Here is a 41890-nt window from a genome sequence, read left to right on the forward strand (position 1 = left end):
TCAGCCGCGGGATGATGTCCGGGGTGAAGAGGGCCAGGCCGCTGGCGATGTAGCCGATCCGCGGGAAACGACGGTGCTCGAACTCGTCCCACAGCGCCTCCAGGGCCTCGGCGCCGCCGATCTTCGCGAGCGCGTCAGCGGCACGCTGGCGCACCCACTCGGCGCCGTCGCCGAGCAGCGGGCGCAGCGCCGGGACGGCGGAGACGTCGCCGAGCACACCGAGCGCCTTGATCGCCTCGTCCACGACAATCCACTGTGGATGGTCAAGGAGTTCGATCAGCTGCGGCACGGCCTCGCGGATGTCCATCGCGGCGCAGCCCATCGCCGCCCAGGCCTGGCAGTTGTACCGCGTGTCGGCCAGCGCCTCGAGCAGCGGCTCGCGCAGGCCGGGGTCCGCGAACACGGCCGCCTGATTCATGGCCCGGGTGTAGAGCGACCGATGGTAGTCGGGATAGTCGCGAACCATCGCCTGTAGCGCCGCGATCGCCGACGGATCGCCGTGGTCGCGGGCTCGGTCGAGCAGCCGGTAGAGGTGCTCCTCCCGGGTGTCGAGGTCGCCCTTGCGCAGGCCGGCGAGGTCGGGATTCACAGCGCTCCCTGAACCCGGCCGGCAAGTCGCCGCGCCATCTGTTCGGGGAATGCCATCGTCGTGGCGGTCACGACCGGGATCATACGTCGCAGTTTCCGGACACTCGGCGCCCCAGCGGTATGCGTGCGTGGTGGCGCGTCCCTGCCCATCGGTCGGGATGTGTGCCGCTCAGCGGTCCGGGGAGCCGTCGGTGATCCTCAGGTAGTAGCCGGCGGGGTCCAGGACCCGGAAGTCCACCAGCCCCACGGCCGGCTGGTCAGGTCGTCCTCCAGCGGCCAGCCTGCGCGCACGACGCGCTCGCGCGCCTCGGCAACGTCGTCGACCTCGAGGACCAGTTCCGCACCGGCGGGTGGACGGCAGGTCGGGCTGCGGCGACTGTGTCCACACCTACCACCGCCTTCTCGAACGGCGTCGGTGTTCGGGCGAGCGTGATGCCGGCTGTGCTTGTCCACCCGCCAGCCGTCGATCAGCCCCATGGCCAGGTTGCCGCCGGCAGTACGGCCTGAACGTGTTCTGGGAGATCACCAGCGCCGACGGCTGATCTGGCTCGCCGATCCGCCCGGGCGGATTCGTCGTGCGCGCAGTCCGCTCGTACCTGCGTTTGACACATCCGGCAATCCGCGCAAGTCTGGGCTGGTAGGGCGGGCCGCCATCACATCCGCGGCCCCGCACGGCGGTGTGCTGTACGGCCGCGGCGCTGTGCCCGCCATTGCTGCCAAATCTGGGGGAGCAACTCGTCATGGTTTTGCTGACCGACAACGCAGTGATAGCCATCCAGAGCCTTACCACCCAACCTGGCGCACCGGAAGGCGGCGGCCTGCGCATCGCCGCCGACGAAACCCGCGCGTCGCTAACGCTGAGCCTGGCGTCCAGCCCGGCGCAGGGCGACGCGGTCGTGGAGGCGTCCGGCGCCCGGCTGTTCCTGGACCCGACGGCCACCGAGGTGCTCAACGACAAGACGCTGGACGCTGGTGCTGACAACGAGGGGCAGATCGAGTTCACCGTAACGTAGCCGTCCGGCCGACCGGCGAGCACCGCCGACGGCGATGGTCAGGTCAGCCAGTGGTCCAGCTGGACTAGCAGCTGCGGTGGTGCCACCAGGCCCGGGAAGCCCGCGCGGCGGAACTCCGGGCAGGGCTGGCGCGGCACCCGCAGCTCGGCGACGGCGCCGGTGGCGTCGGCGAGCCAGACGACGTCGATCGTGGTCGGGCTGCCGGCTGTGGCGCAGTCGCTCGTGTCGGTGACGCGCTGGGCGGCGGCGTTGACAAGGTCGTGGAACGCCGCCAAGTCCTGGCGCTGGGCGTGCTGGGTGGCGAGGCGGAGGCCGTCGTGGCCGGGGCGGTACCGGCACGCCCTGACCTCGACCAGGGCGCTCGGCGCGAACGCGTCCACCCCTCCCCGGTTGCGGGCGAAGTCGTCGCGCGGCTCGTCGGCCTGGGTGCGCACCTCGATGTCGGCTGATGACAGCGCGGCCTCGCAGGCCGGCGTCTTGACCGCGGCCGGGCTGGTCGCCGCGGCGAGCTGCTCCCGGTAGCGCGCGAGGAAGGCGTCCGCCACCGCCGGGTGCGCGCCGTCGGTGCCGGTGATGCGGCGGGTGCGCCCATCGGTGCCGGCGGTACCGCAGTTGCGGTCGAGCAGCACGGCCACCGGCGCCCGGCCGGCGTAGCTCACCACGAGCGACATCTCCGTTGGGAACGCGACGAACGTGCAGGCCCGGTTGCCGTCCGCCGCGGAGGGCAGCGCGTTCATCGCCGCGATGACCTCGCCCGCCCGCGCCGTGAGCACGCGGGGCGGCGCCGGCTCGATCCAGCTGGGCATGGCGCCGGGCAGCTCGCACAGGGTCACCGACACGACGCCGTCGGCCGGGACGAGCGGCCCGGGCCGGTCAGCAGCCCCGACGCCGCCGACAGGCCACGCAACCGGGCAGTGCGCCGCGTCGAGTTCGGGCGGCTCCGGAATCGCCGCGGGTGAGCCGGCGCCCCGGTGCAGCGCCAGCGGGACGCCGACGGCCACCGCGCCGAGCACCAGCGCGGCCGCCGCCACGACCAGCGCGGTGCGCAGACGAGCCGTCATCTGGGCCTCCTCTCGGCCAGCATAGGGCGGGCGCCCGCACCGCGAGCCGGGTGGCACGGTGGTGCGGAACAGAAGGGCCCGGCAGCCGAAGCTGCCGGGCCCCTGTGTCATGCGTCTACCGAGGTCAGCCCACCGTGATGAAGGTGACGTTGGTGGCGCCGGCGTAGGAGATCACGCCGAGGTACCGCTTGGCCGGGTCGAGACCCGTCCAGGTCGCGGTCACCGGCACCGGTACGCCGGCGGTGATTGGGCCGTCACTGACCTGCAGGTTCCCTGCGTCGCTGTTCGGCACCACCCAGTTGCTGATGGAGTACGAGGTCGAGCCGCCGGGCGTCGAGAACCCGTTGATGTAGACGTCGTACGTGCCCGCAACCGGTGCTGTCATGGTCACCCGCTCGTCCGCCGAGCTCGAGGCCGACAGGGCGACCAGCTTGCCCGCACGGTAGACGAACATGTCGAGGTCGGCCGTCTTGTCATTGGAGACGAGGTCGAACCGGGCCGCCTTCGTGCCGCTGGGAACCGTCACGTGGTAGACCTTCGTGCCGGCACCCGCAACCGGGTTGTTGGTGTCGAACGGTCCCGCCGCGACACTGTCGGCGACCGGCGTCACCCCGGCCATCCCGGCGACGGACGTGCCCAGCGACGGCCCCGTGGAGCCGGGCGTGACCGAGAAGGTCGTCGACCCGGTCGAGATCGCCCCGGCCACATCGCTCGGCGCCTTCACGGCCACAGGCCGCAGCGCGATCGGGCTCCGCACGCTGTGGCTTCCGTCCGACCACGTCAAATTGCCGGTGGCCCACGTGCCCAGCGGGGCCGTGGTCCGGGCGAACGTCACCGTGAAGGTCTGCGTCGCGTTCGGCGCCAGCGTGAAGCTCGACGGCGACACCACGGTGGCGAAGCCGGGGACGCCTGCCGTGGCGGTGTAGGTCGCCGTCGTGGAGCCGACGTTCCTCACCTTGCGCGTCACCGTCTGGACACCGGCCAGCCCACCGACCGCGATCGAGGCCTGGTTCAGGTCAGAGCCGGAGATCGGCGGAAGCGTGTCGAACGGCGGCGCGAACCGGACACCGAGACCGACCATGTAGCTGCGGAAGTCGTTCGGGGCTGCCGGGTACACCAGTCCCGGGTCGGCCGCGCCATTCGGGTTCACGAATCCCGCACCCTGGGCGAACGGGCTCGTCGTCGTCTTGGTGTCGATCGCCGACGTCATGAGCGCGGACTTGATCTCAGACGGCAGCCAGTCCGGGTGCCGCTGCTTCATGAGCGCGCCGATGCCCGCGATGTGCGGCGAGGACATCGAGGTACCCGAGTAGAAGTCCCAGTTCCGGCCGTGGTTGCTCGGCGGCGCCACCGCAGCGACGACGTCGTTGCCGGGCGCGGCGATGTCGGGCTTGAGGATGTCGCCACCCGTGGTCGTCGACGGTCCCCGCGAGGAGAAGTCGGTGACGTCGGGCACGTCCGGCGCCGCCGCAAGCTCCGCCGCGGTCAGGTCCACGATGCTCGCGGTCGCGCCCGCCGTGGCCGCGTAAGCCTTGACCGCGGCACCATCGATGTAGTTCAGGTGGACCGACGGGATCGGGTGGTAGTCGCCGTTGAGCGAGTTCGCGCTGGTGTTCACCAGCACCATGCCGACGCCGCCTGCGCGCTTCACCTCGAAACTCTTGTCGATACGCGCGTTGACGCCCCGGTCACAGATCACCACCTTGCCGGTCACCTTGGCCGGGTCGAGCGTGCCCGCGAAGCAGAGGCTGGCCTCGTTGTCGGCGGCACCGGCCAACTTCGCGCTCAGCGCGGTGATCAGCGGCGCCGGCGTTGTCAGCGCCGAGGTGGTCGAAGCGCCCACATACCGAGCCCCGTTGCCGAGCGAGACCGCTCGGTACGCCTTGCGGAAGGTGGCGGCCGCGACGGTGGTGACCCACGGCGAGGTGTTGTCCAGGGTGCTCGCACCGGGTCCGTTGTTGCCGGCCGAGTTGGCCACGAAGACACCGGCGTTGGACGCCGCCCGGAACGCCTGCGCCACCGAGGAGAGCACCGACGATTCGGACGAGCCACCGATGGAGTAGTTCAGGACGTCGACACCGTCGAGGACGGCGTCGTTGATCGCGGCCACGCTGTCGGAGTTGTAGCAGCCGGCCTGCACGCCCGGCTTGCCCTCCCAGCACACCTTGTACATCGAGATGGAGGCGGCCGGAGCCATGCCCGACGCGGTGCCGATCTGCTTGCCGTCGATGGTCACCGTGACACCGGCGTTGCCGGCGGCCGTCGAGGAGGTGTGCGAGCCGTGGCCGGATCCGTCGCGCGGCGACAGGTAATCCTCTTTGGCGACGTTGTGCTTGCCGAATCCCTCGACGTAGTAGCGTGCGCCGACCAGCTTGTTGCCGCACCACGACACCGGGAAGTTCTCGCCGGCAACGCAAGCGCCATGCCAGCCCTTCGGCCGCGGGGTGATCTTCTCGTTGGCGAAGGAAGGATTCTCGGGCCAGATGCCGCTGTCGATGATGCCGACGACAACACCGGCGCCGGCGTTGGCCTGACCGCCCAACTGGGACCACACGCCACCGGCGGCGCTGAGGCCGAGGAACTCCGGAGAGACCGTGGTGTCGAGCTGCGACACCTCGTCGCGCTCGAGCCCCAGGACGCCCGGGGTCTTGGCGAGCGCGTCCGCCTGAGCCTTGGTGAGATCGGCGGCGACGCCGTTGTTCGTGACCGTGTAGTCGTAGATCTTGGTTGCGCCGACCTTGGTCATTGCCGCGTCGTGCTTGCCCGTCAGGTGCGCACGCCAGGCCTTGACCTCCGCCGCATCGGGGTCAATCTTGTTGCCGGCCTTGGGCTTGGTGGCCTTGAATCCGGAGTCGTAGCCGTCGTACGTGCCAACGGGGTCATCGGCGAACGTAACGATATACCGGCCTCCGGTGTAGCCGCTCGAATTGCCGGGCGACGATGCCGCATTGGATGAGGTCGCGACAGCGACGCTGCCGGCGATGACGACAATCGGGACCGCGGCGAAACGTGCACGCCGCCACCCCTTCTTCGAACTGAAGATCATGCGATTCTCCTCAGCGGGGACGATGCCCACGTCGGGGCACGTCGGCATCATGACCAAGGAGACCATCGCTGTCTATCAGACTCACCCGTCTGCAAACCCTAAAAATGCAGTAGCGGGTACCGGCAAAAGCGCCGCAACAAGCTGAGTAACGTTCGACGGCGGTACTCCGCTTTTTAAAAGACGAATTTGCCCATCTCCCGATACGCCCACTGGCAGTGGCCGTAACACCAGCCAGTGCCGCGTCCGCAGCGCCGTCGCCGATCCCGCGCTGACCTACCGCCAGCGGCTGCACCGGCCGGCCTGGCGAGGAGGCGGTCGAGCCGCCCGCGGTCAGCGACGCCTGCCGGGAGGCGCAGAAGAAGAGCGTCATCTGTGACCTCGCGGAGCACGCCTAACCCGGCGTGCGGGCCAACTGGTCGTTGATGGTCTGGAGCATCGTGCAGCCTTTCACCGCGCTGCGCCGGTCGTACGGTCGTCACTGCATAGCCGCTGGAGGTGCACTTGCCAAGAGCCGATGACCAGTTCCACGTGTACGTCGCCGAACACCTTGACCGCTGGCGGCGGACCGCCTACCTGTTGTGCGGCGACTGGCACCTCGCCGACGACCTCGTCTCGGAAGCCGTCATCCGACTGCACCGGCATTGGTCACGGGCGAGCCAGGCGAACAACGTCGACGCGTACACGCAGAAGATCCTCACCCGGTGCTGGCTGTCCGAACAACGCCGGCGCTGGCGCAGGGTGGAACACACCCAGGCCGACCCGCCGGCGACGTCCTACCTTCAGCCCGACGGGATCGTCGAGCGGCAGCCGCTGGCCCAACTGCTGGAGTCGCTCGGGCCGCGTCAACGCGCCGTGGTGATCCTGCGGTTCTACCTCGACCACTCGGTCGAAGAGACCGCCGAACTCCTCGGCATCGCACCGGCCACCGTCCGCAGCCAGTCGACCCGAGCGCTGGAGCACCTCCGGACCGCCGACGCACAGCGCTAAACCTCACATATTCGAAAGGAGCACAGATGCACCAGTTGTTCGACGAGATCATCGGTACACCACCACCCACGTCCATCGACTCCCGCGCCCTCGTGGACCGGGACCGCCGGGTCCGTTCCGTCCGCTGGTCGATCGCCAGCATGGCCGTCATCGCGGTCGTCGGAGTGGCGCTGGCCGCGGTCGTCAGCGGCAACCCGGAGGTCGGCCCGCCATCGACGGCCACGCCGCAGAGCCGGCCGCCCGACACGACGTTCACGCTCTCCTCGGCCAGCCGCGCACAGGCCGAGGAGAGCGCCAGCCAACTCGCGACCGCGCTGAACGACGCCGTTCGTACGGCCGTCCCTTCGGCTGCGTGGGAGTCGGGCCCGGGCATCGACGTGACCGTCATCGACTACGTGACGCCGCCCGGCTGGTACGGCAGCGGAACACTGCGGGTCCGCGACGCGCACGGCGACATCATCGTCATGGTGGATGCCGTGCCCCTCAGGGACGGGAAGCTGTCGTGCGCGAACCTTCCGACCCCGGCGCCGCCGAAGGGGCGCAGTGCCCCGCCTGCCCAACGTAGACAGTGCACGGACGGGAAGACCCCATCCGGGAAGCCGGTGGTGTGGTTCGCCGCCGAGCAGTCCTTCGAGGTCAACATCGGGCTGCCCGCCGGCCGGCTCATGAGAATCTCGGTCTCCGGCCGTTCACCTGTGCTGTCGGCCGATCAGATGTTGCTCCTCGCCCAGTACGCCACTGACCGGATCCGCTAGGGGCCCTGTCTTCCGGATCTTTGCGGGTTACGGCGGGTCCGGGCGACGACCGGCGGCGCCGGGCGGACGGCCGCGTACAACACCCGTACGCGGCCGCACGCCCGGCGTGCCGGATCGCCCGCTGGGCATGAACTTCTGCGGTCGGCACTCCCCGCCTTGGAGCACTACGCGGCCACGGTTGTCCGTGCCTGGCCCACAACGTCCAGTCAGCGGCTACGCAGCGGCAGCGTGATGGTCATCGTCGTGCCGGCGCCGAGCTCACTGGCTGCCTCGATCCGGCCGCCCTGGTCGATGACGAGCCGCCGCGCGATGGCGAGACCGAGCCCGCTGCCGCCGGTGTCCCGGCCCCGCGCGGCGTCGGCCCGCCACAGCCGGTCGAACACGTGGGGCAGCTCGTCCGAGGCGATCCCGGATCCGGTGTCGGCCACGGTGACCACCGCGTCGTCGCCGTCGGCGACCGCTTGCAGGGTTACAGTCCCGCCGGCCGGGGTGTGCCGGATCGCGTTGCTCAGCAGGTTGCCGAGCACCTGGCGGATACGGTCGGCGTCGGCCCGGACCGGCAGCCGATGTCCCGGTGCGACGACGAGGCGGACACCCGCCTGCTCGGCCGCCGCCTGGCCGGCGCGGGCGCTCACCTCGACCAAGTCGGCGAGGTCGAGGTCCGCCGGGTGGTACACCAGCGCACCGGACTCGGCGAGCGCCAGGTCCTGCAGGTCGTCGACAAGGCGCTGCTGCAGGATCGCTTCCTCGTGCAGCGACGCCAGGACCTCGTCAGTCGGCTCGAACACCCCGTCGCGGATGGCCTCGATGTACCCGCGGAGATTGGACAGCGGGGTGCGCAGTTCATGCGCGAGGTCCGCGACCAGGCGCCGTTGGCGCTCGTCCGCCCCTTCGAGGGAGGCGGCCATCCGGTTGAACGACGTGGCCAGGCGTACGAGTTCCTCGCTGCCCCCGACGGTGACCCGGGCACCGAACTCGCCGCCGGCGACCCGGGCCGACGCGGCGGTCAGCGCCCGCACCGGACGGGCGATCCGGGTGGCGATCACGGCCGTGCCGAGCAGTGCCACCACAATCACCCCGCCGACGGCGATCGCGACGGGGCCCTGCACCGACCGCAGCGTAGGCAGGTCGATCGCGCCCAGGTAGAGCTTCACCGGAACGGCCGAGAACTCGCTGATCCGCGTGGTGAACGCCTTCTCGAGGCAGCGTTCGGCGGTGGAAATCGGCTCCGCACATGCGTTCACCGTGGCTCTGTCCTGCGCCGATTCGGCCGCGGTGGTGACACCGGCGTCGTGGCATTGGTCCTCCGGACCGCCCTGGTCCGCCAGCCGGGGAACGTCTTCCGCGTCGCGTTCAACGATCACCGGCCCCCAGGAACGGGTCCGGCAGGTGCCGACGCCGACGGTCCGCCGGTACTGCGCGATGGCCTCCACAACGCGGCGCTGCCGCGCCGCGTCGTCCGGATAGTCGACCCAGCGCAGCAAGAGCCACGGGCGCGGGTCGATCTCGACCGGCCGTGCGGCGACCGGCCGGGCGGCGCGGCCGGCGAGCACCTCCGTGTCGACGATGACCCCTTCGTCCGCAGTCGTCAGCCGGATCCGCTGCCGGTGCGGATCCGCGCGGAAACGGGCGTAGATGACCTCGGAGACGCCCTCCCAGGTGCCGCGGTTCTGGCCGTACAGGCGGATAGCGGCGACGAACGCCCAGTCCCGCTCGGCCGTGGTGGTCAGTGTTTGTTCCAGCCGGCTTGAGGTCAGCCGCACCGACAGCCAGGCCGTCGCGCCGACCGCGCTCACCGCCACCAGCGTCACGAACAGGAAGACCTGCGTGCGCAGGCTCATCGGGCGGGTCGGCAGCAGTCGTAGGTTCACTGCTCGGCCATCCGATACCCACGTCCGTAGACGGTCTGCACGAAGCGTGGCCGGGACGCGTCGGCCTCCAGCTTGCGACGCAGGTTGACGACGTGCGCGTCGACGGCGCGTTCCAGGACGTGGTGGTCGAACCCGAAGGCGCGATCGATGAGCTGTGCCCGGGTGAAGACCCGGCCCGGCTCAGCGGCGAGCACCTCCAAGATGCCGAACTCCTTCGCCGTCAGCTGCACCGCGACCCCGTCGACGCGTACCTCGAAGCGCCCGGCGTCCACCTCCAGGCCGCCCACGCGCAGCACCGGCTGGCCGGCCGCGGCGACCGCGCCCGAGCGGCGCAGCAGGGCGCGCACCCGGGCGGCCAGCACCCGCGGGCTGTACGGCTTGGTCAGGTAGTCATCGGCGCCCAGATCGAGGCCGAGCAGCTGGTCGTTCTCCGTCGAGCGGGCGGTCAGCATGAGGATCGGCACGGCCGACTCCGCACGCAGGATGCGACAGACATCCAGGCCATCGACGTTCGGCATCATCACGTCGAGCACGACGAGGTCGGGCCTGCGGGCCCGGTACTGCTCGATCGCGCTGCGGCCGTCGCCGACGGCCAGCACGTCGTGACCGTCGCGCTCCAGATACACCCGCACGAGACGGGCCTGCTTCGGATCGTCCTCCGCGACCAGAACACGCGCGCTCATGCGCCCATTCTGCGGCCCAATCATGCGGAATCGATGAGGAACCGGCACGGAAATCGGTGCCCCCGCCCGCCCGCCACGCATCGACACAGATTCCGCACCGGTTTCGCACAGACCCCTGCCTACCGTCCCCGCGCCGGACAGCCCGGTACGCGGAAGGAGCAGGGGCATGAGCATCACCACCGCCGAGGCACCGGCACGCGCCGATAGCATCGGCTCATTCGATCGCCGGCGCACGCTGCCGTACGTCCTGGCAGTGGCCTTGTTCGCCGCCTACACCACACTGTCGGTCTCGCGGCACCTGCGGATCCAGACGGCGGGCTACGACCTGGGCATCTTTGAGCAAGCCGTTCGCGCGTACGCGCACCTGCAAGCCCCCGTGTCGCAGCTCAAAGGCCCCGGTTACCACCTGCTCGGCGACCACTTCCACCCGTTGCTGATGCTGCTCGCCCCGGCGTACCGGATCTTCCCGAGCCCGATCACCCTCCTGGTGGTCCAGGCGCTGCTTCTGGCCGTTTCGGCGGTACCCGTGACCCGCTACGCGATGCGGGTCACCGGCACGGCCGGCGGCCTCGGCATCGGCGTGGCCTACGGCCTGTCCTGGGGACTGCAGCAGGCCGTCGCGTTCGACTTCCACGAGGTCTGCCTCGCGGTGCCGCTGTTCGCCTGCGCACTCGTCCGGCTCGCCGAGCACCGCTGGCATGCCGCTGTGCTGTGGGCGCTTCCGCTCGTACTCGTCAAGGAGGACCTGCCCGCGACCGTCGCGGCGCTGGGCGGCTACCTGATCCTGCGGCGGCAGTACAAGCTTGGCCTGGCCGTCGTCGCGTTCGCCGTCGTCACCGGACTGGTGATCACCGGTCTGGTGATCCCTGCCTTCAACCCACAGCACGCGTACCCCTACGAGACCGGCGCGAGTGCCGAGGACCCGCTGACCCGGCTGCTGACTCCCGGGGTCAAACTGAGCACGACGCTGTGGCTGCTCCTGCCGACGCTGTTCCTCGCCGTACGCTCACCGCTGCTCCTGCTCGCGGCACCGACGCTCGCCTGGCGCTTCTGGTCGACGAACCACATGTACTGGGGAACGGAGTTCCAGTACAGCGCCATACTCATGCCGGTCATCTTCGTCGCGCTCCTGCACGCGCTGACGGCCCTGCGAACCCACCCGAACGCTACAGTCCGGTGGTGGACGCGCACCGTGCCAGCGTTCACCGTCGTCGTGGCCCTCGCCTGCACCACAGCGCTGCCGCTGCGGCGATTGGTGTTCCCCTCGACCTGGAAATCCGATCCCGCTGCGGCCGCGACGCGTGCCACGCTCGAGACGATCCCGGACGGCGCCGTCGTCGCTGCGACGAACCTCCTGGCCGCGCAGCTCACCGCCCGATGCACCGTCTACCTGTACCCGAACTACCCGGACCGCGTGCTGCGTCCCGAGTGGGTCGCCGTCACCGACTTCACCGACCCGGCCCTGATCCCACTGGACCAGCGCGCCGCTTTTGCGGCACTGCCCGACCGCGGCTACGAGCTCGTCACCCGCCAGGGCGGCGTCGCGATCTACCACCGACGCACAGGACACGACGGCCGCGGGGCAGAGCGATGAATCTGTACGGCCGGGCCATGCCCGGCGAGGCGAGGCGGAGAATGCGCCCATGACGGATCAGTCACCGGCGGTCGACGCGCTGCTCGACAGTCTCGACCATCCCATGAAGGACTCCGCCGACCGCTTGCGCCGGGCGATCCTCGCCTCCGACGAGGGCATCACCGAGCACGTGAAGTGGAACGCCCCGAGCTTCCGCTTCGCGGGAGAGGACCGTGTGACCTTCCGGTTCCATCCCAAGGGTCAACTGCAGCTGGTGTTCCACCGCGGAGCCAAGGTCCGCGAAGACCGTGACAGCTTCGTCTTCCACGACGACACCGGTCTGCTGCAATGGCCCGCGGCCGACCGCGGGGTGGTGACCCTCGCGTCCGCAGCTGACGCTGACGCGGCGCAGGACCGGATCGTGCAGCTCGTCGGCCGGTGGATACGAACCTGACCTCCGTTGCCAAGTGACTACGGATCGACGGGCTTCCCGGTGGCCGAATCGACGGTGGTTCACCACCCGGCGCCGGTCGGGCAGCGCAACACGAGTCAGCAGATGCGTTCGCCGTCTTCCAGGTAGTACGTGACCGCGCCGGCCGTCGCTTCCAGCGCGGCGGCCGCGCGGCGAGCGAGTAGCGGGGGCAACCGTTGCTGCGCCTCGGCGAGCGTGCACCAGGCCCAGCTGCGCAGCTCGTCCGCAGGGAGCTGAAGGTTTGCGGTGGCCTCGGCGTCGAGCACACCGCCGTCGTAGGCGAACATCACGCCCTCGGTGCGATCCGGTCGTGGCGGTACCCAGTCGACGACCAGCAACCGGCCGGGCGACATCGCCAAGCCGAGTTCCTCTCCGACCTCGCGCCGCGCCGCGTCGTACGGCGACTCGTCGCCCTCCACCACACCACCGGGTAACTCCCAGTAGTTCTTGTACGCCGGTCCCACCAGCAGGATCCGGTTGACGGCGTCGCGGAACAGCACTCCGGATCCCATGCGCTTGCGCGGGAGCGTGGCTGTGGCGTCGCCGGCGAACGTGGTCACCAAGGGAGGCTACGCCGAACCACGCCCGTCGGTCGCCAGTCTGCCGTGGACTCGTCCCCGGATCCTTCTCGTCTGCGTAGGTGTGTCGCCTTCCCGGCGGTGACGCCGCCCCGCGACCACCGTCCATAGTGGATCCCGCTGTGTTCCATCCGTGCTCCATCGTTCCTCGACGTGCTCGTCCAGCGCGGAGGAAGATTCGGACAAGGTGGCATTAACTTAGCGGACGCGGTGTACCCGTCGGAGGGCACCGCATGCGCGCTCTCGGGCGAGCGCGGGCCGGCATCTGCATCTCCACTCAGCCGCGCTCGTCCCGTTGACGCCGGATAGTGCCGTCACGGCCAATGACAGCATCCGCGGTCGCGCGATCATGTTGCGGCCGCGCCCACCGGCCGACCGACTCCGACGTGAACTGCGTCGTTCGCTCGCTGGCGCGGCGTGCCTCGTCCAGCTGATGGTGGAGATTGCTAACCTGCTGTTCGAGATCATCGATTGTTCGGCTCATCTGCCGTCGTACTGTTTCGACAGTGGCGCGCGACTCACTCAATTCCTGTGCCAGGCGGTCGCCCTTCCGGCTCGCCTCGTCGCGCTCACGACGCAGGGTGATGCTCTCGTCCTGCAGCCGCCGGTTCTCGTCGTTGAGTCGCGTGGCCTCGGCCAGATGATTGTCCTCCAGTTGCGACTGCACCACGCGTAGCTGACCGATCAACGTATCCGCGTTGTCAGCGACCCTCCGAAACTTGTCCAGCGACTCGCCCTGGAGCCGGACGGTCTCTGTTCTGAGCGTGGCGACCTCATCACGAAGTTCTTCGGCCTCGGCCCGGTACTGCCCGACAAGAGCCTCGGCCTCTTCCAGCTCTTTGCGCAACAGCACGACCTGGACGGCGATGTCCTCCGCCTCGCTCGACGAATTGACGGGTGGCAGAATTTCCCGCCCGTCGTGGATGATCGAGCCGACGTATCCTGGTGGACGGATTCGACGCTCGACGTACCACCAGCCGGCAAGGACCTCACGCTGCCGATCGGCCCAGTCGTCGGCACCGTCCTGTGGTCGGCAATACCTAATGATCCATTCGACGCATTCCCAGCTGGGACGGCCCGACAGCTGCCGGTAGAGCTGACTGCGGACATCCTCGCCGGCGTTCTCTTCGATGATTTTGGCCAAGCGGACCACGGAGCCGTGAAACCCTTCGTTCCACTTGGAGAGCAGGTCTCGCAGGGCGACCGCGACAGGATCCATGTCGGGAAATATTGCCGCACCTGACTCCGGCAAAACAGTCAACTTCCCGGCAGCGTGAAGTACCGGCACGGTCAGTCGGAGGCATCGGCATTTTGTCAAGCAGCGTCATACTTCCGGGTGCCAAGATTATTTAGCGCGAGAGTTTCCATGCCGCCTCACCGGCTCGGGCAGGCGTGAACACCGGTTTTCACGCCTGGGTCACACCGCGACCAGCGCCGGACACCTGACACGGTGGCGTTTTCGCGGCGCCGTACGAGATTTCCCTGCCGCGCCAAAACGATCACCGGTCCGCGGCTCGGGTTTCTTCGCACTACACCAGAGGTTCGCAGGCCTGGTTCGATCGCCTCATCGGCCGTTGAGCGGCCGACGAGATGTAATGGCGCCCGATCGCGTGGGCGCCTCTCCCTCGAGCCACTTGAAGGACCCATGCGCAGGATCACTCCCACTTCCGGGAAATCAGAAGTCCTCATCGGCGGCAGCGCGGTCGGCGTCGGCTCGCTGGCTGCGGTACTCATCGCCGCGGGCGCTCCCTGGCAGATCGTGGCGGTCGTGGTCGTCACCGTGCCCGTTTGCGCAACCGTCGTGAGTGTCGTCCGGCTGACGTTCCCTCAGCATTCACGCGACCGGCTCAATTGGTGGCGTGATCGCCGCTGGCACCGTGACGCGCTTCGGGCTGAGCGGCCCGTGGCGGGTCGCCAGGCGAAGCGCTCGCAATGCAGGCGGGGCGGCGATACCCCGAGCGCGCGTACCTCCCGCATTACCGCCTCCACCCCGGCATCCGACCCGCACCGTGGACCCTGACCGCGTGCAACGGTCTGCCGCGGGGCATGGTTGCGATCGGAATCGCACTTACTGAGCCCGACGATGAGCTTCATGCCGACCGGTCCGGTGCCGTGGTGGCTGAGGGAGACGTGGTCGGCATGGACGAAACGCAGCGATGGCGGGCCGGAGGTGGACGACCCGCGCGCCGCAGGCGTCGTCGGACGCTATTCAGACGATCGGCGGGCTGGCTCAGGCGGCCAGGAAGGCGAGGACCTTCGGCCAGCCGTCGCTGCGGGCCGCGGCGTCGGCGTCGCGGGTGCCGCCCAATCTCCTGGCGACGGTGCCCGGGGACGACGTGCCCGCGGCGAGGTACGGGAAGCTGCCGACGCCGTGGCCGGCGTCCGGATAGACCAGGGCCTGGTGCGCGGCGGTGACGTGGGCGTCGTCGAGGTGTTGCATGATCCGCTGCGCCTGCGCGGCGGACTGCCAGAGCCGGTCCTTGCCGCCGGCGATGGCGAGGACCGGACCGGCCACGTGGGTGACCGGTATCGCGGTCCGCGGCACCGGGACGCCGCCGATGGTCCAAGCGTTGCCACCGGCGGGAAAGCTCGACCAGACGGTGTCATTCGGCGCGTACAGGATGGCGCCACGGACGAGGTCGGGGTAGGACTCGGCTAGCAGCAGCGCCGCCTCGGAGCCGCGGGAGTAGCCGTTGACCACGACCCCACCGGGATCGGCCCCCGGCTGCGCGCGTAGGAGCCGCGCCGCCGTCACGAAGTACTCCAGCGGTATGTCGCGCAGGGTTTCGGGCAGACCGGCTGCACCGAAGTAGCCCAACGCCAGCGCCGGGTAGCCGTGCGAGGCGAGCAGCGCCGCGTCGTACTTCCGCCCGACACCGCCCTCGGAACCGCCGAAAAGCAGCACGCCGGGGCGGCGCACGGCACCCGGGGACGGCAGAAACAGGACTCCGGCCACTCCGTCGACGCCGAGCGTCAGGCTGCGGTGGGTCACACCGGCCGCGGTCCACTGCCTGGTCAAGGTGCGCGCCGCGATCTCCCGGCCGGCCACGGTCACGGTCAACCGGACCTCGAACGCCCCGGCCGCCTCGGGGTATCCGGGACTGAACCACGCCTCGTCCGGATCGCCGGTCGGCGGCCGCATCGACCAGAACAGGCCCATACCGTCGGCGCCGCCGTAAGAGCCCGACACGGGCGCGGACCGATCGAGGTCAACGACGCCGTCGCCGTCCGCCGCGAAGGTCGCCTCCCCGCGCCAGCGCCGGCCCTGGGCGTCGGCGGCCAGCGACGCGACGGTGACGGCCTCGCGTGCCCGCAGGCCCGACACCCGCACATGGACGGGCTGATCAGCCAGGGCGACCGCGGCATCCACGTCGATCGTGGCGTGCGTCGAATGCCGCACTGAGCACGCGGCGGTGCCACCACTCATGACCACGACGGCGGTCAGGCCGACGAGCCAATGGCGAACGCCCATGCCGTAAATGATAAAGCTCAATCACCCCGCGACGAGGGAGCGCGGCGGCTGCCACGACTCCTCCGTGAAGATCCACTCAGCTATCGGTCAACGAGCTATGAACGCAGTTGACCGAGGAAAGGAACCGGGTGGGTCTGAAACCGGTGTTTGACGTGGGCAGCGAGACAGTGGGCGAGGATGCCGACCTGGTGCTGCGGTCGCGAAGCGATCCCGGGCGCTTCGCGATCCTGTTCGATCGCTACTTCACCGCACTGCACAACTACGCGGCACGGCGCCTCGGCAGCGCCGGCGCCGACGACGTCGCGGCCGAGGCGTTCCTCATCGCATTCCGGCAGCGTGCCTCGTTCGATCCGAGGCGCGGGTCGGTGCGCTCGTGGCTGTACGGCATCGCCACCAACCTGATCCACGAGCACCGGCGCGACGAGGAGCGGGGCTACCGCGCCCACTCCCGGGCTGCGGCCGAGCCGACCTTCGTGGAAGACGTGGAACGTGCCGACGCGCGGATCGCCGCGGCCTCTGCACGTGACTGCCTCGTCGCCGCGCTCGCCGGGTTGTCTCCCGAGGACCGCGACACCTTGCTGCTGGTCGTGTGGGGCGAGCTGTCGCACCACGAGACCGCCGCGGCGCTCGGTGTCCCAGTCGGCACGGTGGGCTCCCGGCTGCACCGGGTCCGCCGGCAACTGCGCGCCGCCCTCAACGATGTCAACCCGGTCGCCTGAGCCCACTTCGAATCGCCAGGAAGGTAACGATCATCAGTGGACGAGTTCGAAATGTTGTCGGCCGCGCGGCCGGTTGATCCGCCGTCGCCCGAGAAGGTCGCGGCCGCGCGGAGCGCGCTGCTGCGGCTGGTGCGGCAGGAGCCGGTCTCCGTGGAAGAGCCGGGCGCGCTGCGCGAGGTGCCACAGCTTGGGCCGTTGCCCGCGCAGAAGCCGAGCGGAAGCCGGTTGCCCGCCGTCGAGGCGCCGAGTTGGCGCCGCCGGCTGCACGCCCGCGTCACGCTCCCGGCCGCGGCCGCCGCGCTGGCGTTGGCCGCGGCGATCGTAGTGTCGGCGCACAGACCGGCGCCGCACTCGCCCGGCGGGCCCGCTGCCGACGGCTCGCCGAAAGTCTCCGGATCCGCACGCGACCTGCTGCTGATCGCCGCCGATAAGACGCTCACCGAGCCGGCGTCCGGCCAGGGTCAGTACTGGGTGTCCGAGGTCGAGGAGGGCACGCTGCTGCAGGTGGGCGAGCCGGGCAACGAGTACGCCATCATGGGCCGCACGAGTACCACCACTTGGTACTCAATGACGCCCAGCACCAGCACCTGGCGTGCCTACAACTGGGCGGGCGCCGCGCCGGCCTCCGCCGCCGACCGGGACGCCTGGCAGCGAGCCGGCTCGCCGACCAGCTGGCCGATCGGCCAGGGACCGGGCTGCCCGCCAGATCCGGACAAACAGTACACTGCCGAGGCCGCGGCCGAGGAGATCACACGCAAGGAGCCTGGCGAAGCCAGGTTCAACGTCGTGGGCGTGTCCCTCACCGCGGCCCAGATCCGACGGCTGCCGTCCGAGACCGATGCGTTGCGGGCATGGCTGAAGACCACGATCACCCAGCAGGGGCTGCCGCACGGCACCGACGCCGAACTCGGTAAGTCGATCTTCGCCGCAGCCGTTAACCTGCTGTTCGACACCCCAGTCGCCCCGCCGGTCCGCGCCGCCGTATACCGGGTACTCGCCGACCTGACCAGCGTGCGGACGCTGGGCGCGGTGACCGACGCGCGGGGACGCAGTGGCATCGCCGTGGTTATCGAAACCAACAACACTCCCGCCGAGCAGGCAGCGGACTCCGGGGGCCCGACACAGGTCAGCATCGTGTTCGATCCGCAGAGCGGGCGGGCGCTGGCGTTCGAGACGCGGGTGCTGCGCCCGGCCGACTATCTCGCGTGGGTCCCGGCCGGAGCGCTGTTCGAGTACCGGCTTCTGCTCGACTCCCATTGGACCGACGAACCGCCGGCAGCCACTGGCGCAGTGGCGCAGTCCGAGGGCAGGCGCATCGTATGCTGAGTCGTCGACGCCTCCGGCGGTAGGTCCTGCTCCCGGTGGTTATAGCCGTCGCCGCCGCGCCGGGGCCCGAGGCGATCGGTGCGGCATCGGCACCGGAGCCGACCGGAGCGGCCGTCCACGACCCGCCCCGCGTGATCGGCCACGCTGGTCACCGGTGGCCGCGTGCTCGTCCGACCAGCGCCGCCGCTTCTCAAGCATCCTCCGGGATCCTGGTGACTGTGAGACGAACGGTACCGTGATTGTTGCCGTAGAAGCCCCACGCGTCGTTGGCGAACGCGTAGAAGTAGCCGCCCTTGGTGACGTAGTGGGTCCTGTCCCTGCCGATGGCGATGCGTTGATGAGCGGTCTTCGACCCACCGTTGACGGCTATCGCGTCGTTGGCGACGTAACCGACCAGCGACATCCATGGCAGATCCGGCTCCCGGCGGGCGAGGGGTACGTAGGCCGTTTCACTGCCGGGCTGCCGGCGAAACAGTTTCTCCAGTTCGGTGCTCAACGTTCCCACGCCGCGTAGCGCCCCCTCTATCGGCTGCTGGCGGAGTCGAATTCCCCCGTTACCGTCGGGACTCGACGGGATGTCGCGGTCCAGCCATTCGCCTTCGGAGGTGAAGTGGTAACTGCCGGACTGAAGGTAGAGCCCGGTGTCGTCCCAGGATTCGTCGGCTCGCACCTCGACCGTTGCGGACTCTCCCCGCGCGAGCACGCGGGTAGGTCGGTACGGTCCGCTGGTGATGGGTGGCGCCTGCTGGCGGTCGTAGACGGAGATGTCCAACTCTTGTGCGGGCTGGGAGGCGTCCGGGTCCACCAGAGGCACTGCCCGCGGCCGCAATGCGAGGAACGGCTCGAGCCCGGGCGCCAGCAGGGGATTGAGCCATCCAAGCGCGGTACGGTCGTCGTCGTGCACGACGTCGAGCGCGTCGGGTTTGATCTGTTCCTCTGTCTTCTTGTGGAAGCCCAGCTGGATCGCTGTCTTCGCCTCGTCGATCATCCACTGTAGTGCGCGGTCACTGAGACCCGTTTCGCGGTGGCCGCCGCCGACATCCATGTGGCTGCCAGGGAACCACACCTGTTTGACGTCCTGCCCAGGTTCCGGCTCGCCCCACAGCGTGGGGCTGAAGGGGCCACGGCGTTCGTCCATGGCCACGGCGTGCCGGCCGTGCTTGACGTTCGGGTTGAGCTTGACGTCGTGGAAGGCATATCGACTGGCCGAGAAGGCTGGGGCGAACCAACGGAGGTGGTCCGGGATACCGAGCGAGCCCACCGTGTCCCAGACCCCGATGAACTGCACCGGAATCTTCTCAGCGTCCGTTGGGTCGTAGAGGAACGTAAGCCCGTCGCGCCAGTGTGGATCGCCGTGAGGTCCCTGCCGGTACCGGTCGTACACATCGTTGATCCGACGCCAGGTCTCCTCCTCGCCCATCCCCGCGGTGCTGATCAGCCCGCACATCGCGATCAATCCGGCAAGACTGCGGGCCGTGTAAGCGCCGCGGCTGAAGCCGAACAACGCGATGCGGTCCTCTGGCTGGTACGTGGTGACCAACCAGTGATAGCCCTCCATCACGGCTTCATCCAGGCCCAGACCCACACTGGAGGTCAGGCGACCGCGCGGGTGCAGAGCCAGTCCGAAGGCTCCACCAACCAGCCTTGACGCCAGGCCACCCGCAGTGCCGACACCGGGCAGGTGCCGGGCCAACTGCTTCCTCCCGGCGTCGTCCGTGGGAGCGAGGGCGTTGTACAGCCGACGTACGTTGGTGACAGCCTCCTGATCTGCTGTGTTCCAGGTGCCGTCGCAGCACACGATGAGATGTCGCACGATGATCCCCCATGGCGCTCTGGGCTGCCATTGCCGACCAGGTCCTGGCAAGGTCCGCGGCACCCACACCGAAATAGACCGCGCAGGTCTGGACCAGCTATCCCAACGTTGCCGGGCCTTACACCTGCCGACGCGGAAAATAACCCGTTGTCGACGGGTGAAACGGGCCCTCCAAAAGGATCTTGCGAAGACTGGCGCCGCTCTTATGTCCGGGTGAGTGCAACGCGAGCGTGTTGGCCGCCACCGAAGGTGACGGTCGCGGTCGGCGTCGGGTCGAGCACGGTGACGGCGATGGTGGATGCGGGGAATTGTCGTCTGGACGACAGGAGATCCGCTGCAACCTCGTTGCCCGCTGCGGCGTGTTGTCGCCGTACGACCGGATAGCCGGTCGCCGATGGGGAGGAAGGCAGTGTGAGCACCTTGCTTGACGGGGGCAGAGTGGAAAGTCCGTCCGACAACGGACCGCCCGCCGGCGCCGGTGGGTTCGACGAGTTCTACGCGGCCTACTTCCGGCCGCTCACGGTCCAGCTGTTCGCCTACACCGGTGACATGGCCGCGGCCCAGGACGTGGTCCAGGAGGCGTTCTGCCGCGCGCTGTCGCGGTGGAAGCGCATCGCCGACATGGACGACCCCGCGGGCTGGGTCCGCCGGGTCGCCTGGAACCTGGCCACCAGCCGGTGGCGGCGGGCTCGCACCGCGATGGCCTTCGCCCGCCGGCACCGCGAGGAGCACGTGGCGGCGCCCAGCCCCGACCGGGTCGCGCTCGCCCAGGCGCTGTCGACCCTGCCGGAGCAGCAGCGCCGCGCGGTGATCCTGCACTACCTCGCGGACCTGCCCATCAGTGATATCGCCCGCCAGGAGGGTGCCGCCGAAGGCACCGTCAAGTCCTGGCTCCACCGCGGGCGCACCGCGCTCGCCGCCCAGCTCACCGACAAGGAGCCCCGCCGTGCCTGACTTCGACAACGACGACCTGCTCACCGGCGCCTTCGCCGACTTCCGCAGCGAGGTGTCCACCTACGTCAAGCCGGCCGGCACCGCCGCCGCACGCGCCACGGTGCAGCACCGGCACAAGGTGCGGACCATCGCCGCGAGCACCATCGCCGCGCTCGCGATCGCCACGCCCGTGGCGGCGTACGCGGCCGCCGGAAGCGACTCCAACGGGCCGCCGGCCACGCCGGCCGCCTCCACCAGCGCGGTCGAGACGACCACGTCGCCGGCCGCGCCCGCGACGGCGAGCCCCACCGCCTCGGCGCCGGACGGGCGGATCAGCAAGACCGACCTCGGCAACGCGACCCTCTCCATCCCCTCGTGGCCCACGGGCTTCGACGACGGCTGCCCGAAGGGCTCGGTGAAGTTCAGCGGCGGCAAGGCGGGCAGCAACGGCATCCTCGAGCTGCGGGGCGACCCGGTGTACGTCGACGTCGACCACGACGGGGCGCAGGAGACGGTCATGCTCCTGTCGTGCAGCCCGCAGGGGTTCGACTACAAGGTGCTCGCCTTCGACCGCGACGCCAGCGGCAAGATCGTCACCCTGGGCCAGGTCGTCGGCAGCGCCGGCAACACGGGCAAGCAGGGCACCGACATTGAGACGATCTGGGAGGTGCAGGCCGGCGACGACGGGCAGGTCAAGGTCGACGTGGGCGAGTACCGGCCCTGCTGCGACATGGCGCAGGCGTCCCAGCACCAGTGGCGCACCTACGGCTGGAACGGCACCGCGTTCACCCAGACCGGCGGCCCGACCGCGTTCGGGCCGAACCCGAACATCACCGACGTGACCGTCACCGCGGACAAGCTGACGATGACCGTGACGGGCTCCGGCACGTGGGAGGGCACCCTCAAGGTGACCGTCCACAACAACGCGCAGTTCGCCACGCCCGGCAAGCTGCGCATCGCGCTCGGGGTCCCCGACACGTGGACGGTCCAGGCGATCTCGGGCTGCACGATCAAGCCGGACGAGTGGCCGGTGCCCTGCCTCAGCGGCAGCATTCCGGCGGGCGGCTCCAAGGTCTTCACCATCAAGGTGACCGCGCCGGCCGCGCCGCAGCAGACCGAGAGCAGCGTCTGGGCGTCCGCGCGGGACGACAAGGGCGCCAGCTACCCGATCCGCAACGACGTCGCTCCGGCGAAGTTCCAGATCGTCCAGGGCTGACACAAACAGCACGAGCCCGGTTCTGCGGTCGGCGACCGCAGGGCCGGGCTCGTCCGTTTCGGTCGACAGCCGTTTCGGTCGACGAGGCGCAGGGCGCGGCGTCCAGCAGAACGGAGGCGGGCTCCGAGCCGACCACCGCTGACGTGCGCCAGGCTCGTCGGAACATCGGACACTCAGTCTCGACAGCGCGGCGCACGGGCGTGAGGATTGGCGTACCTCGGGCGGGAAGGCGGGCCGGCGTGAAGGAGTTCGAGGACTTCCTCGGTGGGCAGCCGCCGTTCGACGCCCTGGACGCCGAGGACCTCACGCGCCTGGTGGCCCGTTTGGAGGTCGAGTACTTCGCGGCCGGGGCGAGTGTCGTCGCCGAGGGCGAGCGGCTGGCGCATCTGTGGGTGGTCCGCACCGGTGCGCTCGAGGTCGTCGAGGACGATGACCGGGTCGTGGATCTGCTGGGGCCCGGCGACATGTTCGGTCTCGTGTGGCTGTTGTCGGGCCTGCCGCCGCCGGTGCGGGTTCGGGCGCACGAGGAGAGCCTGTGCCTGCGGATTCCGGATCCGCGGACGTTCCTAGCGCAGCCCGAGCGGCTGCGGTCGGCCGCGGTGCGCTCCCGCTCCGCTCGGCCGCCGCGGTTTATTCGAGGTACCGGGCTTGGCCGGGCCGATCAGCCGCTGGCCCGCCTGGTACGCCCGATCGTGTGGTGCGCCGAGACGGATCGGGTGCGTGACGTCGCGGAACGGATCGGCGCTGCGGGGCAGTCGTGTGCGCTGGTGCGTGCCGGCGGCGCGCTGGGCATCGTGACCGATCTCGACTTCCGCCGGAGGGTGGCGACCGGACAGGTCGGCATCGACGCCCCGATCACCGCGCTGGCCACGGTGCCGGCGCTGGCCATCGAGGAGGACGCCACACAGGCCGGCGGGCTGCTTCGCATGATCGAGCACGGTGTACACCACCTGGTCGTCGTCGACCGGGCAGGCCAACCGGCAGGCGTACTGCGGGCGGTGGACCTGGCCGGCGCCGAGGTACGAGACCCGTTGCTGATCCGTTCGGCGATCGACGACGCGAAGGACACCGAGGAGCTGGCCGCGGCGTGCCGGCTGCTGCCCATGATGCTCGCCGAGCTCTGCGGCGACGGGGTGCCCGCCAGGAACATCGGGGCGATCCACGCGGCGGTCGTCGACGCGGCGGTCCGGCGCACACTGCGGCTGGAGCACCATCCGGCGCTCGACGGTGTACGGCACTCCTGGGTCCTGCTCGGATCCCTGGCCCGGCGGGAGCCGCTGCCACTGTCCGATGTGGATACCGCGCTCATCTGGGCGGACCGGCCCGCGGACGGTACCGATCCGGCCGGCGCGATCCGCGCCGAGGCCCGCGAGGTTCTGCGCGGCTTGCAGCGCTGCGGGTTCACGTTGTGCGCCAACGGCGCGAACGCGCACAACGCGGTGTTCAGCAGGGCCCGGTCCGACTGGATCGCGGCGGCCCGCGGCTGGCAGCACGACCCGACCCAGGAAAACGCCCTGCTGCTGTCGGCGATGGTGGCCGACAGCCGTCCGCTGACCGAACCTGAGCTGGGCGGATCGCTCACCCAGAGCATCCGGTCGCACACCCGTACCAGCCAGTTCCTGCGTGCGCTGCTCGACGAGGCCCTGGCCTGGCGCCCGCCCGTCGGGTTCATCCGCGACTTCGTCGTCCACCACAGTGGCGAGCACCGGGGCCAGCTCGACCTCAAACCGGGCGGTCTCACCCCGATCGTCGCGCTGGCCCGCTGGATCGCCATCGCGGCCGGCGACGCCAGCGGTACCACGATCGAGAGGCTGCACCGCGGGGCCGCGCTCGGCCTGCTCACCACCGACGAGGCGGACACCCTCGCGGGCGGGTTCGAAAGCGTGTACGGCCTGCTGCTGCACCACGAGATCCAGGCACTGCGCGACCACGGCACACCGACGACGACGTTCATCACCCCGAAGGAGCTGGACTCGCTCACCCGCCGGCACCTCCGCGAGACGTTCCGGGCGATCGCGCTCGTCCAGGCGCGAGTGGACCGGACCTGGCTCACCCGGCTGACCGAATGAGACGCCTGCGCCGCCGAGTGCCGCTCCCGACGCCCGACCCACACACGTCCTGGCGGGAAGCGGAGTTCTGCGTCGTGGACCTGGAGACGACCGGCCTGGACCTGCGCCACGACGAAGCCATCTCGTACGGCGCGGTGATCGTCCGGCACGCCCGGATCCCTTGCGGGCAGGTGGTGTACCGCCGGCTGCGCCCGACCCGCCCGATCTCCGTCGCCGCCATGACCGTGCACGGCCTGCGCAGCGCGGACCTCGCGGACGCTCCACCGATCGACGACGTCCTCGACGAGCTCATCGAGCTGCTGACCGGCCGGGTACTGGTGGCGCACGCGGCCTGGGTGGAGCGCGCCTTCCTGGAGAGGGCGCTGCGCCCGCGCGGCCGCCGGCTGGGCCGGACGGTGATCGACACCGCCGCGCTCCTGCGTGCCTGTCACCTCGCCGACCTCGATACCGGCCGCGAGCCGAACCTGGAAGCCTCCGCGAAGCGGCTGGGCCTGCCGGTACACACGCCGCACCATGCGCTGGGCGACGCGTTCACGACGGCGGAGCTGCTGCTCGCGCTCGCCACCCGGCTGGAGCGCACCGCGGACGGCCAGCGCTCGCGGCCGCTCACGGTGGGCCAACTGTACGCCGTGTCGCGCCGCTACTGCGGCTGAACCGGCCAGCGGCGCGGTGGTCTCGTCTCGGCGTCGTCGCCGTCCCAGCGCGCGGCCGCGCGTTTCTTCGCGGCCACGTGGTCAGGATCGTCAGGAACTGTCGTCGGTCGGCCGGATGTTGTTGTTGAGCCGGAAGCGGTTGTCGGGGTCGTAGTCTCGCTTGATCCGAGCAAGCCGGTCGAGATTCTCGCCGAACGCCGCGTGTCTGCTCGCGCTGTCCAGGTCCAAGTCGCCGCTGAAATTGAGATAGGTGCCACCCGCCGAGGGCAGACCGTTCACCTCGTTGAATGCATCCCGCACCCACCGTACGTTGGCCTCGGTGTCGGGGGCATCGGTCCAGTTGCCGTCGAAGCTCACGATGTACGCCGCACTCCGATCGCCGAAGGCGGTGTCATGGATCCCCGGACGCTGCACGGCGCCCCCCATCTGCGGCACGTGGACCAGGGTGCGGGGGTGAGGTCGCCCAAGTCCCCTGCGGAGCACCACCTCGAGCACGTCGTCGCCGAGATCGCGTACGTTCACCGACTTCCAGTAGCTGAGCAACTGCCCTTTTGGAAACATCCAGTCCAAGAGTCGCTGTACGTCCCGGAACGGCATGGGACCGCTCAGATCGGCGAGCGGAGTACCGAATTCGCCGATCGGCTCGAGGATCGTCGTGGCGTCGTCGGGCGGGCCCGCGTACACGGCCGCGGTGATGAATACGTCCCGGTTCTGCACCTCCTGCGGTAGCAGCGGGGTGGCAGGCATCGACCAGAACATGGCCCGGCTGGTGACCTCGTCCGGCAGACCGGTCGTCCAGGCCCGCCAGGCCGGCAGGATCGCCTCCGCGTCGGACGCGGCATACATCGCCGCCCCGTACATGACGATGGGTCCGACCGGGTGGGCATGGAACTCGAAAGCGGTGACGACGCCGAAGTTGCCACCGCCGCCGCGCAGTGCCCAGAAGAGTTCCTCGTGCTCGGTCTCGCTGGCTCGAAGGAGCGTCCCGTCGGCCGTGACGATCTCGGCGGCGGCGAGGTTGTCGCAGGTGAGGCCGTACTTTCGGTGGAGCCACCCGAGTCCGCCGCCGAGCGTCAGACCGGCGACACCCGTCGTCGACATGACGCCGCTCGGCACGGCCAAGCCGAAAATCTGGGTCTCTCGGTCGACATCTCCCCAGGTCGCGCCTCCCTGGACGCGAACGAGCCGCTCGGCGGGGTTCACCCATACACCCCGCATCGCCGAGAGGTCGATCATCATGGCCTCGTCGCAGGTGCTGTGGCCCGCTATCCCGTGGCCACCGCCTCTCACGGTGACCAGCAGATCGCGTTCGCGAGCGAGGTTCACCGCTTCGAGCACGTCCGCCGCCCCCGAACATCGGGCAATGAGCCCAGGGCGCCGGTCGAACATACCGTTGTGCACGACACGACTCTCGTCGTAGCCGGGATCACCCGGTGTGATGAGCGGACCGTGGAAGGCCGCGCGAAGTGCATCGATCCGCTCGTCGGTGACAGCCGTTTCGCCACCGTTGAGCCTGCGAAGCCGCACTGTCATCGCTGGGCCCTCCAGCCGGTCGAGTCCCGAAGTCTCGTGGGACAATCACCCGCAATCCGGACCTTAAACCCCCGCCGCCCCCGGCTCGCGCAACGCGCCGCGATCACCGGTCCGGCCTTCATCTAGATCCACACCGACCCTCCGGATGTTGGAGGTATACACCGGACCACCGCCGCGGACGGCGCCGCCTGAGGAGAATCGAGGGCATGACCAACGAGCTGGTGGAGTTCATTGAGGCACGGCTTGCCGAGGACGAGTCGATCGCCAGCATCATCTCGGCGGGCGGCTACGCGCCGCAGGTGTGGCGCGTCAAACCGGACCAGCCCGGGGGCTGGCGAGAGATCCGAGCGTTCAACCGCGCCACATTCATGGACCCTTCGCAGGCGCACGACGAGGGCGGTGAGCCGGTCGCGGTCGTGCCGGGCAGTCGCAACCAGCACATCCATATCGCCCGTCACGATCCCGCCCGAGTGCTCCGCGAGGTAGTGGCCAAGCGGCGGCGGCTCGAGCGGCACAAGCCGGGCTATGCCAGCGGTCAAGCCGAGTACGGCCAACACCACGAGGTGTACCGGCGCGACGACGGCAAGACGATCGAGGTGCTGGTGCAAGACGACGAGCCGCGCGAGCCGAACTGGTGCCGAACCTGTGATGAGCCCGCGCCATGCCGAGAGCTTCGCAACGACGCATCGGTCTGGTCCGACCATCCCGACTACCCCGAATGGGCCGTTTAAACCAGGACCGGATCGTCGCCGGGATTGAGCGCCGAGCTGGACGACCGCACCGCACGTTCTGTTAGGTAGGTTGCCATTCAGTAGTCGCCGTGTCATCCTGGCGTGACGTTGGGGATCGTGACATGTAGATACCTGATGGTGGGCGTGAGCTCGCCGTCAGGCCGGTGCGTTCTGTGAGAGGACGGGCCATGACCACCCCATTCCGTCGCGGACGACTCGGCGCCGCCGCTGTCGTCCTTCTAGTTGCCGCCAGCCTCGTCTCCGGTACGGCCGCTCCCGCCATCGCGGCGACCGCGGTCGCGTTCTCCTCGGTGGTGCCAGCCCCGGTCACCGCCACCGCTACTCCCGGGGTGAGCTACGGCATCACCTCCTCCACCACCATCTACGCCGCGCCGGGCTCGGCGCCGGCGGCGGCCATCGCCAACCAGCTCGCGGCACGATTGCGGGCCTCGACCGGGCTGCCGCTGCCGGTCGTCACCACCGTCGGCAGCCCGGCCGACGGGATCGCCCTGCTGCTCACCGGCGCGCCGGCCGGCGTCGGCGCCGAGGGCTACCAGCTCGACGTCACCGCGGCCGGGATCACCGTGCGGGCCGGCCAGCCGGCCGGGCTGTTCCGCGGCGTGCAGACGCTGCGGCAGCTGCTACCCGTGGCCGCCGAAGCGACGACCGTGCAGGCCGGGCCGTGGCCGGTGCCGGGCGGGCAGATCGTCGACTATCCGCGGTTCGCTCACCGTGGCGCGATGCTGGACGTGGCGCGGCACTTCTTCACCGTCGCGCAGGTCCAGCGGTACATCGACCAGATCGCGCTGTACAAGATCAATGTTCTGCACCTGCACCTGTCCGACGACCAGGGCTGGCGGATCGCCATCAACTCCTGGCCGAACCTGGCGACGTACGGCGGCGGCACGCAGGTCGGCGGCGGGCCGGGCGGCTACTACACCCAGGCGGACTACACCGCGATCGTCAACTACGCCGCCGACCGGTACGTCACGATCGTTCCCGAGATCGACATGCCCGGGCACACCAACGCGGCGCTGGCCTCGTACGCCCAGCTCAACTGCAACGGCGTGGCCCCGGCCCGGTACACGGGCACGCAGGTCGGGTTCAGCTCGCTGTGCGTGCCGCTGGAGCTGACGTACACCTTCATCGACCAGGTGATCGGCGAGATCGCCGCGCTGACCCCCGGGTCGTATGTGCACATCGGCGGCGACGAGGCGTCCTCGACCACCGCCTCGGACTACGCCTACTTCCTCAACCGCGTCCAGCAGATCGTCGCCGCGCGCGGCAAGACCGTCGTCGGCTGGCACGACGTGGCGAACACGACGCTGCTGCCGTCCACGGTCGCCCAGTTCTGGGGTACCACCACGAGCAACGCGCCGCTGGCCGCGGCGGTGGCGAACGGTACCAAGGTCGTCATGTCCCCGGCGAACAAGACCTACCTGGACATGAAGTACCGCAACAACACCAGGCTGGGGCAGAAGTGGGCCGGCCTCATCGAGGTCGACACGGCGTACGAGTGGAACCCGGGCGCCTACCTCAGCGGCGTCGGCGAGGCGGCGGTGCTCGGCGTCGAGGCTCCACTGTGGACGGAGACCATCGTCACCTCGGCCGACATCGAGTACATGGCGTTCCCGCGCCTGCCCGCGATCGCCGAGCTCGGCTGGTCGCCCTGGAGTACGCACAACCTCACCGCGTTCAAGGGTCGCCTCGGCGCACAGGGACCGCGCTGGCGCGTCATGGGCATCAACTACTACCAGTCGACTCAGGTCACCTGGCCGAGCGGCTCGTAACCCGCCAGCGGAATCACGACGCGAACGCGCCGTGATTCCGCGCGCCCCCGGAGGTGCGAATTGTCCGGAATCAACCGTCCTTACCCACGAGCGCTGGTCGCGCTGCTGCTCACCGTGACCGCGATCCTGACCGCCGGGGCGCTCGGGCCCGGCGGCGCCTCGGCCGCCACGGTGGACTCCACCGAGCTGACCTCGGGCTGGGCGCTGCGCAGCGCCACCGGCCTGGCCGACACCGGCGCCACGATCTCCCGGGTCGGCTACTCGACCGCCGGCTGGAACCCGGTCACCCTGCCCTCGACCGTGCTGGCCGGGCTGGTGGCGAACAACGTCTACACCGACATCTACGCCGGCACGAACCTGCAGTCCGTGCCGGACCTGACCGGCCAGGACTGGTGGTACCGCGGGCAGTTCACGGCCGCCGCCGCGACCCCCGGGCAGGTGTACTGGCTACGACTGCAGGGCCTGAGCTACCGGGCCCAGGTCTGGCTCAACGGCACCCAGCTCGACGCGAACGCCGTCGGCACCTTCGTCGAGCACGAGTACAACGTCAGCGGCGCGATCCTGCCCGGCGCGCTGAACGCCATCGCGATCCGGGTCACCCCGCCCCGGCACGGCTGCACCGACCTGTCGGTGTGCACCGTCGACTGGAACCCCGAGGCGCCCGACATGAACGCCGGGATCTGGGGCCGCACGCTGCTCGACACGACCGGCCCGGTCGCCGTCCGGGACCCGTACGTCAAGACCGTGCTGCCGCTGCCCGCGACCAACGCCGCCGACCTGACCGTCTACGCCGACGCGGTCAACGCGACCGCCGCATCGGCCACCACGACCGTCACCGCGACGATCAGCAAGCCCGGCCAGCCGATGATCACCGCCAGTCAGACGGTGACGCTGGCGGCGGGGGAGCGGCGGGAGATTGTCTTCGATCCCGCCGGCTACCCGCAGCTGCACGTCACCAACCCGCTGCTGTGGTGGCCGTACCAGTTCGGCAGCCCTGAGCTCTACCAGCTCACGACGGCGGCGAGCGTCGCCGGGGCGGCCTCCGACAGCAAGACGGTCAACTTCGGGATTCGCCAGTTCACCGACTACCGCACCACCGTGCAGGGCACCTCGTTCGCCGGGTACAAGGTCAACGGGCAGCCGATCCTGTTCCGCGGCGGCGGCTACGTCTGGGACCTGCTGCAGCGGTGGAACACCAAGACGAACAAGGCGCACGTCGACTACGTGAAGGCCATGGGCCTCAACACGATCCGCCTCGAGGGGACGCTCGGCAACCAGGAGCTGTACGACCTCGCCGACGCGGCCGGCGTCATGATCATGCCGGGCTTCGTCTGCTGCAGCGCGTGGGAGAACGACAGCGGCTGGACGGCGGAGCAGAACACTGTGGCCCAGGGGTCGCTGAACACGCAGATGCGGGCCATGCGCGCGCATGCCAGCGCGTTCATGTGGGCCTACGGCAGCGACCAGCCGCCGACGGCGGCGCACCTCACGGCGTACAAGAACATCGCCACCGCGCTGCACTGGCAGAACCCGACCGTGGACAACGTGGCGAGCTATTCGAACGCGAACGCCGGCATGAAGATGGACGGCCCGTACAAGTGGGAGCCGCCGGTGCTGTGGTGGGACCTCACCCGGGCCGGCTCCGCGTTCGGCGCCACCGGCGAGGAGGGCACCGAGGCGCCGCCGCCGCTGGAGAGCCTCTCGCGGTTCCTGACCCCGGCGCAGACCTGGCCGGTCGGCAACGCGGCCTGGAACTACCACGTCGGCAAGGCCGGCAGCGTCTTCAACAACACCGACGTCTACACCAAGGCGCTCAACACGCGCTACGGCACCACGACCAGCGCCGCGGACTACTCGAAGAAGTCCGAGGTGATGAACTACGAGAACACCCGGTCGTTCTTCGAGGCGTGGAGCGCCCGCCAGCACACCCAGTCCTTCGGCAGCATCTGGTGGATGCAGAACAACGCCTGGCCGGCGCTGCACTGGAACCTCTACGACTACTACTTCAAGCCCGGCGGCTCCTTCTACGGCACCAGGAAGGCGACCGAGCCCGTACACATCGAGTACGACTACTTCAGCCGCAACGTCTACGTGGTGAACTCGACCCTCACCGCGCGGACCGGGCTCACCGCCACCGCCACGGTCCTGAACATCCCGGACCTGGCCCAGAAGTACACCACCAGCGTCGCGGTCAGCGCGCCCGCGGACGCGTCCGCCTCGGTGCTGACCCTGCCGGCCGTCTCCGGCCTGTCGTCGACGTACTTCGTCCGCCTCCAGCTGAAGGACGCCGGCGGCGCGACCGTCAGCAACAACCTCTACTGGTACTCGACCACCGCCGACACGCTGGGCAACAAGAGCAACTGGTACTCCACCAGCGTCAAGACCTACGCCAACCTGACCGGGCTGAACAGCCTGCCCAGCAACACCGGCGTCACCACGGCCGTGTCCCGGTCCGTCGCCGGCGGCCAGGAGACGGTCACGATCACGCTGACCAACACCAGCGCGACGAACATCGCCTTCTTCCTGCGCCCGGAGGTGACCGCCGGCAACGGCGGGACCGAGGTCGTACCGGTCGTCTACACCGACAACTACGTCTCGCTCTTCCCGGGTGAGTCGACACAGATCACCGCGACCTACGCCACGGCGGATCTGGGCGGGCAGCCCGCCTACCTGCGCGTGCGCGGCTACAACATCCCAACGGTCTCGGTGGCCGTGCCCTGACCCAGTCTCGCTGCGGTGCGGCGCGCGTCGACGCGCGCCGCACCGTGGCGGTCGGGAGGCCACGCCGACGAGCCATACGCCACCTCCCGGTGCCTGGCCGGCTTCACGATGTCGAGACCGTCCTTTCCGGCTGGGGCCGTTCGTGCCGGTGGCGGCGTAGCGTTGCCAGTGGGTACCCCTTTTGTGGCTTTCTCGCGCTGAGGTTACGCCGAGAGGAGGGCATTATGGCCTTCGAGAAAGTGAAGGAGTCCGCCAAGCGTGGCCTGGCGACGGGCCGGGCGCGAGTGGACGAGACGCGAGCCCAGCGGCAGCGCAGCAAGCTGCTGCAGGAGCTCGGCGAAGCCACCTACGCCGAGCACACCGGTCAGGCGACCCACGAGGCCGTGGCCGGCAAGGCCCGGGCTCTGGCCGACTTCGAGCAGGCACTTCGCGAGAAGGCGGCGGCCCGCCCGGAACGGCGGCGGGCGAAAGACATCATGCACCGGGGAGCCGAGTGCGTCGACGAGAACGAGAGCGTCGTGACCGCCGCCCAGAAGATGCGGGAGCTCGGCGTCGGGTCGCTGCCGATCTGCGGCACGGACGACCGGCTGCACGGCATCCTCACCGACCGCGACATCGTCATCCGGTGCATCGCCGAGGGCCAGGAGCCCGGCCAGGTCAGGGTGCGCGACCTCGCCCAGGGTCCGCTGGCCTGGGTCGACGCCGGCGCCGAGCTCAGCGAGGTGCTGCGCCAGATGGAAGAGCGTCAGGTCAAGCGGCTGCCGGTCATCGAGAACCACCGGCTGGTCGGCATGATCAGCGAACACGACCTGGCCCGCAACCTCGACGAGCACCGGCTCGCCGAGTTCGTGGAGAAGGTCTACGCGACGTCCTGACCCCGCCACGAGCTGGCCCGCAGCTACCGCGGATGGGAGGCACCGGTGACGATTGCCGTGTCCAGCCCCGTCTTCAACGAGGGCGACCAGATTCCTCAGCGCTTCACGTGTGACGGCGTCGACGTGTCACCGCCGCTCAGCTTCACCGGACTACCGGAGCAGACCGCTGAGCTGGCCCTGCTCGTCGAGGACCCCGATGCCCCCGGCGGTACCTTCACGCACTGGATCCTGTGGGGCATCGATCCCGGCCAATCAAGCCTGGGTGAGGGCGAGGTGCCGGCCGGCGCCACACAGGGCAAGAACGACTTCGGCAGGCGGGCGTACGGCGGGCCGTGCCCGCCCCGTGGCCGATCGCATCGATACACCTTCGAAGTGCTCGCCCTGTCCGAGCCGCTCGGCCTCGCCGCGGAAGCGTCGGCGGCCGACCTGCGGCGGGCGACGGCGGGAAAGGTGTCGGCCTCGGGTCGCCTCACCGGCCGCTATCAGCGACGCTGAACCCGCATCGACGTGAGCGGCGGGCCCCGGGGCCGACGCCCCGACGGCCCGCCGCGTCGCTCACGAACACCGGGCAACACCGTTAGCCGACGATTTGGTCGCCCAGGATCCGGCGGGCGCCGTCCAGATTGTCGGTACAGGTGGCGAAGACCACCTCACCGCCGCAGATCGAGATGGGCAGCAGGCCCTCGATGTTGATGTTCGCATCGCTCAGCTTGCGTGCGAACCGGCTCACCTCGCCCGGCTGGTCGGCGCACTTCACCTTGATGGCGGGGTGCTCGGTGTACGGCACCTTCCCCGCATCCAACGCCGCGCGGGCGGCGCCCTCGTCGCTCGCGGTGAGGAAGACGAGGCCGTGGTCGCCGGCGGTCACGCCACCCACTTCCAGGTTGACATTGCGCTGCCCGAGAACCTCGCAGACATGAGCCAGCTCTCCCGGCTGGTTCTTCATGTCGATGGTGAAGATGTTCATGGCCGTCCCCCTTTTCGGGCTAGACGTCGTAGTACATGGCGAACTCGTACGGGGTGGGGCGCAGCAGCACCGGCTCGATCTCGTCGCCGCGCTTCCAGGAGATCCAGGTCTCGATCAGGTCCTGGGTGAAGACGCCGCCGTCGAGCAGGTACTCGTGGTCGGCCTCGAGCGCGTCGAGAACCTCGGGCAGCGAGCCGGGGGTCTGCTCGACGTGGGTGAACTCGCTGGACGGCAGATCGTAGAGGTCCTTGTCGATCGGGTCCGGCGGTTCGCTCTTGTTCTTGATGCCATCGAGGCCGGCCAGCAGCATCGCGGAAAACGCCAGGTACGGGTTGGCCGCCGGGTCGGGTACCCGATACTCCACGCGCTTGGCGTTCGGGTTGTCGCCAGTGACCGGGATCCGGGCGCAGGCGGAGCGGTTGCGCTGCGAGTAGACGAGGTTGACGGGCGCCTCGAATCCGGGGACCAGGCGGCGGTACGAGTTGACCGTCGGGTTGGTGAACGCGCACAGGCTCGGCGCGTGGCGGAGCAGGCCACCGATGTACCACCGCGCGGTGTCCGACAGGCCGGCGTACCCGGTCTCGTCGTAGAACAGCGGCCGCCCGTTCAGCCACAGGCTCTGGTGGGTGTGCATGCCGGAGCCGTTGTCGCCGAACAGCGGCTTGGGCATGAACGTCACCGTGTGGCCGGCCGCCCAGGCGGTGTTCTTCACGATGTACTTGTACAGCTGGAGGTTGTCCGCGCAATGCAACAGGGGCGCATACCTGAAGTTGATCTCCGCCTGGCCGGCGGTGCCGACCTCGTGGTGCGCCTTCTCCACCGTGAAGCCGGCGTCGGTGAGGTGCGCGACCATCGCGCCGCGCAGGTCCGCGAAATGGTCGACCGGCGGCGCCGGGAAGTAACCGCTCTTGTAGGGGGTCTTGTACCCCAGGTTGCCGCCGGGTTCCTCCCGGCCCGTGTTCCACCAGCCCTCGATCGAGTCGATGTGGTAGTAGGCCTCGTGCGTGGCCGAGGTGAACCGGATCGAGTCGAAGATGTAGAACTCGGCCTCCGGGCCGAAGAACGCCGCGTCGGCGATGCCGGTCGTGATGAGGTACGACTCGGCCTTCCTGGCCACGGTGCGCGGATCGCGGCTGTACGGCTCGCGGGTGACCGGGTCGTGGACGAAGCAGTTCACGGCGAGCGTCTTCTCCGTCCGGAAGGGGTCGGCGAACGCGCTCGAGATGTCGGGCTGCAGCACCATGTCCGACTCGTGGATCTTCTGGAAGCCCCGGATCGACGAGCCGTCGAAGGGGACCCCGATGCTGAACACGCTCTCGTCGAACGAGCCGACCGGCACGTTGAAGTGCTGCATTGTGCCAAGCAGATCACAGAAGCGGATGTCGACGAGCTGGATGTCTTCGACGTCGAGGTACCGCAACATTTGCGCGGGATCGGTGAACACGGACCCTCCCGGTGTCAGCGCACACGGCCGACCCGGCCGCGGCAGTCCGGACAGTCCCTTCACCCCCAACAGTACAAGCGGCCCCGTTCTCGCCCTTACAGCCAGCCGTTCGCGGTGGCGATGCGGGTGGCCTCGGTCCGGTTGCGCGCGCCGGTCTTGCCGATGGCGGCGGACAGGTAGTTGCGGACCGTGCCTTCTGACAGGTGCAGGCGGCGGGCGATATCGGAGATGGTGGCGCCGTCGGCGGCCGCGATGAGGACATCGCGCTCGCGAGCGGACAGCGGGCTGGGCCCGGCGGAGAGGGCGGAAATCGCGAGGGCCGGGTCGATGACGCGCTCACCGGCCACGACGCGGCGGATCGCGGCGGCGAGCTGGTCCACGGGTCCGTCCTTGACGAGGAACCCGCTCGCGCCGGCCTCCACCGCCCGGCGCAGGTAGCCGGGCCGGCCGAAAGTGGTCAGGATGAGCACCCGGCAGGCCGGCAGCGCGTCGCGGAGCGCGGCGGTGGCGTTGAGGCCGTCGAGCCCGGGCAGTTCGATGTCGAGCAGCGCCACGTCGGGCAGGGTGCGCAGCGCGGCCGGGAGGATCTCGTCGCCGGTGCTGGCCTGAGCCACGACCTCGAGGTCGGGTTCGAGGTTGAGCAGCCGGCCCAGGGCGTCGCGGACCATGCCCTGGTCTTCGGCGTGCAGGATACGGATCATGAGGGCACCTGTCCGGTGTTCAGCGGAGATGACGTCGGTACTGCCTGCGCTGCGCCCGTGGCCGACGGGAGCCGGGCGGTGAGGTGGAAGCCGTTCCCCGGTGTCGACTCGGTGGTGAGCACGCCCCCGGCGGCGGCGAGTCGTTCGGACAGCCCGGTGAGGCCGTTGCCGGCCGCGGACTGGCCGGTCCCGACGCCGTCGTCGCGGATGTCCAGGACGATGGTGCCCCCCACCCGGGTCAGCTGGATGCGGCAGGTGCGTGCCCGGCTGTGGCGCAGGACGTTGGTGACCGCTTCGCGCAGGACCCAGCCGAGCAGCGCGTCGGTGTCCGGCGGCAGCCCTGAGCCGGCCAGGTGGACCACGACGTCGATCCCTGCGGCGGCCAGCGTCGCCCGCGCGTTGTCGAGCTCATCGGTCAGCGTGGTCTGACGGTAGCCGGTGACGGCCTCGCGGATCTCGCGCAGCGCCTGCTGGGCGACGGACTCGATGTCGGTGATCTCGGCGCGGACCACGGCGTCCGCGGCGGCGAGCCGGCGGGCGAGCTGGCTCTTCAGCGAGATCGTGGTCAGGCTGTGGCCCAGCAGGTCGTGCAGGTCGCGGGCGAAGCGCAGGCGTTCCTCCGTCACGGCGAGCCGGGCGAGCGCGACGCGGGCCTCGCGCAGCTCGATGATCAGCATCATGCTGCGGCGGTAGAACCACATCATCAGGCCGAGGAAGAACACGAACGAGAGGTGGCCGAACACCGCGTTGGGCACCTCGGAGGGCGAGATGCCGAGGTGCGTGGGGCGGGGCAGGTCGACGACGAGCGCGACGGCGGTGGCGCAGGTCAGGGCCGGCAGCACCCATCGCAGCGGCAGCGACACCGCGCACGCGATGCTGACGTAGATCGGCACGCCGACGAACTGACCGCGCATGATCAGGGCCAGTCCGCTGCCGATCAGTGCCACGCCGGCCAGCCAGGGCGCGATGTCGCGGGCCGGTGCGGTGGTGGCCAGGGCCAGCCACATGGTCCGCACCCAGAGCCCGTCGAGCACGGCCAGCGCGAGGAGCACGGCGGCGACCGCCGGTAGCGGCAGGCCTCGGCTGAGCAGATCGCTGACGGGATAGCCGTTGAACCCCAGCATGCACAGCAGAAACCCCAGCCACCGGGCCCGCCGCCACCGGCTGGGCGGTCCGGGCTTGCGTGACATCGCGGCCAGGATGGGGGTCGGGGCCGTCATGCCGACACCTCGCCTTCACGGGTTCGGGCTGACGGTACCGGTCGATCCGGGCCGCTGGCGACCGTCGACGGACACCGCCGCGGGGTTCAGCGGGCGGCGCCGCGGCGGTAGGCCAGCGCGGCGAGCCCGGCGAACGCGCCGAGCCAGCCGAGCAGGATGGCCGTGCCGGCGAGCGGCGGCCGGTGCCCGGCCGCGATCGTCCAGCCGAACTCGGCCACCCGGTTGGACGGCAGTACGTGCGCGATGTGCTGCAGGGCCGTGGGCAGCACGTCCACGGGCATCCACAACCCGCCGACGGCGCCCAGGAACAGGTAGACGCCGTAGAGCACCGGGAAGGCCGACGCGTCGTCGGTGAGGTACCCGATCAGGACGCCGAGCGCCGCGAACGGCGCCGCGCCGATCCACAGCAACCCACCGATCTCCAGCCACTGCGCGACGCTCAAGGACACCCCGTGGTCGAGGACCGCGGCGCCGAACACGAGGATGATCGCCGGAAGCGCCCACACCATCGCGGCGAGGACCTTGCCGGCCAGCACGGCGCGGATCGTGACCGGCATGATGCGCAGCTGCCGCATCCATCCGGTGGTCCGTTCCTGGGCGATCCGCGGCCCGGTCGCGGTGAGCACCGCGCCGATCGCGCCGAACGCCGCCATCGACACCATCGCCCCGACATCCGGAGGCAGACCGTTGGCGGGCCGGTTGTTGGCCTCCCCGAACAGGTTCGTGAACAGCAGATACATCGCCACTGGCATGGCCAGCATGAGGATCAGGAACCTCTTGTCGGAGGCCATCCGGGCGACTTCCAGCCGAACGTACATGCGCAACATCGGGACTCCTCTGCAGGGTTCAGCGGGTCAGGGCGAGTACGGCGTCCTCGAGGTCGGCGCCACCGACCTCCAGGTCCGGGACGCGGTCCCGGATGGCGAAGAGCGCGCGCAGCGTGGCCTCGGCGTCGGTGGTCCGCAGCGTCGCGGTGCGGCCGTGCACCTCCACGGCGGTCACGCCGGGCAGCCGGTCCAGGCCGGCGCACGGCTGGTCGTCGAGCGTGAAGCGCACGCTGCGGTTCGCCGCGGCGGCCTTGATCTCGGTCGGGGTACCGTCGCGGACCACCCGGCCCCCGGCGATCACCACGATGCGGTCGGCGTTCTCGTCCGCCTCCTGCAGATAGTGCGTCGCGAACAGCACGGTCCGCCCGCCGGCGGCGTAGTCGCGGATCGTCGCCCAGAAGCCGCGGCGCGATTCGACGTCCATCGCCGCGGTCGGCTCGTCGAGCACCAGCACGTCGGGGTTGCCGGCGATGGCCAGCGCGAACCGCAACCGCTGCAACTGCCCGCCGGACAGCCGGTCGGTGCGGCGGCGCAGGAGCCCGCCCAGGTCGGCGTCGGCGACCAGCTGCTCCACCGGCCGCGGGTTCGGATAGATCCGCCCGGCCAGCGCCAGCAGCCCACCGACCGTGACGCCGGGCATCAGGCCCCCGTCCTGCAACATCGCCCCGATCCGGCCCGAGGCCACCGCCTGCGCCGGGCTGCCGCCCAGCACGCTGACCCGGCCCGAAGCGGGAGTCTGCAGGCCGAGCAGCAGATTGACGGAGGTGCTCTTCCCCGCGCCGTTGGGGCCCAGCAACGCCACCGTCTCGCCGCGGTCGATGGTGAGGTTCAGCCCGTCGACCGCGCGTACCGAACCGAACGTCTTCACCGCACCGTCGAATGTCAATGCGTTCGTCGTCATGCCAATAAAGCTAAGAATCGGCGCCGGACACGGTTAGTCCCGGCGATCACGTCATCCGTATGACAAACGTCAGAACGTCTCAGAATGCCTTGGCATCGGCGGCGTGGCGGCAGGAATCGGCGAGGAAGCAGCGTCGACAGTCCGGGACACCCACGGTGCAGGTGTCGAGCGCGACCTGCTGGAGCAGCGGATAGGCGCGCGCCAGGCCCGGGCCGTAGGCGAGCAGGTCCGCGGTGACCCGGCGGATACCCGGCTTGGTGAGGCCGCCGTCGTGGTCGGTGAGACCGAGCCGGTATGCGACCCGCATCAGGCTCTGGTCGATCGGCATCGTGTCCGGGACGTCGTTGATGATCGTCGTCACGATGGCGGCGGTATGTGTGGCGACGCCGGGCAACGACATCAGAAACGCCAGCGCGTGTGAGCCGGAAGTGCCGAACAGCCGGTCGAACGCCGTCTCGCCCCGCCTGTCGAGGATCGCGGCGGTGGCGTGCAGGCGTGCGGCCTTGGCCTCGCCGACCAGCGAGACCAACTGGGCCAGGCGAGGCAATGGCAGGGCGGCAAGTCGTTGCGGCGTGATGCCACCGCAGGCGGCGGCGAGCCGGGGGAACACCTTGCGTACGGCGTCGGCGGGGCGGGCCTGGGCCAGGATCGCCAGTACGAGCGTCTCGAACGGCGAGCCGGACAGCAGAATCATGCCCTCGTGGTGCCGGCGCAGGGCCCGCAATGCCGGATGGCCGTCAAGGGTCAGACCGCCGACCTGGGCGCCGTTGCGGAACGTGGCGGTCAGCAGCGCACGCAACACCCCTCGTTCCGCGCCGGCCCGGTAGTGGAAATGCAGCCCGCCGCCGTCGGCCTCGACCCGGACCGGGATGCCCCGCCCGTGCAGGTGAACGATGCGCTGCCATCCGCCTTCCTCGGCCGGGTGCCAGGCCAGGGCGGGGATCTGCAGTTGCATGGTGGCCTCGAGATCCGGCGCGGATTCGCAGGCGATGCTCAAAGCGGGAGGCATCGGCGCTCCTGCGCGGCGCTATCCGCACCGATGCCGATACGCATTCGGAAACGCGTCACTGCGGAAAAGCGCTGTGTGTGCCCGTTGCGTTACACGTTGATATTGACGGGCATCGGACGGGCCGTTGGGTCAGTCCCGCCCGCGGGTGTCGCCAGGGGTCGGCAGGTTCGCGGCGAGCTGATCGACCGGGGTGAGCACCGCCGTGTATCCGGTGCTGGTGAGCGTGCCGTCCTGGTGCAGCTGGTCGAGCCGGTCGCGCAGGCTCGCCAGGTCCGCGGCGGCGCGGTCGGCGTTGCCGCGGCTGAGGTCGCGGGCGAGGCTGTCGATCCGGCGGGTCAGCTCGCGCGCGGTACCGCCGTCCAAGCTCCCATCGCCGGCCTGGGCCTGCACCGCGGCGCGGGCCTCGTCCAGCGTCGCCGCGTTCGGGTCGCTCGCGTCGCTCGGTTCGTCACTCGGCGTGTCCGTCGGCTCCGCGCTCGGTGAGTCGCTCGGCGTATCGGCCGGTGTGTCGCTCGGCGTCGGGCTCGACGTGTCCTCGGCCGGCGGGGCCGCGGTCGTGTACGCCGGGGCCGGCCCCGCGGCCGGGTGGCCGGAGCGGCCCGGGAGGGTCCCGAGCGCGAACACGAGGGCGGCGACCGCGACCGCGCCGAGCGCCACCAGCGCGATCGTGGCCGAGCGGCCCCGTCGCGGTGCGGGTGCGGGCGGCTCGCCGAGCGCGGGCATGGCGCGCGTCGCCGGCCGCACCGGGGCGCGACCGCGGATCGTCGCCGCGTTGCCCAGCGTCGCCGTTCCCGGACTGTGCGGGAGCGTGGCCGGCCCGGCGGCGTGCCCGAGAACGGCTGTCGCACCGCCGCGCGCCGGTCCCGCGATCGTGGCCAGCGCCGCGCGGACCTGCGCCGCGCTCGCCGGCCGGTCCGCCGCGCGCTTGGCCAGCAGCGCGCCGACCAGCGCCGCGAGTTGCGGCGGCACGTCCGGCCGCAGGGCCGCCACCGGTACCGGCATCTCGTGCACCTGCAGCCAGGCGACCTGCACGGGCGAGTCGGCGACGAACGGCGGGCGCCCGATGAGCATCGCGTACAGCACGCAGCCCAGCGCGTACAGGTCGGTGCGGGGGTCCGCGGGCTCGCCGAGGACCTGCTCGGGCGCCATGTACGCGCTGGTGCCGATCACAGTGGCAGGGGCGGTCAACGCGGTCTGCGCCCGGTCGGTGATCCGCGCGATGCCGAAGTCGCAGACCTTCACTCGGTCCTCGTCGCCGATGAGGATGTTGGCCGGCTTCACGTCCCGGTGTACCACCCCGGCGTCGTGCGCGGCCGCCAGTGCGTCGCACACCTGCTCGGCGATGCGCACCGCACGCCGCGGATCCAGCGGTCCGGCGGCCAGCTCGTCGGCCAGGCTGTGCCCCTGGACCAGCTCCATCACGAGGTACGGCGTGCCGTCGTCGACCCCGACGTCGTGCACGGCCACGATGCTCGGATGCGACAGCCGCGCCACGGTGCGCGCCTCACGCTCGAACCGCTTCGGCAGCGAAGGATCGACGCTGCCCCCGTCGTGCAGCATCTTCACGGCCACGGGTCGGCCCAGCCGCCCGTCGACGGCCTGCCACACCTCGGCCATGCCGCCCCGGCCGATGACCGATCGCAGCTCGTACCGGCCGCTCAACACACGCCCTGCCACGGTGCTCAACCCTCGCACAAACGCCCCCACCCACCCAAGGGGACGTCACGGCGTGTCACGGTGGCGAGCCGCACCGTGGCGCTCTGCCTCGCCGCCGCCACCCGCCGGGGCCGGCCGCGAATCTCTGCACAGCGCATCCGGCCTGGCCAATGGCCCTGCCCGGCCCGAATTGGCGGACTTCGGGGCGATGGAAGTTCGGGAAATCGTCTGGATCGCTGTGGTGGCTGTCACCGGGCCCGGATTTGTTCTTGGTCGCCGACCTGTCGTAACGTTCCGTCTCGCAGCAAACGGGCGGGACGCCTCGGAGATACCGGTAGGACACGGTTTGACGAGGCGACAGCGACCGAGTACAGTAAGTCGGCCCGCAGGGAACCGGACGAACCGCTGAGCGGTCATCGGCCGGCCTGCAAAGGCCAACCCAAAGTATCGAGCGAACCCCGATGGGTGAGCATTGATACGCGGGAAAGTTCGAGCGATGCGAGCCGATCCCCGGATTTGGTTTTGCGAAGTCGATCGAGTAGATTAGCGACATCGCCCCGCGAAACAGAGCCTCGAGATGAGGCGAAGATAAGCGGTGTGTGTTGGTTGTTTGAGAACTCAACAGGGTGCTTGTTAAGCCAGTGCCAATTGAAATTTACCCCGTGGCACGGGCCTCCTTTGTGGGGG

General features: G+C 70.0%; 35 protein-coding genes (1 of these 35 running past the window's edge). 16 read left to right on the forward strand and 19 right to left on the reverse strand.

Going from position 1 to position 41890, the window contains the following annotated elements; genetic code table 11:
* On the reverse strand, positions 1–589 hold the 5' portion of the coding sequence (locus ACGFI8_RS38830; RefSeq protein WP_392812330.1) for a HEAT repeat domain-containing protein. 221 nt of this gene lie to the left of the window's left edge; only the first 589 of its 810 coding nucleotides appear in the window; its start codon is at positions 587–589; its stop codon lies beyond the left edge, outside the window.
* A gap of 197 nt (positions 590–786) precedes the next feature.
* Positions 787–1065 (reverse strand): VOC family protein, encoded by a 279-nt coding sequence (locus ACGFI8_RS38835; RefSeq protein ID WP_392812332.1) that lies wholly within the window; start codon positions 1063–1065, stop codon positions 787–789.
* Positions 1066–1328: 263 nt separating this feature from the next.
* Here ACGFI8_RS38835 and ACGFI8_RS38840 point away from each other — a divergent pair, with 263 nt between their 5' ends.
* Complete coding sequence (locus ACGFI8_RS38840; protein ID WP_392812333.1) at positions 1329–1601, forward strand: adhesin; 273 nt, start codon at positions 1329–1331, stop codon at positions 1599–1601.
* 38 nt (positions 1602–1639) lie between these two features.
* Here the strand turns inward: ACGFI8_RS38840 and ACGFI8_RS38845 are convergent, their stop codons facing one another.
* Together ACGFI8_RS38845 and ACGFI8_RS38850 are read right to left on the reverse strand one after the other, a co-directional pair.
* The gene (locus ACGFI8_RS38845; RefSeq protein ID WP_392812335.1) at positions 1640–2662 is read right to left on the reverse strand and encodes a hypothetical protein; all 1023 of its coding nucleotides are present in this window, start codon (positions 2660–2662) and stop codon (positions 1640–1642) included.
* Between the two features lie 124 nt (positions 2663–2786).
* The gene (locus ACGFI8_RS38850) at positions 2787–5708 is read right to left on the reverse strand and encodes a S8 family serine peptidase (protein WP_392812337.1); all 2922 of its coding nucleotides are present in this window, start codon (positions 5706–5708) and stop codon (positions 2787–2789) included.
* A gap of 501 nt (positions 5709–6209) precedes the next feature.
* Here ACGFI8_RS38850 and ACGFI8_RS38855 point away from each other — a divergent pair.
* Together ACGFI8_RS38855 and ACGFI8_RS38860 are read left to right on the forward strand one after the other, a co-directional pair.
* Positions 6210–6695 (forward strand): SigE family RNA polymerase sigma factor, encoded by a 486-nt coding sequence (locus ACGFI8_RS38855; RefSeq protein WP_392812339.1) that lies wholly within the window; start codon positions 6210–6212, stop codon positions 6693–6695.
* Positions 6696–6721: 26 nt separating this feature from the next.
* A complete protein-coding gene (locus tag ACGFI8_RS38860) occupies positions 6722–7450 on the forward strand; it encodes a hypothetical protein (RefSeq protein WP_392812340.1) in 729 nt (242 codons plus the stop codon).
* Between the two features lie 206 nt (positions 7451–7656).
* On the opposite strand, the gene ACGFI8_RS38865 is transcribed toward ACGFI8_RS38860, so the two are convergent.
* Together ACGFI8_RS38865 and ACGFI8_RS38870 are read right to left on the reverse strand one after the other, a co-directional pair.
* Positions 7657–9321, reverse strand: a complete 1665-nt coding sequence (locus tag ACGFI8_RS38865; protein WP_392812342.1) for a sensor histidine kinase — start codon at positions 9319–9321, stop codon at positions 7657–7659.
* The gene (locus ACGFI8_RS38870) at positions 9318–10004 is read right to left on the reverse strand and encodes a response regulator transcription factor (protein WP_392812343.1); all 687 of its coding nucleotides are present in this window, start codon (positions 10002–10004) and stop codon (positions 9318–9320) included. The genes ACGFI8_RS38865 and ACGFI8_RS38870 overlap by 4 nt, the downstream gene beginning before the upstream one ends.
* A 166-nt stretch (positions 10005–10170) precedes the next feature.
* Here ACGFI8_RS38870 and ACGFI8_RS38875 point away from each other — a divergent pair, with 166 nt between their 5' ends.
* Together ACGFI8_RS38875 and ACGFI8_RS38880 are read left to right on the forward strand one after the other, a co-directional pair.
* Positions 10171–11598: a DUF2079 domain-containing protein gene (locus ACGFI8_RS38875; RefSeq protein ID WP_392812344.1), complete on the forward strand. Its 1428-nt coding sequence runs from the start codon at positions 10171–10173 to the stop codon at positions 11596–11598.
* A gap of 49 nt (positions 11599–11647) precedes the next feature.
* The gene (locus ACGFI8_RS38880) at positions 11648–12031 is read left to right on the forward strand and encodes a DUF1801 domain-containing protein (RefSeq protein WP_392812346.1); all 384 of its coding nucleotides are present in this window, start codon (positions 11648–11650) and stop codon (positions 12029–12031) included.
* Positions 12032–12126: 95 nt separating this feature from the next.
* Here the strand turns inward: ACGFI8_RS38880 and ACGFI8_RS38885 are convergent, their stop codons facing one another.
* From ACGFI8_RS38885 to ACGFI8_RS38895, 3 genes are all read right to left on the reverse strand, one after another.
* Positions 12127–12609, reverse strand: a complete 483-nt coding sequence (locus tag ACGFI8_RS38885; RefSeq protein ID WP_392812348.1) for an NUDIX domain-containing protein — start codon at positions 12607–12609, stop codon at positions 12127–12129.
* Positions 12610–12904: 295 nt separating this feature from the next.
* Positions 12905–13846 carry a hypothetical protein gene (locus ACGFI8_RS38890; RefSeq protein WP_392812349.1) on the reverse strand — a complete coding sequence of 314 codons (942 nt, stop codon included), beginning with the start codon at positions 13844–13846 and terminating at the stop codon, positions 12905–12907.
* A gap of 1011 nt (positions 13847–14857) precedes the next feature.
* Positions 14858–16099, reverse strand: coding sequence for an acyl-CoA thioesterase/BAAT N-terminal domain-containing protein (locus tag ACGFI8_RS38895; RefSeq protein ID WP_392812351.1), 1242 nt, complete (start codon positions 16097–16099; stop codon positions 14858–14860).
* A 152-nt stretch (positions 16100–16251) separates the two neighbouring features.
* Here ACGFI8_RS38895 and ACGFI8_RS38900 point away from each other — a divergent pair, with 152 nt between their 5' ends.
* Together ACGFI8_RS38900 and ACGFI8_RS38905 are read left to right on the forward strand one after the other, a co-directional pair.
* Positions 16252–16818, forward strand: a complete 567-nt coding sequence (locus ACGFI8_RS38900; RefSeq protein ID WP_392812353.1) for an RNA polymerase sigma factor — start codon at positions 16252–16254, stop codon at positions 16816–16818.
* Positions 16819–16854: 36 nt separating this feature from the next.
* Positions 16855–18144 (forward strand): CU044_5270 family protein, encoded by a 1290-nt coding sequence (locus ACGFI8_RS38905; RefSeq protein ID WP_392812355.1) that lies wholly within the window; start codon positions 16855–16857, stop codon positions 18142–18144.
* A gap of 190 nt (positions 18145–18334) precedes the next feature.
* Here ACGFI8_RS38905 and ACGFI8_RS38910 read toward each other — a convergent pair whose 3' ends face one another.
* A complete protein-coding gene (locus ACGFI8_RS38910) occupies positions 18335–19957 on the reverse strand; it encodes a DUF2235 domain-containing protein (protein ID WP_392812356.1) in 1623 nt (540 codons plus the stop codon).
* Positions 19958–20395: 438 nt separating this feature from the next.
* On the opposite strand from ACGFI8_RS38910, the gene ACGFI8_RS38915 reads away from it, so the two are divergent.
* From ACGFI8_RS38915 to ACGFI8_RS38930, 4 genes are all read left to right on the forward strand, one after another.
* Positions 20396–20911: a SigE family RNA polymerase sigma factor gene (locus ACGFI8_RS38915; protein ID WP_392812389.1), complete on the forward strand. Its 516-nt coding sequence runs from the start codon at positions 20396–20398 to the stop codon at positions 20909–20911.
* Entirely contained in the window at positions 20904–22106 is a 1203-nt protein-coding gene (locus ACGFI8_RS38920; RefSeq protein ID WP_392812358.1) for a hypothetical protein, read from the forward strand. The genes ACGFI8_RS38915 and ACGFI8_RS38920 overlap by 8 nt, the downstream gene beginning before the upstream one ends.
* 239 nt (positions 22107–22345) lie before the next feature.
* Positions 22346–24175: a putative nucleotidyltransferase substrate binding domain-containing protein gene (locus ACGFI8_RS38925; protein ID WP_392812360.1), complete on the forward strand. Its 1830-nt coding sequence runs from the start codon at positions 22346–22348 to the stop codon at positions 24173–24175.
* Positions 24172–24828 (forward strand): PolC-type DNA polymerase III, encoded by a 657-nt coding sequence (locus tag ACGFI8_RS38930; RefSeq protein WP_392812362.1) that lies wholly within the window; start codon positions 24172–24174, stop codon positions 24826–24828. The genes ACGFI8_RS38925 and ACGFI8_RS38930 overlap by 4 nt, the downstream gene beginning before the upstream one ends.
* 90 nt (positions 24829–24918) lie before the next feature.
* Here the strand turns inward: ACGFI8_RS38930 and ACGFI8_RS38935 are convergent, their stop codons facing one another.
* A complete protein-coding gene (locus ACGFI8_RS38935; protein ID WP_392812363.1) occupies positions 24919–26361 on the reverse strand; it encodes an FAD-binding oxidoreductase in 1443 nt (480 codons plus the stop codon).
* Between the two features lie 206 nt (positions 26362–26567).
* Between ACGFI8_RS38935 and ACGFI8_RS38940 the strand changes: the two genes are divergently transcribed.
* From ACGFI8_RS38940 to ACGFI8_RS38960, 5 genes are all read left to right on the forward strand, one after another.
* Entirely contained in the window at positions 26568–27092 is a 525-nt protein-coding gene (locus tag ACGFI8_RS38940) for a DUF6221 family protein (protein WP_392812365.1), read from the forward strand.
* A 188-nt stretch (positions 27093–27280) separates the two neighbouring features.
* Positions 27281–28882, forward strand: coding sequence for a beta-N-acetylhexosaminidase (locus tag ACGFI8_RS38945; RefSeq protein WP_392812367.1), 1602 nt, complete (start codon positions 27281–27283; stop codon positions 28880–28882).
* Positions 28883–28942: 60 nt separating this feature from the next.
* The gene (locus ACGFI8_RS38950; RefSeq protein ID WP_392812368.1) at positions 28943–31603 is read left to right on the forward strand and encodes a hypothetical protein; all 2661 of its coding nucleotides are present in this window, start codon (positions 28943–28945) and stop codon (positions 31601–31603) included.
* A gap of 224 nt (positions 31604–31827) precedes the next feature.
* Positions 31828–32478, forward strand: coding sequence for a CBS domain-containing protein (locus tag ACGFI8_RS38955; protein WP_392812370.1), 651 nt, complete (start codon positions 31828–31830; stop codon positions 32476–32478).
* A 45-nt stretch (positions 32479–32523) separates the two neighbouring features.
* On the forward strand, positions 32524–32973 hold the full coding sequence (locus tag ACGFI8_RS38960; protein WP_392812371.1) for a YbhB/YbcL family Raf kinase inhibitor-like protein: 450 nt from the start codon (positions 32524–32526) through the stop codon (positions 32971–32973).
* Between the two features lie 82 nt (positions 32974–33055).
* On the opposite strand, the gene ACGFI8_RS38965 is transcribed toward ACGFI8_RS38960, so the two are convergent.
* The 8 genes from ACGFI8_RS38965 to ACGFI8_RS39000 all read right to left on the reverse strand — a co-directional run bounded on the left by ACGFI8_RS38965 (position 33056) and on the right by ACGFI8_RS39000 (position 41224).
* A complete protein-coding gene (locus ACGFI8_RS38965) occupies positions 33056–33445 on the reverse strand; it encodes a hypothetical protein (RefSeq protein ID WP_392812372.1) in 390 nt (129 codons plus the stop codon).
* Positions 33446–33464: 19 nt separating this feature from the next.
* Positions 33465–34868 (reverse strand): type I glutamate--ammonia ligase, encoded by a 1404-nt coding sequence (gene glnA / locus ACGFI8_RS38970; protein WP_392812391.1) that lies wholly within the window; start codon positions 34866–34868, stop codon positions 33465–33467.
* 116 nt (positions 34869–34984) lie between these two features.
* On the reverse strand, positions 34985–35590 hold the full coding sequence (locus ACGFI8_RS38975; RefSeq protein WP_392812374.1) for a response regulator transcription factor: 606 nt from the start codon (positions 35588–35590) through the stop codon (positions 34985–34987).
* Entirely contained in the window at positions 35587–36810 is a 1224-nt protein-coding gene (locus tag ACGFI8_RS38980) for a sensor histidine kinase (protein ID WP_392812376.1), read from the reverse strand. Before ACGFI8_RS38980 ends, ACGFI8_RS38975 begins: the two co-directional genes overlap by 4 nt.
* Before the next feature lie 86 nt (positions 36811–36896).
* Positions 36897–37637, reverse strand: a complete 741-nt coding sequence (locus tag ACGFI8_RS38985) for an ABC transporter permease (RefSeq protein WP_392812378.1) — start codon at positions 37635–37637, stop codon at positions 36897–36899.
* Between the two features lie 19 nt (positions 37638–37656).
* Positions 37657–38538 (reverse strand): ATP-binding cassette domain-containing protein, encoded by an 882-nt coding sequence (locus ACGFI8_RS38990; RefSeq protein ID WP_392812380.1) that lies wholly within the window; start codon positions 38536–38538, stop codon positions 37657–37659.
* Positions 38539–38617: 79 nt separating this feature from the next.
* Positions 38618–39547 (reverse strand): endonuclease III domain-containing protein, encoded by a 930-nt coding sequence (gene nth / locus ACGFI8_RS38995; RefSeq protein WP_392812381.1) that lies wholly within the window; start codon positions 39545–39547, stop codon positions 38618–38620.
* 129 nt (positions 39548–39676) lie between these two features.
* Positions 39677–41224 carry a protein kinase gene (locus tag ACGFI8_RS39000; RefSeq protein WP_392812382.1) on the reverse strand — a complete coding sequence of 516 codons (1548 nt, stop codon included), beginning with the start codon at positions 41222–41224 and terminating at the stop codon, positions 39677–39679.
* Between the last annotated feature and the right edge of the window lie 666 nt (positions 41225–41890).

Source organism: Dactylosporangium sp. NPDC048998 (genome assembly GCF_043197855.1).
GTDB lineage: Bacteria > Actinomycetota > Actinomycetes > Mycobacteriales > Micromonosporaceae > Dactylosporangium.

Bases quoted from the DNA above. Each gene is read 5' to 3' on its own strand.
- ACGFI8_RS38870 (WP_392812343.1), bottom strand. From the start codon at position 10,004: ATGAGCGCGCGTGTTCTGGTCGCGGAGGACGATCCGAAGCAGGCCCGT.
- ACGFI8_RS38955 (WP_392812370.1), top strand. From the start codon at position 31,828: ATGGCCTTCGAGAAAGTGAAGGAGTCCGCCAAGCGTGGCCTGGCGACG.
- ACGFI8_RS38875 (WP_392812344.1), top strand. From the start codon at position 10,171: ATGAGCATCACCACCGCCGAGGCACCGGCACGCGCCGATAGCATCGGC.
- ACGFI8_RS38835 (WP_392812332.1), bottom strand. From the start codon at position 1,065: ATGGGGCTGATCGACGGCTGGCGGGTGGACAAGCACAGCCGGCATCAC.
- glnA (WP_392812391.1), bottom strand. From the start codon at position 34,868: ATGTTGCGGTACCTCGACGTCGAAGACATCCAGCTCGTCGACATCCGC.
- ACGFI8_RS38840 (WP_392812333.1), top strand. From the start codon at position 1,329: ATGGTTTTGCTGACCGACAACGCAGTGATAGCCATCCAGAGCCTTACC.
- ACGFI8_RS38890 (WP_392812349.1), bottom strand. From the start codon at position 13,846: ATGGATCCTGTCGCGGTCGCCCTGCGAGACCTGCTCTCCAAGTGGAAC.
- ACGFI8_RS38945 (WP_392812367.1), top strand. From the start codon at position 27,281: ATGACCACCCCATTCCGTCGCGGACGACTCGGCGCCGCCGCTGTCGTC.
- ACGFI8_RS38930 (WP_392812362.1), top strand. From the start codon at position 24,172: ATGAGACGCCTGCGCCGCCGAGTGCCGCTCCCGACGCCCGACCCACAC.
- ACGFI8_RS38985 (WP_392812378.1), bottom strand. From the start codon at position 37,637: ATGTTGCGCATGTACGTTCGGCTGGAAGTCGCCCGGATGGCCTCCGAC.
- ACGFI8_RS38895 (WP_392812351.1), bottom strand. From the start codon at position 16,099: ATGGGCGTTCGCCATTGGCTCGTCGGCCTGACCGCCGTCGTGGTCATG.
- ACGFI8_RS38990 (WP_392812380.1), bottom strand. From the start codon at position 38,538: ATGACGACGAACGCATTGACATTCGACGGTGCGGTGAAGACGTTCGGT.
- ACGFI8_RS38975 (WP_392812374.1), bottom strand. From the start codon at position 35,590: ATGATCCGTATCCTGCACGCCGAAGACCAGGGCATGGTCCGCGACGCC.
- ACGFI8_RS38850 (WP_392812337.1), bottom strand. From the start codon at position 5,708: ATGATCTTCAGTTCGAAGAAGGGGTGGCGGCGTGCACGTTTCGCCGCG.
- ACGFI8_RS38980 (WP_392812376.1), bottom strand. From the start codon at position 36,810: ATGACGGCCCCGACCCCCATCCTGGCCGCGATGTCACGCAAGCCCGGA.
- ACGFI8_RS38860 (WP_392812340.1), top strand. From the start codon at position 6,722: ATGCACCAGTTGTTCGACGAGATCATCGGTACACCACCACCCACGTCC.
- ACGFI8_RS38965 (WP_392812372.1), bottom strand. From the start codon at position 33,445: ATGAACATCTTCACCATCGACATGAAGAACCAGCCGGGAGAGCTGGCT.
- ACGFI8_RS38935 (WP_392812363.1), bottom strand. From the start codon at position 26,361: ATGACAGTGCGGCTTCGCAGGCTCAACGGTGGCGAAACGGCTGTCACC.
- ACGFI8_RS38880 (WP_392812346.1), top strand. From the start codon at position 11,648: ATGACGGATCAGTCACCGGCGGTCGACGCGCTGCTCGACAGTCTCGAC.
- nth (WP_392812381.1), bottom strand. From the start codon at position 39,547: ATGCCTCCCGCTTTGAGCATCGCCTGCGAATCCGCGCCGGATCTCGAG.
- ACGFI8_RS38845 (WP_392812335.1), bottom strand. From the start codon at position 2,662: ATGACGGCTCGTCTGCGCACCGCGCTGGTCGTGGCGGCGGCCGCGCTG.
- ACGFI8_RS38940 (WP_392812365.1), top strand. From the start codon at position 26,568: ATGACCAACGAGCTGGTGGAGTTCATTGAGGCACGGCTTGCCGAGGAC.